Source organism: Campylobacter sp. CFSAN093241 (genome assembly GCF_012889595.1).
Taxonomy (GTDB): domain Bacteria; phylum Campylobacterota; class Campylobacteria; order Campylobacterales; family Campylobacteraceae; genus Campylobacter_D; species Campylobacter_D jejuni.
This window is the reverse complement of the sequence record NZ_CP040612.1, coordinates 518,292-575,962: the sequence shown is the minus strand read 5'-3', so window position 1 is coordinate 575,962 and position 57,671 is coordinate 518,292. Positions and strand designations below refer to the sequence as shown.

The 57,671-nt window shown below is 30.0% G+C and carries 55 protein-coding genes, 2 tRNA genes, 1 other RNA gene and 5 pseudogenes (2 of these 63 cut by a window edge); 19 read left to right on the top strand and 44 right to left on the bottom strand.

What is annotated here, in order from left to right; genetic code table 11:
• The 3 genes and pseudogenes from FBE96_RS03025 to ppk2 form a co-directional block, all read right to left on the bottom strand.
• Positions 1 to 505, bottom strand: the start of a protein-coding gene (locus tag FBE96_RS03025) for an efflux RND transporter periplasmic adaptor subunit (RefSeq protein WP_002906142.1). 668 nt of this gene lie to the left of the window's left edge; only the first 505 of its 1,173 coding nucleotides appear in the window; it begins with the start codon at positions 503 to 505; its stop codon lies off the left edge, out of view.
• Positions 506 to 583: 78 nt separating this feature from the next.
• On the bottom strand, positions 584 to 1,774 hold the full coding sequence (locus FBE96_RS03020) for a M20 family metallopeptidase (protein ID WP_002852326.1): 1,191 nt from the start codon (positions 1,772 to 1,774) through the stop codon (positions 584 to 586).
• Between the two features lie 8 nt (positions 1,775 to 1,782).
• Positions 1,783 to 2,663, bottom strand: a pseudogene (ppk2, locus tag FBE96_RS08685) (polyphosphate kinase 2).
• 94 nt (positions 2,664 to 2,757) lie between these two features.
• Between ppk2 and FBE96_RS03010 the strand changes: the two are divergent.
• The 3 genes from FBE96_RS03010 to FBE96_RS03000 are packed head-to-tail and all read left to right on the top strand — an operon-like array spanning position 2,758 to position 6,520.
• Positions 2,758 to 4,461 carry a protein-disulfide reductase DsbD gene (locus tag FBE96_RS03010; RefSeq protein ID WP_002872588.1) on the top strand — a complete coding sequence of 568 codons (1,704 nt, stop codon included), beginning with the start codon at positions 2,758 to 2,760 and terminating at the stop codon, positions 4,459 to 4,461.
• Positions 4,458 to 5,126, top strand: coding sequence for an MOSC domain-containing protein (locus tag FBE96_RS03005; RefSeq protein ID WP_002873784.1), 669 nt, complete (start codon positions 4,458 to 4,460; stop codon positions 5,124 to 5,126). Before FBE96_RS03010 ends, FBE96_RS03005 begins: the two co-directional genes overlap by 4 nt.
• A gap of 50 nt (positions 5,127 to 5,176) precedes the next feature.
• Positions 5,177 to 6,520: a sodium-dependent transporter gene (locus FBE96_RS03000; RefSeq protein ID WP_002852070.1), complete on the top strand. Its 1,344-nt coding sequence runs from the start codon at positions 5,177 to 5,179 to the stop codon at positions 6,518 to 6,520.
• Here FBE96_RS03000 and FBE96_RS02995 read toward each other — a convergent pair.
• The 5 genes from FBE96_RS02995 to peb4 all read right to left on the bottom strand — a co-directional run bounded on the left by FBE96_RS02995 (position 6,512) and on the right by peb4 (position 11,746).
• Positions 6,512 to 7,387 carry a 1-aminocyclopropane-1-carboxylate deaminase/D-cysteine desulfhydrase gene (locus FBE96_RS02995; RefSeq protein ID WP_002852217.1) on the bottom strand — a complete coding sequence of 292 codons (876 nt, stop codon included), beginning with the start codon at positions 7,385 to 7,387 and terminating at the stop codon, positions 6,512 to 6,514. The two genes, FBE96_RS03000 and FBE96_RS02995, sit on opposite strands and share 9 nt — an antisense overlap.
• The gene (locus FBE96_RS02990; RefSeq protein ID WP_002852313.1) at positions 7,374 to 8,327 is read right to left on the bottom strand and encodes an OmpA family protein; all 954 of its coding nucleotides are present in this window, start codon (positions 8,325 to 8,327) and stop codon (positions 7,374 to 7,376) included. Before FBE96_RS02990 ends, FBE96_RS02995 begins: the two co-directional genes overlap by 14 nt.
• Positions 8,324 to 9,766, bottom strand: coding sequence for a MotA/TolQ/ExbB proton channel family protein (locus tag FBE96_RS02985; RefSeq protein ID WP_002852205.1), 1,443 nt, complete (start codon positions 9,764 to 9,766; stop codon positions 8,324 to 8,326). The genes FBE96_RS02990 and FBE96_RS02985 overlap by 4 nt, the downstream gene beginning before the upstream one ends.
• Before the next feature lie 94 nt (positions 9,767 to 9,860).
• Entirely contained in the window at positions 9,861 to 10,925 is a 1,065-nt protein-coding gene (gene fbaA, locus FBE96_RS02980) for a class II fructose-bisphosphate aldolase (RefSeq protein WP_002856965.1), read from the bottom strand.
• Positions 10,925 to 11,746: a peptidylprolyl isomerase PEB4 gene (gene peb4 / locus FBE96_RS02975; protein ID WP_002879177.1), complete on the bottom strand. Its 822-nt coding sequence runs from the start codon at positions 11,744 to 11,746 to the stop codon at positions 10,925 to 10,927. The genes fbaA and peb4 overlap by 1 nt, the downstream gene beginning before the upstream one ends.
• Positions 11,747 to 11,826: 80 nt before the next feature.
• Here peb4 and nth point away from each other — a divergent pair, with 80 nt between their 5' ends.
• From nth to FBE96_RS02950, 5 genes are read left to right on the top strand one after another with little or no spacing between them, the layout of a single operon-like run.
• Positions 11,827 to 12,453, top strand: a complete 627-nt coding sequence (gene nth, locus FBE96_RS02970; protein ID WP_002852225.1) for an endonuclease III — start codon at positions 11,827 to 11,829, stop codon at positions 12,451 to 12,453.
• Positions 12,450 to 13,100, top strand: coding sequence for a DNA/RNA non-specific endonuclease (locus FBE96_RS02965; RefSeq protein WP_145599577.1), 651 nt, complete (start codon positions 12,450 to 12,452; stop codon positions 13,098 to 13,100). Before nth ends, FBE96_RS02965 begins: the two co-directional genes overlap by 4 nt.
• A 10-nt stretch (positions 13,101 to 13,110) precedes the next feature.
• Entirely contained in the window at positions 13,111 to 13,743 is a 633-nt protein-coding gene (locus FBE96_RS02960; protein WP_002874216.1) for a trimeric intracellular cation channel family protein, read from the top strand.
• Positions 13,744 to 13,800: 57 nt separating this feature from the next.
• On the top strand, positions 13,801 to 14,235 hold the full coding sequence (locus FBE96_RS02955; RefSeq protein ID WP_002868091.1) for an EexN family lipoprotein: 435 nt from the start codon (positions 13,801 to 13,803) through the stop codon (positions 14,233 to 14,235).
• Complete coding sequence (locus FBE96_RS02950; protein ID WP_002859102.1) at positions 14,232 to 14,453, top strand: EexN family lipoprotein; 222 nt, start codon at positions 14,232 to 14,234, stop codon at positions 14,451 to 14,453. Before FBE96_RS02955 ends, FBE96_RS02950 begins: the two co-directional genes overlap by 4 nt.
• Here FBE96_RS02950 and cmoA read toward each other — a convergent pair.
• The 10 genes from cmoA to FBE96_RS02900 are packed head-to-tail and all read right to left on the bottom strand — an operon-like array spanning position 14,443 to position 23,607.
• Positions 14,443 to 15,153, bottom strand: a complete 711-nt coding sequence (gene cmoA, locus FBE96_RS02945; protein WP_079254426.1) for a carboxy-S-adenosyl-L-methionine synthase CmoA — start codon at positions 15,151 to 15,153, stop codon at positions 14,443 to 14,445. The genes FBE96_RS02950 and cmoA overlap by 11 nt on opposite strands.
• Positions 15,140 to 15,994 carry a bifunctional riboflavin kinase/FAD synthetase gene (locus FBE96_RS02940; protein ID WP_002872056.1) on the bottom strand — a complete coding sequence of 285 codons (855 nt, stop codon included), beginning with the start codon at positions 15,992 to 15,994 and terminating at the stop codon, positions 15,140 to 15,142. Before FBE96_RS02940 ends, cmoA begins: the two co-directional genes overlap by 14 nt.
• Entirely contained in the window at positions 15,960 to 16,721 is a 762-nt protein-coding gene (locus FBE96_RS02935; protein ID WP_002852328.1) for a TlyA family RNA methyltransferase, read from the bottom strand. The genes FBE96_RS02940 and FBE96_RS02935 overlap by 35 nt, the downstream gene beginning before the upstream one ends.
• Complete coding sequence (locus FBE96_RS02930) at positions 16,718 to 17,722, bottom strand: membrane protein (RefSeq protein ID WP_002852264.1); 1,005 nt, start codon at positions 17,720 to 17,722, stop codon at positions 16,718 to 16,720. Before FBE96_RS02930 ends, FBE96_RS02935 begins: the two co-directional genes overlap by 4 nt.
• Complete coding sequence (gene ligA, locus FBE96_RS02925) at positions 17,703 to 19,646, bottom strand: NAD-dependent DNA ligase LigA (RefSeq protein ID WP_002852062.1); 1,944 nt, start codon at positions 19,644 to 19,646, stop codon at positions 17,703 to 17,705. Before ligA ends, FBE96_RS02930 begins: the two co-directional genes overlap by 20 nt.
• Positions 19,647 to 20,789, bottom strand: a complete 1,143-nt coding sequence (folP, locus tag FBE96_RS02920; protein WP_002858587.1) for a dihydropteroate synthase — start codon at positions 20,787 to 20,789, stop codon at positions 19,647 to 19,649.
• Position 20,790: 1 nt separating this feature from the next.
• A complete protein-coding gene (locus FBE96_RS02915; RefSeq protein ID WP_002852167.1) occupies positions 20,791 to 21,390 on the bottom strand; it encodes a DNA polymerase III subunit delta' in 600 nt (199 codons plus the stop codon).
• 5 nt (positions 21,391 to 21,395) lie between these two features.
• On the bottom strand, positions 21,396 to 21,932 hold the full coding sequence (locus FBE96_RS02910; protein WP_002852154.1) for a HobA family DNA replication regulator: 537 nt from the start codon (positions 21,930 to 21,932) through the stop codon (positions 21,396 to 21,398).
• Positions 21,933 to 23,135 carry an aspartate kinase gene (locus tag FBE96_RS02905; protein ID WP_002852266.1) on the bottom strand — a complete coding sequence of 401 codons (1,203 nt, stop codon included), beginning with the start codon at positions 23,133 to 23,135 and terminating at the stop codon, positions 21,933 to 21,935. It abuts the gene before it with no gap.
• A gap of 1 nt (position 23,136) precedes the next feature.
• Positions 23,137 to 23,607, bottom strand: coding sequence for an RNA pyrophosphohydrolase (locus tag FBE96_RS02900; protein ID WP_014516726.1), 471 nt, complete (start codon positions 23,605 to 23,607; stop codon positions 23,137 to 23,139).
• A gap of 100 nt (positions 23,608 to 23,707) precedes the next feature.
• Here FBE96_RS02900 and hemW point away from each other — a divergent pair, with 100 nt between their 5' ends.
• From hemW to FBE96_RS02875, 5 genes are all read left to right on the top strand, one after another.
• Positions 23,708 to 24,775: a radical SAM family heme chaperone HemW gene (gene hemW / locus FBE96_RS02895; protein WP_002872025.1), complete on the top strand. Its 1,068-nt coding sequence runs from the start codon at positions 23,708 to 23,710 to the stop codon at positions 24,773 to 24,775.
• A gap of 57 nt (positions 24,776 to 24,832) precedes the next feature.
• Positions 24,833 to 25,249 carry a Sec-independent protein translocase protein TatB gene (tatB, locus tag FBE96_RS02890; RefSeq protein ID WP_002872024.1) on the top strand — a complete coding sequence of 139 codons (417 nt, stop codon included), beginning with the start codon at positions 24,833 to 24,835 and terminating at the stop codon, positions 25,247 to 25,249.
• Positions 25,242 to 25,979, top strand: a complete 738-nt coding sequence (gene tatC, locus FBE96_RS02885) for a twin-arginine translocase subunit TatC (protein WP_002872023.1) — start codon at positions 25,242 to 25,244, stop codon at positions 25,977 to 25,979. Before tatB ends, tatC begins: the two co-directional genes overlap by 8 nt.
• Positions 25,972 to 27,000, top strand: coding sequence for a tRNA preQ1(34) S-adenosylmethionine ribosyltransferase-isomerase QueA (gene queA, locus FBE96_RS02880; protein WP_002872022.1), 1,029 nt, complete (start codon positions 25,972 to 25,974; stop codon positions 26,998 to 27,000). Before tatC ends, queA begins: the two co-directional genes overlap by 8 nt.
• A gap of 211 nt (positions 27,001 to 27,211) precedes the next feature.
• Entirely contained in the window at positions 27,212 to 28,873 is a 1,662-nt protein-coding gene (locus tag FBE96_RS02875) for a hypothetical protein (RefSeq protein WP_002905709.1), read from the top strand.
• On the opposite strand, the gene lpxD is transcribed toward FBE96_RS02875, so the two are convergent.
• The 5 genes from lpxD to FBE96_RS02850 are packed head-to-tail and all read right to left on the bottom strand — an operon-like array spanning position 28,860 to position 33,466.
• Positions 28,860 to 29,816 carry a UDP-3-O-(3-hydroxymyristoyl)glucosamine N-acyltransferase gene (gene lpxD / locus FBE96_RS02870; protein WP_002872019.1) on the bottom strand — a complete coding sequence of 319 codons (957 nt, stop codon included), beginning with the start codon at positions 29,814 to 29,816 and terminating at the stop codon, positions 28,860 to 28,862. The two genes, FBE96_RS02875 and lpxD, sit on opposite strands and share 14 nt — an antisense overlap.
• Complete coding sequence (ilvN, locus tag FBE96_RS02865) at positions 29,813 to 30,277, bottom strand: acetolactate synthase small subunit (protein WP_002852211.1); 465 nt, start codon at positions 30,275 to 30,277, stop codon at positions 29,813 to 29,815. The genes lpxD and ilvN overlap by 4 nt, the downstream gene beginning before the upstream one ends.
• Positions 30,274 to 31,974 carry an acetolactate synthase large subunit gene (locus tag FBE96_RS02860; RefSeq protein WP_002872018.1) on the bottom strand — a complete coding sequence of 567 codons (1,701 nt, stop codon included), beginning with the start codon at positions 31,972 to 31,974 and terminating at the stop codon, positions 30,274 to 30,276. Before FBE96_RS02860 ends, ilvN begins: the two co-directional genes overlap by 4 nt.
• A gap of 17 nt (positions 31,975 to 31,991) precedes the next feature.
• On the bottom strand, positions 31,992 to 32,435 hold the full coding sequence (locus tag FBE96_RS02855) for a GatB/YqeY domain-containing protein (protein WP_002852081.1): 444 nt from the start codon (positions 32,433 to 32,435) through the stop codon (positions 31,992 to 31,994).
• A gap of 11 nt (positions 32,436 to 32,446) precedes the next feature.
• Positions 32,447 to 33,466 carry a bifunctional 3,4-dihydroxy-2-butanone 4-phosphate synthase/GTP cyclohydrolase II gene (locus tag FBE96_RS02850; RefSeq protein WP_002852104.1) on the bottom strand — a complete coding sequence of 340 codons (1,020 nt, stop codon included), beginning with the start codon at positions 33,464 to 33,466 and terminating at the stop codon, positions 32,447 to 32,449.
• A 92-nt stretch (positions 33,467 to 33,558) separates the two neighbouring features.
• Here FBE96_RS02850 and FBE96_RS02845 point away from each other — a divergent pair.
• Positions 33,559 to 33,633 (top strand) — tRNA-Gln (locus tag FBE96_RS02845).
• 34 nt (positions 33,634 to 33,667) lie between these two features.
• Positions 33,668 to 33,743 (top strand) — tRNA-Met (locus FBE96_RS02840).
• Positions 33,744 to 33,764: 21 nt separating this feature from the next.
• On the opposite strand, the gene FBE96_RS02835 is transcribed toward FBE96_RS02840, so the two are convergent.
• The 8 genes and pseudogenes from FBE96_RS02835 to FBE96_RS02795 all read right to left on the bottom strand — a co-directional run bounded on the left by FBE96_RS02835 (position 33,765) and on the right by FBE96_RS02795 (position 41,720).
• The gene (locus FBE96_RS02835) at positions 33,765 to 34,637 is read right to left on the bottom strand and encodes a YafY family protein (protein ID WP_002868084.1); all 873 of its coding nucleotides are present in this window, start codon (positions 34,635 to 34,637) and stop codon (positions 33,765 to 33,767) included.
• Positions 34,634 to 35,701: pseudogene (locus FBE96_RS02830) on the bottom strand (HP0729 family protein). Before FBE96_RS02830 ends, FBE96_RS02835 begins: the two are co-directional and overlap by 4 nt.
• A gap of 8 nt (positions 35,702 to 35,709) precedes the next feature.
• Positions 35,710 to 36,867, bottom strand: a complete 1,158-nt coding sequence (locus FBE96_RS02825; RefSeq protein WP_145599576.1) for a hypothetical protein — start codon at positions 36,865 to 36,867, stop codon at positions 35,710 to 35,712.
• A gap of 324 nt (positions 36,868 to 37,191) precedes the next feature.
• Positions 37,192 to 38,658: pseudogene (locus FBE96_RS08560) on the bottom strand (hypothetical protein).
• Positions 38,659 to 38,676: 18 nt separating this feature from the next.
• Positions 38,677 to 39,404: pseudogene (locus tag FBE96_RS02810) on the bottom strand (DUF3944 domain-containing protein).
• A gap of 78 nt (positions 39,405 to 39,482) precedes the next feature.
• Entirely contained in the window at positions 39,483 to 39,689 is a 207-nt protein-coding gene (locus FBE96_RS02805; RefSeq protein WP_002868077.1) for a hypothetical protein, read from the bottom strand.
• Positions 39,680 to 40,281: pseudogene (locus FBE96_RS02800) on the bottom strand (hypothetical protein). The gene FBE96_RS02805 and the pseudogene FBE96_RS02800 overlap by 10 nt, the downstream one beginning before the upstream one ends.
• Before the next feature lie 62 nt (positions 40,282 to 40,343).
• Positions 40,344 to 41,720, bottom strand: a complete 1,377-nt coding sequence (locus FBE96_RS02795) for a replicative DNA helicase (protein WP_002869960.1) — start codon at positions 41,718 to 41,720, stop codon at positions 40,344 to 40,346.
• 153 nt (positions 41,721 to 41,873) lie between these two features.
• On the opposite strand from FBE96_RS02795, the gene FBE96_RS02790 reads away from it, so the two are divergent.
• Positions 41,874 to 42,803 (top strand): DUF2860 family protein, encoded by a 930-nt coding sequence (locus FBE96_RS02790; RefSeq protein ID WP_002859942.1) that lies wholly within the window; start codon positions 41,874 to 41,876, stop codon positions 42,801 to 42,803.
• A 47-nt stretch (positions 42,804 to 42,850) separates the two neighbouring features.
• Here FBE96_RS02790 and FBE96_RS02785 read toward each other — a convergent pair whose 3' ends face one another.
• On the bottom strand, positions 42,851 to 44,179 hold the full coding sequence (locus FBE96_RS02785) for an MATE family efflux transporter (RefSeq protein WP_002872014.1): 1,329 nt from the start codon (positions 44,177 to 44,179) through the stop codon (positions 42,851 to 42,853).
• Positions 44,180 to 44,359: 180 nt separating this feature from the next.
• Positions 44,360 to 45,295, bottom strand: coding sequence for an NAD(P)-binding domain-containing protein (locus FBE96_RS02780; protein ID WP_002856867.1), 936 nt, complete (start codon positions 45,293 to 45,295; stop codon positions 44,360 to 44,362).
• Positions 45,296 to 45,365: 70 nt separating this feature from the next.
• On the opposite strand from FBE96_RS02780, the gene FBE96_RS02775 reads away from it, so the two are divergent.
• Both FBE96_RS02775 and FBE96_RS02770 read left to right on the top strand, forming a co-directional pair.
• Positions 45,366 to 46,598, top strand: coding sequence for a glutamate-5-semialdehyde dehydrogenase (locus tag FBE96_RS02775; protein WP_002856964.1), 1,233 nt, complete (start codon positions 45,366 to 45,368; stop codon positions 46,596 to 46,598).
• On the top strand, positions 46,595 to 47,680 hold the full coding sequence (locus tag FBE96_RS02770; protein WP_002905704.1) for an FUSC family protein: 1,086 nt from the start codon (positions 46,595 to 46,597) through the stop codon (positions 47,678 to 47,680). The genes FBE96_RS02775 and FBE96_RS02770 overlap by 4 nt, the downstream gene beginning before the upstream one ends.
• Here FBE96_RS02770 and FBE96_RS02765 read toward each other — a convergent pair.
• The 6 genes from FBE96_RS02765 to efp all read right to left on the bottom strand — a co-directional run bounded on the left by FBE96_RS02765 (position 47,677) and on the right by efp (position 53,271).
• Positions 47,677 to 48,474: an amidohydrolase gene (locus tag FBE96_RS02765; protein WP_002872013.1), complete on the bottom strand. Its 798-nt coding sequence runs from the start codon at positions 48,472 to 48,474 to the stop codon at positions 47,677 to 47,679. The genes FBE96_RS02770 and FBE96_RS02765 overlap by 4 nt on opposite strands.
• A gap of 10 nt (positions 48,475 to 48,484) precedes the next feature.
• Positions 48,485 to 49,777 carry an SLC13 family permease gene (locus FBE96_RS02760; protein ID WP_072223315.1) on the bottom strand — a complete coding sequence of 431 codons (1,293 nt, stop codon included), beginning with the start codon at positions 49,775 to 49,777 and terminating at the stop codon, positions 48,485 to 48,487.
• A 118-nt stretch (positions 49,778 to 49,895) separates the two neighbouring features.
• Positions 49,896 to 50,900, bottom strand: a complete 1,005-nt coding sequence (locus tag FBE96_RS02755) for a DUF2891 domain-containing protein (protein WP_002872011.1) — start codon at positions 50,898 to 50,900, stop codon at positions 49,896 to 49,898.
• Between the two features lie 9 nt (positions 50,901 to 50,909).
• Positions 50,910 to 51,863: a DUF979 domain-containing protein gene (locus FBE96_RS02750; protein WP_002872010.1), complete on the bottom strand. Its 954-nt coding sequence runs from the start codon at positions 51,861 to 51,863 to the stop codon at positions 50,910 to 50,912.
• A complete protein-coding gene (locus FBE96_RS02745; protein ID WP_002856730.1) occupies positions 51,850 to 52,542 on the bottom strand; it encodes a DUF969 domain-containing protein in 693 nt (230 codons plus the stop codon). The genes FBE96_RS02750 and FBE96_RS02745 overlap by 14 nt, the downstream gene beginning before the upstream one ends.
• 159 nt (positions 52,543 to 52,701) lie before the next feature.
• Positions 52,702 to 53,271, bottom strand: a complete 570-nt coding sequence (gene efp, locus FBE96_RS02740; RefSeq protein ID WP_002855210.1) for an elongation factor P — start codon at positions 53,269 to 53,271, stop codon at positions 52,702 to 52,704.
• A gap of 113 nt (positions 53,272 to 53,384) precedes the next feature.
• Here efp and rnpB point away from each other — a divergent pair.
• Positions 53,385 to 53,705: RNase P RNA component class A (rnpB, locus tag FBE96_RS02735), an RNA gene on the top strand.
• On the opposite strand, the gene FBE96_RS02730 is transcribed toward rnpB, so the two are convergent.
• The 5 genes from FBE96_RS02730 to FBE96_RS02710 all read right to left on the bottom strand — a co-directional run.
• On the bottom strand, positions 53,703 to 53,978 hold the full coding sequence (locus tag FBE96_RS02730) for a hypothetical protein (protein WP_002776186.1): 276 nt from the start codon (positions 53,976 to 53,978) through the stop codon (positions 53,703 to 53,705). The genes rnpB and FBE96_RS02730 overlap by 3 nt on opposite strands.
• A complete protein-coding gene (fliS, locus tag FBE96_RS02725; protein ID WP_002776169.1) occupies positions 53,959 to 54,345 on the bottom strand; it encodes a flagellar export chaperone FliS in 387 nt (128 codons plus the stop codon). Before fliS ends, FBE96_RS02730 begins: the two co-directional genes overlap by 20 nt.
• A gap of 11 nt (positions 54,346 to 54,356) precedes the next feature.
• Positions 54,357 to 56,285, bottom strand: a complete 1,929-nt coding sequence (fliD, locus tag FBE96_RS02720) for a flagellar filament capping protein FliD (protein WP_002872009.1) — start codon at positions 56,283 to 56,285, stop codon at positions 54,357 to 54,359.
• Positions 56,286 to 56,287: 2 nt separating this feature from the next.
• Positions 56,288 to 56,653 carry a FlaG family protein gene (locus tag FBE96_RS02715; RefSeq protein WP_002776146.1) on the bottom strand — a complete coding sequence of 122 codons (366 nt, stop codon included), beginning with the start codon at positions 56,651 to 56,653 and terminating at the stop codon, positions 56,288 to 56,290.
• A gap of 156 nt (positions 56,654 to 56,809) precedes the next feature.
• Positions 56,810 to 57,671, bottom strand: the 3' end of a protein-coding gene (locus FBE96_RS02710) for a menaquinone biosynthesis decarboxylase (protein ID WP_002872008.1). The gene runs 941 nt beyond the window's last position; the window shows 862 of its 1,803 coding nt (coding positions 942-1,803); its start codon lies beyond the right edge, outside the window; the stop codon is at positions 56,810 to 56,812.

Here is a 57,671-nt window from a genome sequence, read left to right as displayed (position 1 = left end):
TGATTTCAAGTTGAACTACTTGAGCATTAAGCTCTGCAATATTAGCTTTTAAAGTATAATAATTATTTTTTTGAGTTTCTAAATTTTCAAGAGAACTTGCTTTAGCTGCATAAAGTTTTTGCTCTCTTTGATATTGCTTATTCGCAATCTCAAGGGCAACTTTTTTACTCTCTAAATTAGCCTTAGCGCTTTCAAGCTGAGCTTTTGTAATATCTAAATCGTTTTGTTGTTTATCTTTGTCAATTTGAGCGATCAAATCACCTTGCTTTACATGAGTTCCCACATCCACATAAAGTTTTATAATTTGTCCGCTAACTTGAGCACCTACATCAACTTGATCTTTGGCATATACCTTTCCTACTGCCTCTATGGTTTGAGATATATCTTTTTTTTGTATTTTTTGAGTTAAATAGCTGATTTTTTCATCATTATTAAAAAAAATAAAATAAGCCCCAACACTTCCAAGTATTGCAATTAAAATGATTAAAATAACCTTCTTTTTCATAATAACAAATCCTAAAGAAAAATCAAGATTAAATTTTACTCATTTTTTGTGAATTTTTTGTGAATTTTTAATTCTATTTTATAAATTTAAAAATTCTAAAGCCATCATCACATCACCCTGCATTAAGACTTTTAAATTTTCATCATCCCAACAAAAAGTAGAACTATGATGCAAAGCTGGATGATTTAAATCCTTTGAAATTCCAACAAATACATAAGCTCCCATTCTTTCTCGTGTTAAAAAAGCAAAATCTTCAGCCCCCATGTCAGGTTTAGAAGAAACAATGATATTTTCTTCTCCTAAGACCTTTGCAAAAGCTTTTCTTGCTATTAAAACAGCTTTTTCATCATTAATCAATGGAGGAAATTCTTTAGTATATTTAAGCTTATAATCTCCGCCATTGGATTTTGCTGTAGCAGCAGCCACTTCTTCTAAAGAACTTTTTAAAATATCTTGCGTTTTATCATTTAAAAAGCGCACAGTTCCTTTTAAATAAGCATTTGTAGGAATAACATTATAAGTAGTTCCTGCACAAATTTGACCTACGGTAATCACCCCTGCTTCATAAGGGGCTAAACGTCTAGAAATAACACTTTGTATATTATTTACAAATTGCGTTGTCATAATTATAGGATCTATACAAGTGTGCGGATGAGCTCCATGCCCTCCTCTGCCAATAAATTCCAAATCAAAAATATCCGTTCCAGCCATCATTTCACCACTTACAATTTGAGCAGTATTTTCAAGCAAAGGCCCCCATAAATGACAACCAAAAACTGCATCAACATAAGGATTTTCCAATACACCTGATTCTATCATAGGTTTAGCTCCACCGCTTCCCTCTTCTGCGGGCTGAAACATAAATTTAATCGTGCCACAAAATTCATCTTTAAGCTCATTTAATATCAAAGCAGCTCCCAAAAGCCCTGCTGTATGTCCATCATGTCCACATGCATGCATCTTACCATCAATTTTTGAAGCATAGCTTAGATTAGTTTTTTCTTGCACAGGTAAAGCATCCATATCCGCTCTTAAAAGAACACATTTTGGTTTTTTCTGACTCTTCTTTTTTCCTTCTATAATAGCTAAAATTCCTGTTTTTGCAATATTTTTTTGATATTTAATGCCAAACTCATCTAAAATTTTACACACTAAATGGGCTGTATTTTCTTCTTCAAATTCAAGCTCAGGATGCATATGAATTTGATGTCTTAAATCAACTACTTTATCATAGTACTTTAGTGCTAAATTTTCAACCAGCTTTTGCATTCTTTTCCTTAATCTAAATCTTTTATTTTCTCATCTGCTTTTTTACTGTCAAGTTTTTCCAAATTCGCCTCCATTTTTCGTATTTCTTCTTCTCCACTACGCACTAATTTTGCATCAATTTTGGAAAAATCTCCAGTTTTTTATTTGGATATTCTACCTTAGAAAGTATAAAACGCAATAAATTTAATCTTGCTTTTTTCTTATCATCAGAAGAAATAATAGTCCAAGGACAAGTTGGAGTATTAGATGCTAAAAGCATAGAGTATTTAGCTAAAGTATATTTATCCCATAATTCTTGCGATTTTTGATCCACAGGAGATAATTTATATTGTTTAAGTGGATCGCTTCGGCGTTTTTCAAAACGTTTTTTTGCTCGTCTTTTGATACTGAAAAATAAAATTTAAAAAAATAATATCACTATTTGAAATCATATTTTCAAACAAAGGCACTTCTCTTAAAAAATCTTTATGTTGTTGCGGTGTACAAAAACCCATAAACCGGTTCTACTCCTGCACGATTATACCAAGATCTGTCAAAAATCACAATCTCACCGGCTGAGGGCAAATGTGCTATATAACGCTGAAAATACCACTGTGTTTTTTCCACATCACTAGGTTTTTCAAGAGCCACAACGCGGCAACCACGCGGATTTAAATGCTCAATCAAACGTTTAATCGCCCCACCTTTTCCAGCCGCATCACGCCCCTTCTATAAGTATAAGAACCTTTAAACCCTTGGCTTTAACATGATTTTGAAATTTCAAAAGCTCAATTTGCAAATTCTTTAAATCTTTTTCATATTCTATTGTACTTTTCTTTCTTTTAACAGAAACATAAATTTCATTCTTTTTAACAGTCGCTTGCGCTTTTGGAGAATTGTTTTCTTGCATTTTCAAACCTTTATAGAGTATTTAAAGTAAATTTACCATAATAAATTATAATTGAAGCTAAAAATAAAGGAAAAAATAAGTTTTTAGGAAATTTATGCGTATTTTTGGTATTATTTTATTAAGTTTTTGTTTATGTTTTGCTTCTATATTATCTTTAAATGAAGCTTTTAATGTAAAATCAAACTCTTATAATAACTCTATCTCAATTGATATTGAACTTGGAAAAGATATTTATCTTTATTCTAATAAACTTAAATTATATATAAACGAAAAAGATATAAGTTCTTTGATTAATCTACCTCAAAGTTCTACAAGAGGTAATGAAAATGTTTATTATCAAAAATTAAATTTAGCTTTGCCAAATTTATTACTAGAGCGCTTTGCAAAAAATACCACAAATTTAATCAAACTCGAATTTCAAGGCTGTTCTGAACAAGGCTTGTGTTATAATCCTCAAACTTGGTACTTTGATCTCATTTCTAAAAAAGATGCTTTTGAAATTTCAAAACCTTACAAAGCTCAAAAAACAGATAAAAAAACTAAAATTGAATCTGAAGAAAGCTCTATAGCAAATTTTTTAGCAACAGATAACTTTTTTTGGATTTTGCTAAGTTTTTTTGGCTATGGACTTTTACTCTCCTTAACACCTTGTATTTTACCTATGATTCCGATTTTATCTTCTCTTATCGTAGCAAAAAGTAATGCTAAATTTTCAAAAAAATATAGTTTTTTTCTCTCTTTTATCTATGTTTTTTTCATGTCTTTAGCCTATGCTATTGCTGGAGTTATAGCAAGTTTTCTAGGAGCAAGTATTCAAGGAATTTTACAAAAACCTATTATTTTAATTCTTTTTGCTCTAATTTTCATAGCTTTTGCTTTTGCTATGTTTGGAGCTTTTCGTTTTGAATTGCCATTAAGATTTCAAACCTTTATACATAAAAAAAGCGAAAAAGGGAAAGGAGTTTTAGGTATAGCCATCATGGGATTTTTATCTGCTTTAATAGTAGGTCCTTGCGTAGCAGCTCCTTTAGCAGGTGCTTTAATTTATATAGCCAATACAGGCAATGCTTTATTAGGTGGTAGTGCGCTTTTTATCATGAGTTTTGGCATGGGTATACCTTTGCTTTTCATAGGCTTAGGATTAGGTTTTATTAAACCTGGTTTTTGGATGGAAAAAGTAAAAATTTTCTTTGGTTTTGTTATGTTGGCTATGGCTATTTGGATACTTTCTAGAATTATTGAAGAAAATTACATTTTAATTGCCTATGGAATTTTAGGTGTATTTTTTAGTGTTTTTATGGGAATTTTTGAAAAAAGTTTTACAATAATTTCTAAAATTAAAAAAAGTATTTTAATTCTTATTTTAGCTTATTCTCTAAGTATTTTCCTAGGAGGACTTTTTGGGGCTAAAAATTTCTTAAATCCTTTAAATTTCAATACTATATCTGCCTCAAAACATGCTTTAAGCTATGATTATATCAACAATTTTGAACAATTAAAGCAAGAAATACAAACAAATACAAAGCCCATAATGCTTGATTTTACTGCATCTTGGTGTGAAAATTGCAAACTTTTAGATGAATTAACCTTTAGCGATGAAAGAATCATACAAAAAATGCAAAATTACAAACTTATCAAAGTTGATGTAAGCGAAAATAATAATGAACAAATTAAAACCATGAAAGAATTTAATGTTTTTGGCCCACCTGTTTTAATTTTCTTTGAAAATGGAAAAGAAAAATTAAAAATCACGGGTTTTATCAGTGCTGATGATTTATTAAAAAAAATAGAACCATGAAAATTCAAAGTTTGCAAATAGGGAAAATTAAAAACTATAAAAATTTCCAAAGCGCATTTATTAAAGATACTTACCTAGAAGAAACACAAATTGATTTTCTAGGTGTTTTAGATGATCAAATAGCTGATAAAATTCATCATGGAGGCTACCATAAGGCTATTTTTGCCAACTCTTGTCAAAACTATCCCATATGGGAAAGATTTCTTAATAAAAAGCTAAATTTTGGCTCAATGGGTGAAAATTTGAGCATCGATGGGCTTTGCGAACAAAATGTTTGCATAGGTGATGTACATCAAATTTCAAATGCAATACTGCAAGTAAGCGAACCTAGAAAACCTTGTGTAAAAATTTCTAGAATTCACAATAATTCAAATTTTACACATGAAATTTTTAAAACGGGCTTGAGTGGATGGTATTATAAAGTTTTACAAGTTGGACAAATACGAAAGCATGAAAACATTAAAATTTTAGAAAAAAATTCTACTTCACTTAGTGTATTTGAACTCAATCAACTTTTTTACTCCCCGCATCAAATTCTTAAGCAAAATCCGAATTTATTAAATAAATTAGAAAAATTAAACTCTCTCATATCTCAAAATTGGCACGAAACTATACACAAACGCTTAAAAAATACTTACGATATAAGCTATATGGATAGCTTATAAGTTTTTAAAGTTATTTTTAGGTAAAATAATTCTTTTTCGAAAGGATAATCATGCAAAGACAAACATGGAGTAGCACACTAACTTATATTCTAACAGTTGCTGGAGCAACCATAGGATTTGGAGCAACTTGGCGTTTTCCCTATCTTGTAGGAGAAAATGGTGGCGGTGCTTATGTATTAGTTTTTTGTATAGCTATGATTATCATAGGCATTCCTGTTATTTTAGTTGAAAATGTCATAGGCAGAAAAGCGATGACAAATAGCGTAGATGCTTTCAAACAAAAATGGCAAAGTATTGGATATATGGGACTTTTAGGAAGCTTTGGCATAATGGCTTACTACATGGTACTTGGAGGATGGGTTTTAGTTTATATTTGGGAATTAACCCTAGGGAATTTTAGCCTTGCCAATGTAGTAAGCAAAGAATTTACTCATCAGTTTTTTAACGACAAAATAGCCTTCAATCCTTTAGGAGTTGGTATTTTTACCACTGTTTTTGTAATTATTAATTATATTATTTTAAAAAGAGGCATTATAGATGGTATAGAAAAATCCGTAAAATTTTTAATGCCTTTATTATTTATCTGTCTTATTATTGTTGTAGGACGCAATTTAACCCTTGATGGAGCTATGGCTGGAGTTAAATTTTATCTTGAACCTGATTTTAGTAAAATTTTATCACCAAAACTTTTAATCGATGTTTTAGGACAAGTCTTTTTTGCTTTATCCCTAGGTTTTGGGGTAATGATAACACTTTCATCTCATCTTAATAAAAATGAAAATATGGCAAAAACCGCTATTTATACAGGAGTTTTAAATACTATCATAGCTGTTTTGGCTGGTTTTATGATTTTTCCAGCACTTTTCTCAGCGGGACTTGCTCCAGATAGCGGGCCTTCTTTGGTTTTTGAAACTTTACCTATAGCATTTTCTCATATCCATTTTGGCACCATTGTGTGTATTTTATTTTTTGTCTTACTCTTGATTGCAGCTTTAACCACAAGCTTGCCAATTTATCAAGTTATTATTAGCGTATTAGAAGAAAAATTTAAATATTCTAAAAATCTTTCTATTAACCTAACTCTAGGGTTTATCTTCATACTTGGCAATCTTCCTTGTATTCTAACTTATGGGCCTTGGCGTGATATTGTTATCATCAAAGGAAAAAACATTTTTGATAGTTTTGATTTCATTAGTGGAAATATTTTGTTTGTTTTAACTGCATTTTTTTGCTGTATTTATGTAGGTTGGATTTTAGGCAAACAAGAAAGTCTAAAAGAACTTAGCAATAACAATACACTTAAAAGTTCATGGTTTGGAATTTGGTTTTATTATGTAAAATATATAGTACCTTTGATTATTTTAATCATTTTTATCTATGGAATTTTAAACTGATTTTTTAAATTTATATCTCTCTAACATAGTGGAATTTCCTAAAATTCCACCTTGATGTATATAAAGCAATGGTTTTTTCCACTCTTGTTTTAATGCTATACTTAATCCTAAAATATCATACAACAAGTCAAATTCTATATTGCACTTTAACTTTAAATCCATATAAAGCTCATAAAATTCTTTATACGGCTTAGCAAAGTGATATTTTTTATCACTTGTTAAAAATTCTAAATTTGAAAAATCATAGCTTGGATCTAATGTTAAAATTTGTTTTTTAAGATATTTAATATCACCTACACAAGCGCAAGTAAATACTTTAAATTTAGAATACTTTGCCAAAAAAGCTGCCGAAGTGCCTGTGCCCGAAGGTAAAAAAATATCAAAATCAAGCTTTAAACTTTGACTTTGCATTTGAATTTCTTGAGCAAGTTCCATATAGCCATATTGAGCTTCTAAATTAGCTATGCCTTGTTCTATAAAAACATCATCTTTTTTACACAAAGACAAAGCAAATTGCTTTAAGGATAAAGAATGGATATTTTCTACAAAATCAACACCATTTTCTAAAGCTAAAGCATAGTTTCCACAAGGATTATTCTTAAGAAAAGTAGAAATTTTTTCACAAGCAAAAACAAGCTTATATGATCTTTGTTTAGCAAAAATACTTAATGCCGCCAAAGCATTACTTTGGCTTCCTCCATAACTTACAAAAGATTGATTTTTAGGATATCTTTGATGGATATAAAAAGCAAGTTTCCTAGCTTTATTTCCATTAATTTCCCCTAATAAATCATCTCTTTTAATATAAAATTCAAATCCGTTAAAATTGATTTTTTGTATAGGACTAATTGTTTTAATGAAATTCAAAGAATTTTTCTACATCCTTTAAAGCATTATCATTTTTAATGCTAAATTTTATTTCTATGCGACGACTCTTATCCTTATCTTCAACTCCGTTGACAAACACAGGATCTGAAAAAGAACGTCCACTTGCCATTAAAAGCTTTTGAAGCTTATCACTCTTATAAAAAGTATAGATAAAATTCATCACCTCATAAGCTCTTTTTTGCGACAAATCTAAATTATAAATATAAGATCCATCACTATCAGTATGTCCTTCAATAATGATATTTTCAATGTTAGAAAAAATTTTTGGATCTTCAAGAATAGCATCAAAATATTCGCTTAAGATTTTTCTCAAACTTGCCTTTGCCTCATTTTTTAACACATAAGAATCTTTATCAAAAAGTACTTCAGCAGGCAAAGAAATAGATCCTGTCTTTTCATCTATAGTGATATTATTATCAAGCTTACTTTGTAATTCCTTGCTTAAATTTTCACGAATCAAACCAAGATTTTGCACCTTTTCTTTAGCTTTTTGAAAATCTTCTTGTAAATTTTTAAGCTCTTCATCTTTTTTCTCTAGTTGACCTAGTAAAATCAAAATTTGCTTATCTTTATTATCTAAAGTTGAGTTTAAATCTTTACTTAACTGCTTGTAATTTGTAATATTAGCCTCTAATTCTGCTTTTTGAGAATTAGCAAGATTTAAAGCACTAGAAGCATTGTTTAAATCAGAACTTAGTTTAAACACTATGGCTTCTTTATTTCTAAGCTCTTCTTTACTCTCCTCTAAGCGTGCCTCTTGTTTATTGAGATTATCTTTGATTTCTTTTAAATCACTTTGAGTTAAAACATATTTTACAACAATAGCACCTATTAGCAAAATAAAAACAAACAGCAATCCTGCCATTAAATCAGCATAAGCTATCCAAAAATTGCTATCTTCTTTTGACTCATTTTTCATTTATTTTCTTTATCTTCATTTTTTAGCTCATCATTGCTTTCTTGCTTAGATATTTCTGCTTGAATTTCATCTTGATTTTCTTCAGTCTTAGACTCTGAAAAATCTTCTATTTGTTTGGTTTCATTTTCTTTATTCTGATTTTCATCCCCAGAAAGCTTGCTCATCATTTGACTTGTTTCTTCATCAAGTGCTTTCATTTCTTTTTTAAGCTCATCCATCATTTTGATTTTAGCATCAATACTTTTTTCTTCTTCATATACTTCTTTAAATTTATGCATACCTTCAAACAAGCTTGCTTTAAATCCCTCAAAAACCTTTTCTTGACTTTCCAACATTGCTTTTTCATAAAGTTCAAAATTTTTACCAAAACGCTCTATTTTTTCATCGAATGCACTTAGTGTCTTATCAAGATGATGAATTTTATCACTACTGATATCAAGCAAGCGATTATATTGTTCTGACATTCTTGTATTGATTTCTTTTAAATTTTGATTGAGCAAACCTATACCATTTAACATTTCACTATAAAGCTTTCCAAGATCGCGTTGATCTCTTTGTGCTTTACTAAGCTCACCCATGGTTTGTTTGATATGTTCACTACTTAATCTAATAGCCTTTTCTTCTACATTTAGCATATCTTGGAAAATACCAAACTTTCTATCAATAGCATGATCAAGCTCTGCAAAAAAATCATCATTACTAACTTGTTTAAAAATTGCTCCAATTTTTTCAAAATGTTGCAAACTTTCAGTTAAATATCTTTGATCAAGCTCTTCTTTTGTCCAAAAAAATCCACTTGTAGCGTTTTTTTGACGATTTAGCAAACGATCTATTTTGCTTTTACCATATTTTTCAAAAAACATCCACCATAATGCAAGAAAAATTCCATAAATTGAAACATAAAAAGCAGTTCCCACTCCACTTAACAAATCTGCAATTTCTTGTTCTAAAGCGGCTGTATCACTAGAACTAAAATTTGGCATTGAAAAAGCTATACTGATAAAAGTTCCTAAAATTCCCATCATTGGAAAAATTGCCGAACCTATACTAGCAAAATTCTCATTTCTTGCACCCTTAATATATGTATAAGCAAAGTCATCAAAATTGGCATTTGATTTCGTGTCTTTCCCTATGGCAAGAAAATGCCTCATAATATGTCTTTTTAAAGCCTGTTTAAATTCATCTTTTTGTTGTTCAAAAATACTATACGCATACTCAGCACTATGTCTAGCAAAAATCAATGCTGTAAAAAAAATCACACCTGTCATAATAACCGTATGTAATTCGACCTTAAAGTCAATTACATTAAAATAACCCAATAAAATCAAAATATAAAGAAAAGCTGGAATAAAAATAATTTTAAAATAAACCAAAGAACCTCTTGCATCTTTGCCTTCAGGCAAAACAAGTTCTGAAATTTCATCTGATTTAATATCCATGAAACCAATACCTCATTAAAAATTTTATTTTAAAGATTGCTACTTAATTTGATAAAAATTTTTAAAACAAAATAAAACTAAGCTTTTAAAATGCTTAGTTTTTGTTTATACAGTTTAAATCTTCAAAAGCGATTTCAAGACGTTTTATCATGCTTTCTTCACCGCTTCTTAACCAAACACGCGGATCATAGTATTTTTTATTTGGCTTGTCATCACCTTCTGGATTTCCAATTTGTCCTTGCAAATAAGCCCTATTTTTAAGTTCATATTCACGCACCCCATCCCAAAAAGCCCATTGAGTATCTGTGTCAATATTCATCTTAATTACGCCATAGCTTACCGCATTTTTAATATCTTTTAGCTCACTACCGCTACCGCCATGAAATACAAAATTTATAGGCTTATCGCTATTTAAAGCAAATTTATCTTTTACAAATTTTTGCGAATTTTTTAAAATTTCAGGTTGTAAGCTAACATTTCCTGGCTTGTAAACTCCATGTACATTTCCAAAGCTTGCTGCGATTGAAAATTTATCACTAATTTTTCCAAGTCTTTCATATGCAAGAGCTACATCTTCTGGTTGGGTATAAAGCTTGGAATTATCAATACCTGTATTATCCACTCCATCTTCTTCGCCACCTGTACAACCTAATTCTATTTCAAGCGCGACACCTAAAGCATCAAGTTTTTGAAGATAAACTTCACAAGTGCTAAGATTTTCTTCTAAACTTTCTTCGCTAAGATCAAGCATATGAGAACTAAATAAAGCTTGTCCATGGGTTTTTTTATATTGTGCATTTGCCTCAATAAGCCCATCAATCCAAGGCAAAAGTTTTCTTGCAGCATGATCAGTGTGTAAAATCACAGGTACACCATAAGCTTTAGCAAGTAAATGCACATGTTTAGCCCCACTAATTGCACCTAAAACTTCTCCATTAGGACAATTTTTTCCTGCATAAAATTTTGCCCCACCATTTGAAAACTGGATAATAACTGGAGAATTAACTTTTTTTGCAGCTTCTAAAACTGCATTAATAGAATCAGTTCCTACAACATTAACAGCAGGGATAGCAAAACCCTCTGCTTTAGCATAGTCATAAACTTTATTAAGCTCATCTCCGCTAATCACCCCTGCTTTTACAATGTCTAAAACACCCATTATTTATATTCCACTTTAGCACTATTTAAGAGATCTTGGCCTTTTTGATTGATAACTTTTTTAAATTCTTCAAATTTAAGTCCGTTTTCAATACCTTGTTTTACTTCATCAAATTTGATTTGACCTTTAGCCTGCGAATTTTCTTTTAAGATTACATGATAACCAAAATTCGTTTTTACTGGAGTTGTAGTAATAGTACCATTTTTAAGTGCGAAAGCAGCATCTGTAAAAGGCTTTACCATAGTTGATTGATCAAACCAACCAAGCTCACCACCTTGGTTTTTTGAACCTGGATCAATTGATTTTTCTTTAGCAAGCTCGCTAAATTTAGCATCTAGTTCTTTACCTTTTAAACCTTTAAGTTCGTTAATAATATCCTTAGCTTCTTTTTCTGTCGCTACTAAGATATGTTTTGCTTGCACTCTCGCAGGTTTTACATATTTGTCTTTATTTTGATCATAAAAAGCTTTAACTTTAGCCGCATCAATTTTAATAGTATTTAAAATTTTCTCTTGATAAACATTAACAAGTATTGCATCTTTTGCACGATCAAGTTCTTTTGTGTATAAAGGATCTTTTTCTAAATTTTGTTTTTTAGCATCTTGCAAAATTAAATTTTGCATAATATATTGCTGAATAAGAGCTTTTTTTTGATTATCTGGCAAAGTTTTAAAATCCTGTCCTCTAAGCATAGGGGCAAAAAATTCACTTACTTCTGTATCGCTAATGCTCTTGCCATTAACAGTAGCTACTGTAGCTGCATTTACATTTAAAACTACACCTGCAATCAAAGTTGCTGCGACTAAAGAAAATTTTTTCATTAGGTTTCCTTTTTAATAAAATGTATATAAAATCAATTATATCTAAACTTGGTTTAAAGCTAATTAACTAAAATTAAAAAATGAAAAGAAATTTAGAAATCAAAGAACTTTTTTTAAAACATTTTGACAAGCCTGTAACAGAGCTTAAATTTTCAAATTTATATGAGCTTTTAGTCTGCGTAATGCTTTCAGCCCAATGCACTGATAAAAGAGTTAATCTCATCACTCCTGATCTTTTTAAAGCTTATCCTGATATCAAATCCCTTGCAAATGCAAATTTATCAAGTCTTAAAACCTATATACAAACTTGTTCATTTTTTAATAATAAAGCACAAAATCTTATAAAAATGGCAAAAGCAGTTTGTGAAAATTTTGACGGAGAAATTCCCCTTGATGAACAAAATTTAAAATCCTTAGCAGGCGTAGGACAAAAAACCGCTCATGTAGTTTTAATAGAATGGTGCGGAGCAAATTTCATGGCTGTAGATACTCATGTTTTTAGAGTTTCTCACCGCTTAGGACTTAGCAAAGCAAAAACTCCAGAAGCTACAGAAGAAGATTTAACACGCACATTTAAAGATAATCTTAACTATCTTCATCAAGCCATGGTTCTTTTTGGACGTTACACCTGTAAAGCTAAAAAACCTTTATGTAAAGAATGTTTTTTAAATCATCTTTGCAAAAGTAAAGATAAGGAACTTAAATGAAAATTTTCATCTTTTTACTCACTATATCTCTTAATATTTTTGCCTTAGAACCTTACAAGCCTAGTGCTGATTTTTCTTCTTATTTTAACAATATAAATTGCTCGCAAATCTTAGATAAGTTTTTTTATCTAAATTGCTATGATTATAAATTCAAAGGCACAAAAGCCGTTGCTTATAAAGTAGAGGCTTCAAATTTGAAAGATAAACAAATCAAAAAACGCCCTCGCTTTGAAGATGATACAAATATACCTAAAAAATACCGCACTACTTGGAGTGATTATAAAAACAGTGGTTACACACGAGGACACACTGCGCCTAATGCTTCTTTTAGCTTTAGTAAAGCTGCTCAAAATTCAGTATTTTTAATGAGCAATATTACCCCACAAATTGCACAAATAAATAATAAAATTTGGAATGAAATCGAGCAAAGAGAAAGAAATTTGGCTTTCAAATTTCAAAGTATCGAAGTTTTAAATTTAGTACTTTACGATAAAGAACCACAATACATTAAAAACCGTATTGCTATACCAAGTTTTTATGTAAAAATTATTAAAACTCCGAAATTTAAAGAATGCTATCAAGTACCAAACCATGAAGTAAATGATGAAAATATTAAACAGTATCAAATAAATTGTGATAAATTTTAAGGTATAAATTATGGAGATAAATGCTCTTACGATAACCACTCTTTATATCATAGGTATTTCCGCAGAAGGAATGACAGGGGCTTTAGCTGCAGGACGCCACAAAATGGATCTTTTTGGAGTTATTTTTATTGCTCTCGTAACAGCAATTGGAGGCGGAAGCATAAGAGATGTGCTTTTAGGACATTATCCTTTAACTTGGGTTAAACATCCTGAATATATTATTTTAATCTGTTTTTGCGCCCTTGTAGCCACAAAAATTCCGCGCGTAGTAACCAAACTTGAAACTTTATTTCTAACTCTTGATGCTATAGGACTTGTTGTTTTTAGCATACTTGGAGCTCAAATAGCCATAGATCAAAACCATGGCTTTATCATAGCCGTTGCTGCTGCTGTAATTACCGGTGTTTTTGGTGGAATTTTAAGAGATATTTTATGTATGAGAATCCCCTTGGTGTTTCAAAAAGAAATTTATGCAGGAATTGCCATAATTGCAGGAGTAATCTATTATTCTCTAATAATTTGGCTTGAGCTTAATGCCCTAGTTTGCACACTTTTAACTCTTTTTATAGGAGTTTTTGCAAGGCTTTTAGCTATCAAATATCAATGGTCTTTACCTATTTTTTCTTACAATGAAGAAAAATAATTTATCGTTGCTTTATACAAGTTTGCTAAGATATTAAAAATTTTAGGAGATTAATAAATGCGAAGACTAAGTATTTTACTTGCAATTTTAATAGTTATTAATATAACAGCTTGTGATAGTAAAACAGAAAATTACTACAAAAATCTTCCTAGCGAAGCAAAAGAAAAAGTGAAAGAATGCAAAGAAAGCGGAACTCTTAGCGAAGATTGTATTAATGCATTAAAAGTTGGTGTTAAACCAACAAATGAAGAGGGTAAATACAGTCCAAACACACCGAAAAAATCTGATAATCAAATATTAGAAGCTTTAAAACAAAATGATTTAAAAAAAGAAAAAACCACAAAAGATATTAACCAAAGTTCAGAAAATAATGAAAGTATTATAATACCACCTATAGCAGAAACACCTTCTGAAATTTATCCTTCCAAAACAACAGAAAACAATCAAAGTTCTATCTTTAGCGATGATGTTAATATGACACAGGAAAAATGACCATGAAAATAACTCTTTTTTTAAGCCTTATTGGTATATTTTTTGCAGCATGCGAACAAACCAAAAGTGTAGAATATTATCAAAATCACCCCGAGGAAGCAAAAAAAAGAAGTTTAGAATGCAGACACAAAGCTATCATTAGTCAAGATTGTGTTAATGCATATAAGATAGGTTTTCCAAAAGATGAATGGGAAGATGAAAATATTTCTAATCCTTAAAAGCTATGAAAGTTTCAAAATTTGCCCATTTAAAAATACTTTCTATTTTCTTAAAACCTGCCTTTTCTAGCATATTTAAATTTTCTTTTTGACTATAAGGAATTAAAACATTTTCTAAAGCCTCTCTTTTAGCTGCAATTTCAAATTTAGAATAACCTTGTTTTTCTTTATAATCTGCATAAAGTTCTATGATATTTTTAGACAAAAAAGCATCTTCATAAAGGATTTTTTCACTCATAATCAAAATGCCTTTAGAGTTTAAATTTTTATAAATTTTATCAAGCAATTCTTGTCTTTTAGGAGGGCGAATAAACTGCATGGTATAATTTGCTACAAAAACATCGCAAGTAAAAAAATCAAATTCACATAAATTAGCTTCAAAAAAACTTATATCAAGTCCATAAGCTTTAGCTTTTGACTTTGCAACTTCAAGCATAGAAGCAGAATTATCCACGCCAAAAAGTTTAAAATCCTTTCTTAGATTTGCCAAAAAAATCAAAAAATTAGCACTTGAGCAGCCCAAATCACAAACACTTGCATTTGTAGGTAAAATTTTAGCCAATAAATTGCCACAAAGTTCTAAATTTTCTCCATAAAATGGCACAGAACGATTGATCATATCGTCAAAAACACTAGCCACGCTTTTATCAAATTCAAATTGTTTTTTAGGGTTTTGTTTAAAAAGTTCATCTTTCATCATTTTTCCTTAATAATTCTATAGCTTGCTCTATGTCTTTAGCAATTTGATTTTTAAGTTTTTTTAGATCTTGAAATTTTTGATTCTCTCTTAGAAAAGATATAAACTCGAGTTCAAAAAACTCTCCTTGCGTGAAATTTTCACCCAATTCTTCTAAAATATGACTTTCTATAGCAAAATTTTCATCGCTTGATCTTACACCTAAAAAACTCACACTTTTATAAGTTTTTCTTTGACTTTTTAACAAAGTAACATAAACACCATTTTGAGGTAAAAAATAACCTTCACAATCTAAATTTATAGTCGCAAAAAGTTCTTTAGAGCCCAAACCTTGTCCTTTAATCATCTTCCCTTTGATACTATAATCTCTTCCTAAAAATTCTTTTGCTTTTTGCAAATTTGCTTTTGATAAAAAATCCTTAATTAAACTTGCATGAACACCTATTCCGTCTATGCTAAATTCATCAACTATTATAGTTTTTATCCCACTTAAAGACTCAATATCTTTAGCATTATAAGCTCTATTTTTCCCAAAAGAAAAATCATATCCCACCACTATAAATTTTAAATTGACAAATTCTTTTTTCAAAAAGCTTAAAAAATCTCTACCATCTAAAGATTTTATACTTTCAAAATCCACTTCTATAACTTTTTTTCCTGAAATTTCTTCTTTTTGACGATTTGAACAAAGAAATTGACCCTTAAATTTATTAATAACTAATAAAGCCCCATTCTCATCTAAACATTTTACAAGTTTTAGATGTCCTAAATGCATACCATCAAAACAACCTATGGCTAAAGAGGTAATATTAATTTTTGATATAGTAGTAAAAATATTCAACATTACCTTCCTTTCCTTTAATGCTTGATTTTTGCGTATTTTTTAAAAGCCAACCCAATTTAGCACATGCTTTTTCAAAATCCATTCTTGCCTTTAAGATTGCCTTATCATCTTTTAAAACACCTTTTTTATCTCTTTTGATATTTTTTCCCACTTCAAACTGAGGTTTAAAAAGTAAAATAATTTCCTTTAAAGCTAAATTATCAATATAATAAAGTAAATTAATAAGAGAAATAAAACTCACATCACAAGTAACAAGTTCAAATTTTTCTTCACTTTTAAAGGCTCTAAGATCTGTATTTTCATGCAAGATAATTTTTTCATTTACTCTTAAACTTGGATGGAGTTGATTACTACCCACATCAAGAGCAGTGATTTTTAAAGCCTGATTTTCAAGTAAAATTTGAACAAAACCGCCCGTACTAGATCCTATATCAAGACAATTTTTATGTTTTATTTCAATATCATTTTCTTCTAAAAATTTTTTTAATTTCAAAGCTGCTCTTGAAACATAAATTTCACTTAAAAGATCCAATTTTAACTCATTGGCTAAAAGTATATCTTCAGGATTTAAATCTTGCGTTTTTTTTAAATTTTCTAAAAAATTTTTCACATCAAAAGAAGCTTTAAAACTCTTACCATTAAGTAAAATCTCTTCATTTTCTATAAGCTCTAAGGCTTTATTTCTACTGATATTTAAACGCTTTGAAACAAAAAAATCAAATCTCATTTTAAACTCTCATTTATTCTTTTTTCTAAGTCTTCTTTTTCTTTAGAAAACCACCAAATACCTATTTCAAAAGCATTTTTTTTAAAAATTTCTCTAAGATCTTTAAGATCTTTTTCAAAAAGATCTTTTTCTTTTTGAATTAAACTTAAGTTATTATCTTTTAAAAAATTAAAATTATTCATCCATAAAAGTATTTGCTCTTGTTCGGATTTTAAGGCATTATTTCTTTGCTCTTTTAAAAAATAATTTCCTAAAACCATGATAAAACATAAAAATAAAACAATTATTTTTATCTTTATTTTCAAAACAAAATTAAAAACAAAAGCCAAAAGAGAACAAAACATAAAAAAATTAAAAAAATCAAAAATAAAATTTAAAGCCCTAAACCCCAAATATCCAAAATAAGAAAAAATAAAAAATTTTAAATTTGAAACAAAATGTAAAAATTCAGATAAAAAATCAAAATAAACAAAAGAAGCACTCTTATAGGCAATGATTTTCCTAGAAAAAAGTTCTAAATTTAAAAGTTCATTGTAAGTAAAAAAAAGCCCATAAAATGCATAAAATAAAGCAGTAAAAAAACTAGCGATAACAACTATTCTAAAATCATTATAAGCATTATCTACAAATTGCAAATGCAATTCTTTTTTTAAAAATATCATCAATAAAGGTAAAATTATAAATATAAAAACAAAATCAATTTTTTCAAGATTTAAAAAATTTAAAAATAAAGAAACAAGTCCAAAAATCGCCAAGAAAAAACTAAAAATATAAAGATAAAAATCCCCCATACTAACACGATAAAACAAACTTCCCTTAATCAAAGTAGCTTCTTTTATAATATTTTTTCTAAGCTTTAAAAATAAAAAGAATTCCCAAAAAAGTGTTAAAAAAATAGAAATTAAAAAAAATAAAGAAAAAGCACTCCTTTGCCAAGTTAGCAAAAAGCCAAAAAGGCTTAAAAGCGTTAAAATATAAGAACTATTCTTTAACAAGCTCATTAAAAGCACTTTCATCTATACATTTTACTTCAAGCTCTTTAGCCTTACTAAGCTTAGAACCTGCCTCTTCTCCAAAAAGCACATAGTCAGTCTTTTTAGAAACCGAGCCGCTTACCTTACCCCCAAGCTTTTCTATCAAAGCCTTAAACTCATCTCTTGGGCGTGAAAGAGTGCCTGTAATCACAAAAGTTTTACCAAAAATCACACCATCGCTTTTGATTTCAAGTTTTTCTATTTTCAAATTTAAAAGCTTGTAAAACTCATCAATTCTTGTGCGATTAACACGCGTAAATTCGCAAAGACTTAAAGCCATTTGCTCTCCAAAACCTTCTAAATTGGCATAAGCTTCAAAGCTTTGCTTGTACCACTCTTTACCAAAACTTAAACTTAATTTTTTAGCCGCAACCTCGCCAATATGCTCTATTCCTAAAGCTGTGATAAAACGAAAAAGCTCACATTCTCTTGCTTGTTCTATGGCATTTAAAAGATTGTTAATTTTCTTTTCTTTAAAGCCTTCCAAACCTTCAAAATCATTAAATTTTAAATGAAAAATACTCTCAAGCGTAGTGATTTTTTTGTGCTTGTATAAAAGTTCTACTATATTTTCTCCAAGTCCGTCGATATTAAGACATTTTTTAGAAACAAAATGAATGATAGAATTTACAAGTCTATCTTCACAATCTATATTTTGACATTTTATTAAAGTTCCTTCATCCAAAAGCTCACTTTGGCAAGTAGGACAAAGCTTAGGGCGTGAAATTTCCATCTCTAAACCTTCTCTACGCTCTTTAAAAACCTTAGTGATTTTAGGGATAACATCGCCACTTCTTATCACGCTTACAAAATCATTGATTTTAACATCAAGTCTTGCAATTTCATCAAAATTATGAAGGGTGGCTGATTTTACTACAACCCCATCTAAATTTACAGGTTCTAAAACTGCCACAGGAGTGATCACTCCACTTCTTCCTACTTGTAAATTTACCCCTATTAAACGCGTGGTTTTTTCAAGCGCAGGAAATTTAAAAGCTGCCATAAATTTTGGAAATTTTACCGTATAGCCTAATTCTTCACAAAGTGCAAGATCATCAACTCTTACCACCATTCCATCCATCATCATAGGTTTTTTTTCTCTTAGAGCTAAAAGCTCATCATAAGCTTTTAAAACTTCGTCTAAATTAGCGCAAAGTCTTACAAAATCATCCTTTAAAAAACCAAGCTCTCTGATAAATTGCATCACCTCGCTGTGTTTGGTGAAATTTAAGGTATTTTCCCCTACTCCCCAAGGATAAAATTTCAAATTTCTTTCTTTAGTGATGCTTGTATCAAGCTGCCTTAAACTCCCACTTGCAGCATTGCGTGGATTGGCAAATAAACTTTGATTTAAAAGGGCTCTTTTTTCGTTGATTTTCTCAAAATCATCTTTTAAAATCACCACTTCTCCACGAATTTCTATCCTTTCTTTATAGGCTATATTTTTAGGTATATTTTCTATCTCAAAAACATTAAGCGTTATATCCTCACCCACTTCGCCATCGCCCCTAGTGGCGCCGCTTACTAATTTACCATTTTCATAAAGCAAATTTAAACTCGCTCCATCAAATTTAGGCTCTATAAAAAAGTTTTTTTCACATTTTGCGCGTTTTGCCCAAGCTCTAAGCTCACTCTCATCAAACACATCTTCCATCGACCACATACGCTTTAAATGAGCTATTTTTTTAAACTCACTTTGTATAGTAGGAGCTATTTTTTGCGTTGGAGAGTCTTTTGAAATTTCATCTTTATTTTGTTCTTCAAAAACTCTTAATTCTCTGATTAAAGCATCGTATTCTTCATCGCTAGCCAAGGGTTCATCTTTTTCATAATATGCCCTCATCCACAAATTAGCTAAAGCAACTTTTTCTAAATACTCTTCTTTTTTCATCTAAACTCCTATATTATCCATTGCCTGCGCTAAAGCAAAAAGTTGTTTATGCTCATATAAATCATGCACTCTTATAATACTAGCACCATTTTCAAAAGCCTTTAAATGCAAATATAAAGTTCCCGCTAAACGATCTTTAATCTCGCTTTGAAAATACGCATTAATCACACTTTTACGACTCGCACCTATAAGTAAAGGTTTATTAAATTGCAAAAAATGTTCTAAGTGTTTGATTAAAATCATATTATGCCCCGCACTCTTTCCAAAACCAATACCTACATCTAAAATACTTTCTTTTACTCCAAAACTTTCTAAAAGCTCAAGTTTTTCTTTAAAAAACAAAGTCATCTCATCAAGCAAATCTTCATAAAAAGGATTATCTTGCATGTTATTTGGATTGTTTTGCATGTGCATTAAGCAATATTTTGCCCCATATTTACTTGCAAGTTTGGCTAGATTAAGATTTCTTAAACTTGTAATATCATTAATGAGTTTAAAACCCTTATTTAAAGCATATTCTAGACAATATTCATCAAAACTATCTAAACTAAAAATTGCTTGTTCGTAATAATTTTTCTCATAAATTAAGTCAAGTACTTTTTTCAGTCTTTTAAATTCCTCTTCCTTGCCACAATACTCACTCCCAGGTCTTGAACTTACCGCACCTATATCGATATATTCAGGCTTTAAAGCAAGAAAGTCATTAAGCCTTTTTTCAAAGTCTTCTTCACTCACACGACTTTTTGCATTAAAACTGTCTTCATTGACATTAATCACTGCCATAAGCTCGGCTTTTTTCGGTTTTAAAAAATCTTTTTGCAAAAAAAGAGCCAAATTTTTAAGTCCAAAATCTTGAAGTTTTTCTTTGACAACAAGCTTTTGAATTTGCTCTTTACTTGCCATTAAAAGCGCATTTGAATGAGTGATTTTTGCAGTAATTACTTCTTTATGAGTAATAAGTTCAGCTCCTACTCTTAAAGCATCTTGTTTTAAAATATTTGCCGCAGGAGTAGAAATATCTTTGATAAAAATAAAATGAATTTTTGTTTTTTCACTCATGATCTTTTGTCCCATTTTATGAGGGTTTATGAAAGAACAAAGCAAATTAAAATCGGTGTTTGGATTGATTTTAAAAAATTTCATTTTATTTCTTTGTATAGTAATTTAATAAAAGAGTAGCTAAAAGCACCCCGCTTTTAGAATTTAATTTTGCAAGCTCATAACTTTCATAAAAAAACTCTAATTCTTCAGCGTTAAAATCTTTATATTTCACACATTCTTTAGCAAGCAATGCGATTTGATCCATAAGTTCATTTTTATCCAAATTTTCATTTTTTTGCAAAAAATCAAAAAGCATTCTTAAATCCATTCTTTTAAGATCTAAATCAAGTTTTTTAACTTCCTTTTCAACTTTTCTTTTTTCACAAATAAGACGTGATTTTATAGTAGGTAAAAGTAAATTTTTAGAAGGTATCACAATAAGAAATTTAATATTTTTTGGAGGTTCTTCAAGGAGTTTAAGTAAAAAATTTTGCGCTTCTATCCTATAAGAATCCGCCATTAAAACAATAATTTTTTCTTCAGTTTCTGCGATATAGCTTTCTTTTTCAACCGCTCTTGCATCATCAAGTAAAAATTCATTTTGTGGTATAAAAAATCTTAATTTTTTAATACCAAAATTATTAATCATTTCTTCCTTAATACCTAAAAAATCTTCACTGATAATAATCTTACTAATAAACAAAATATTTATCCTAATTGCACCTTGGAAAATAATATTGCATCCAAACTTACATCAAAAAGTTGATATAAACTAATAAGCTTGATATCCAAGTCTTTATCTTTAGAATTTAAATAAAAACTATCTTGTAACTGCTCATCAAAAAGCCACAATAAACTATCATCTCTTGATTTAGCGATTAAAGATTTATTATCAGAAGCACTTCCTATATAAAAATATACATAACCATTAGGAAAAGAAATGTCAAGCAAGTCATTAAGTAAAGCTATATCTTCTGAACTTTGTACTTTCTTCTTACATAAAGAATTTAACGACACAAAAGGGAGCATGGGACGAGTGGCTTTTGAATTTATATTTTTTAAAAAATACTCTTCATACCAAGATCTTTGTTCATCACACATTAATACAAAAGTGCGTCCTTCTAAAAGATATTTAAGTCTTGCAGCCATCAAAGGAGCCCATTCTAAACGACGCGACTCCAACCATGCCATAAAAGCTCCGCCATTGCGAATATTTTCAAGAGTAAAACTTAAAAAATCACTCATTTATTTATCAAGTCCGTAGCACTCATGTAGTGCTCTAACTGCAAGTTCTCCGTATTTTTCATGAACTATCATTGAAATTTTTATTTCACTAGTAGAAATCATACCGATATTAATCCCCTCATCAGCTAAAGCTTTAAAAGCTTTACTTGCCACTCCTGAATGTGATTTCATACCTACGCCGACTATAGAAACTTTTACTACAGCACTATCACTTTCTATAGTTGTTTTTGAGCTTAAAATTTTTTGCATAGCATTTTTGGCTAATTCAAGTTCATTTTGAGGAACCGTAAAACCCAAATTTGTAGCACCATCAACTCCAACATTTTGTATAATCATATCTACATTAATATTTTCATTTGCTAAAACAGAAAAAATTTCAGCTGCGATTCCAGGCTTATCTTCTATATTTCTTAAAGTCACTCTTGCTTGATTTTTATCCAAAGCAATACCACTTACTAAAGCTTGTTCCATTCCATCTTCCTTTGTTATCATTGTTCCTTCGTTATTGTTAAAACTACTTCTAGTTACTAAATTAACATTTAATTTTTTTGCAAGTTCTACAGAGCGATTTTGCAAAACTTTTGCACCTAAACTTGCAAGTTCAAGCATTTCTTCATAAGAAATTTTATCCAATTTCTTTGCCTTTGGTTCAATTCTTGGATCTGTTGTATAAACCCCATCAACATCAGTATAAATTTCACACAAATCCGCATTTAAAGCACCTGCTACCGCCACAGCACTTAAATCGCTTCCACCACGCCCTAAGGTAGTTACATTACCTTCCTCATCTACACCTTGAAAACCTGCTATAACGACTATTTTACCATTTTGAAGTTCTGATTTTATCGCTTTTGTATCAATATGATGAATTCTTGCCTTTGTAAAAACACTATCTGTAATAATTCCTGCTTTTCTCCCAGAAAATGATATAGCAGGACAACCCTTTTCATTTAAAGCGATAGAAAGTAAAGCGCTTGTTACACGCTCTCCGCTGCTTAAAAGCATATCCATATCTTTACCATTAGGAGTTTTACTAAAATATTCAGCTTGCTCAATAAGAGTATTTGTCACCCCACTCATTGCAGATACTACAACAACAAGTTGATTACCCTGTTGCGCACTTTGGATAACCCTATTGGCTACTGCTTCGATACGCTCAAGTGTTCCAACGCTTGTTCCACCATATTTTTGAACTATAAGCATTTTAGATATAACCTTTCTTTTCAAAATATTTGATCACTTTAACATAAATATTTTTTTTGAAATGATTAATCATTTCAAAAATTTGTTTAACACTCACAAATTGATAATCATCAAATTCGGGATGCTTGGTATTAATATTGATTGTAACACCGTGTTTTAAACGCACTAAAAAATATTTTTGAATCTGCCCATCATAAGGATACATTTTTTTAACAATTTTACTCGGAAAATCATAACTCAACCATTCTGGATACTCGGCAATGATTTCAACCTCATCAGTGCCTATTTCTTCTTTTAGTTCTCTAAATAAAGCGTTTTTGACACTTTCACCTTTATCAATACCTCCTTGTGGAAATTGCCAAATATTATCCATATCACTTCTTCTAGCTATAAAAATCTTACACTCAAAAGGATAAGAACTTGATAAAACAATAGCTGCAACATTTGGTCTATAATTTTTCTCGTTTTCCACAATATTGTTCCTTAAATCTCAAGGATATAATTTTAACCTAAATCAAATCAAATTTTTATTAAAATACATTAAAAATTTAATAAAATATTTTAGGGTTTTTATGCATTTTTATATCCATATTCCATTTTGTGAAAGCAAATGTAATTATTGCGCTTTTACAAGTTTGAAAAAAAATGATTATGAAAAAGCCTATTTTAAGGCTTTAAAAGAAGATATTGTTTTTCAATTAAAACAATTTAACATTCAATCAAATCAAATTAAAACCTTATTCATAGGCGGAGGAACACCAAGTTGTGTTAATGCGTATAATTATGAAGATATTTTTAAAATTTTATATCCCTTACTAGATAAAAATGTAGAAATTTCATGCGAAGCTAATCCCAACTCAGCAACATTAAATTGGCTTAAAAATATGAAAAATCTAGGAGTTAATCGCATTTCTTTTGGAGTTCAAAGTTTTCATCCTAAAAAACTTCACTTTCTTGGAAGAATTCACAATCAAGAAATGATTATCAAAACATTAGAAAACGCAAATAAAGTAGGTTTTAAAAATATCAATTTAGATCTTATTTATGATACGAAATTAGACAATAAAAAAATGCTTGAATTTGAACTCTTACACTTAAAACAAATCAAGGATTTAATCACACACCTTAGTGCTTATAATTTAACCATAGAATCAAACACAGCCTTTGCTAAAAAAGAACATTTCAAAAAAAATGCTCCTAATTTAATGAAATTTTTCATCAAACAACTTCTAGAGCTTGACTTTTTTCAATATGAAATCAGTAATTTTTCAAAAACCAAAGCCCAAATTTGCAAACATAATCTTGCTTATTGGCAAGGAAAAAACTACCTAGCTTGTGGATTAAGTGCAGTAGGATTTTATGAAAATAAGCGTTTTTATACAGCAAAAAATTTAAAAAATTACATAGAAAATCCTACTTTTAGATCTATAGAGCAACTAAGTTCCAAAGACTTGAATTTAGAGCACCTATTTTTAGGACTTAGAAGTATAGTAGGGATTGATGAAACAAAACTCAATCAATGGCAAAAAAACAAAATAAATATATTATTAAAAGAAAAAAAACTTTTTTACAAAAATAAAAGATATTTTAATCCTAATTTTCTCATTAGCGATGAACTTGCTTTATATCTCTCATCTTAAATTTAAGTTTTTTAAGTAAAATATTTATTAAAATATCAAATCAAAGAGTAATGATTAATGAGTTTTGGTGAAATTATAGTTATTTTAGTTATAGCGATTTTAGTCTTAGGACCTGATAAACTTCCAGAAGCTATAGTACAAATAGCAAAAATTCTAAAGGCTGTAAAACGCAACATAGATGATGCAAAATCAAGCATAGAAAAAGAAATACGCATCAATGACTTAAAAGAAGAAGCTAAGAAATACAAAGATGAATTTTCAAGCACTAATGAAAATATACGCAAAAAACTCAGCTTTGAAGAATTTGATGACCTTAAGAGAGATATTTTAGATAAAACAAAGGTAGATTTAACCTTTGATAGCAGAGATGATAAAGTAAAAAATAACCTTAGCGGACAAAATTTAAATACAGAAGAAAAACCAAATCTTAGCAAATTAGAAACACAAGATAAAAACGGAAAAATAAATGTTTGAAGAATTAAAACCTCATTTAATAGAACTTAGAAAACGCCTTTTTATAAGCGTTGCTTGCATTGTAGTTATGTTTATTGTATGTTTTGCTCTACGAAGCTATATCTTAGATATTTTAAAAGCTCCACTTATAGCTGTTTTACCCGAAGTAGCCAAACATGTGAATGTAATTGAAGTACAAGAAGCCTTATTTACCGCAATGAAGGTTAGTTTTTTTGCAGCCTTTATCTTTTCTCTACCTGTAATTTTTTGGCAATTTTGGAAATTTGTAGCTCCAGGACTTTATGATAATGAAAAACGCCTTGTGGTGCCTTTTGTTAGCTTTGCAAGCATTATGTTTGCCTTGGGGGCTTGTTTTTGCTATTTTGTTGTAGTGCCTTTGGCTTTTAAATTTTTAATTAATTTTGGTTTAAATGAAGATTTTAATCCTGTGATTACCATAGGAACTTATGTAGATTTTTTTACGAAAGTTGTTGTGGCTTTTGGCTTAGCTTTTGAAATGCCTGTAATTGCCTTTTTCTTTGCTAAAATCGGACTTATAGATGATAGTTTTTTAAAACGCCATTTTCGCATAGCTGTTTTAGTTATTTTTGTTTTTTCAGCCTTTATGACTCCACCTGATGTTTTATCTCAATTTTTAATGGCAGGACCACTTTGCGGACTTTATGGACTTTCTATTTTAATTGTTCAAAAGGTAAATCCTGCCCCAAAAGATAAAGAAAGTGATGAATAAAGACTTACTTCTTTCAAGCTATAATTACACTCTAGCTAATGAACTCATAGCCAACTATCCTACAAATCCAAAAGAAGATGCTAGGCTTTTGGTTTTTGATCGCAAAAACAAAGAAATTTTTCATACTACTTTTAAAAATTTACAAGACTTTTTACCCAACTGCGCGATTTTTTTCAATGATACCAAAGTTATTAAAGCAAGAATTTATGGTAATAAAGCAAGTGGAGGAAAAATAGAGCTTTTCTTACATCAACCTTTTTTAAATTCTCACAATCCACTTTTTCTAGCTCAAATTAAAGGGCGTGTTAAAAAAGATGAAATCTTATATTTTAAAGAGGATTTAAAAGCGCGCGTTGTAGAACTTTTAAATGATGGTCTTCGAAAAGTTCAATTTTTTCAAAATGATAAAACCTTAGACACCTCAAATCTTTACAACCTACTTGACAAAATAGGACATATACCCTTGCCTCCTTATATTAAAAGAGAGGATGAAAAAAGCGATTTAAAAGATTATCAAAGTATCTTTGCAAAAAATTTAGGCGCAGTGGCTGCTCCGACTGCAAGTTTACATTTTAGTGAGACTATGCTTGAAAATTTAAGAAAAAAACACGAAATTTATCATTTAACCTTACATGTAGGAGCTGGAACCTTTAAAAGCGTGGAATGCGAAAATATACAAGAGCATAAAATGCATAGCGAATTTTTTAATATTCCTAAGAGAGCATGTGAAATTATAGATTCTAAACAAGCTATTTTAGGCGTAGGAACAACGGTAACAAGAACCATAGAATATTATGCAAGAACTAAAACAAAAAATGGTTTTTGTGATCTTTTTTTACACCCGCAAAATCCACCTATAAGACAAAATCATCTTTTAACCAATTTTCATTTACCAAAATCTACTCTTATCATGCTAGTTTCAGCTTTTATCGGTAGAGAACAGTGTTTAAAACTTTATGAACTCGCCATAAAAGAAAAATATCGCTTTTACTCTTATGGCGATGCGATGCTGATTTTATAAATGTCAGCTCCCCGCCAAAAAATACCACCTTTTTAACTTTAACTCTCTTTTTCAACTCTAGCTTTTTAGATTTAAAAACCCTTCTAATTTTATTTTTTTTGATATAATCACTCTTTTATTTTATATTTTAAGGATTTAAATATGAAAAATATCATTTTGCTTGGTGGAAGCAATTCTCTCATTCACATTGGCTTACAAAAAGGCTTAAAAGATGGCATTGAAAAATGGGGGGGGGGGATTAGAATTTCATAATCTTGCCCTAGGTGGCTGTGATGGACTTCAAAAACTTTACGAACTCACTCATCCTAAAAATCAAGAACTTTTCAAAAATGCCGAAGCTATTCTTATAGAAACTAATATCAATGAATACGATATGTTCGCTAGAAGTGGGCTTTGTTTTCAAATCTTGGCTAGAAATTTCGAGCTTTTATGTAAGGCTCTGGCTAATTTAAATACAAAAGTAATTTTTCTCATCCTACCCTTAGAGCCTAGTGAAAACACGGCTAAACACATAAAAATCATTGATAATTTTAATAGAGAAAAAATCAAGCAATATAATTTTAATTGCATTGACATGCAAAGATATTATAATGAAAAAGGACTTAATCCCTTTTTTGTTACCACAGACTGTTTTCATCAACTTTCTTCTATAATGAGAATTACTGGCGAAAAAATCATAGCCAATCTTCATATCTTCAAAAAACATCTACAAACCCATTTTAAAATGCCCCATTTTCTTGTAAAATCCCCTAAAGAACTTTTTAATCAAAATTTATCCTGCAAGGAACTTAAAAATTCTTTACTAAACGAACAAATATACAAACTGGATGAAAAAAATGTTTTAAAATTCCAAAATTCTTACTCAGGATATGGTATTTTAGGAATTTATATTTGTAATTTTTTTGAAGTTAAACCCTATAATATCGCAAGCTTTATTCTAAAAAATACAAAGCAAAAAATCATCAAAGGTATAGCTTCAAACTTCTATCATTTGCATACTTTAGAGGAATTTTTCATTATTGATGAAGAAAGTTTTTTATATTTTAATAAGACCAATGAAGCACTTAGTGAAGGTAGCATATGGCTACACAAAAATGTTGAAATTTTAAACAATATCAGCCATATAGGTTTGGCTCATTTTTTCTTAGTCAAGCCTGATGAGAATTTTTACGAAAAAAACATAGACTTGCAAAGTTTGGAAACTAAAGAAAATATTGATATTACTTATGATTTTACCTACATACTTCCACCTTTTGAGCTTTATAAAGAATTGATTGAAGAGTATTGTCAAAGAATGGATAGTGTCAAACAAAAACCTTTGCAAGAGCAAATTACACATCTTCATACCAAGATTAACACACTAAATAAGCAAAACGAAACTTTACAAAATACTCTCAATACTCATCATTTCAAAAAAGAAAAACTCGAACTTGAAAATTTAGAACAAGAGCTTATTTCAAAAAAATTAAGCAATGAAATTTTAGCTAAAAAATTAGGCAAAAAACTTGATTTTTTTATGCCAAAAATCACCCTTATAGAAGCTAATTCAGCCAAGGCCAGGATGCACAATCACCTTGCCTATAAACTTGGCTCTTGCATGATAAAAAATTCAAAAAGTCTTTTAGGCTATATTAAAATGCCTTTTCTCCTCATAGCCCTTACAATCGCCCATAAAGAATATCCTAAAATCCAACTTCCTAAGCTTGAAGATTACCCAGATTATAAAGAAGCATTAAAAGAAAAACAAAGCCTCACTTATAAATTAGGACTAGCTTTTATGCAAGCAAATAAAGCTTGGTATAAGGGAGGCTATATACAATTTTATTTTGAAGTAAGAAGACTAAAAAAAGAATTTAAAGCTAGTCCTTCTTAAACTTCATAGCAATCTTAGCTTGAAGTTTTAGCCAATCTTTTTGAAGCATGATAGGAAAACCACCATAAACACGCCCACCTTCTAAATTTTTACTCACACCGCCTCTTGCAGCTATGGTGCTAAAATCACCTATTTTTAAATGTCCACTCGTTGCACTTTGACCACCCATAATAACATTGCGTCCTAACTCACTTGAACCTGAAATTCCAGTTTGTGCCACAATGATACAATTTTGACCTATATTGCAATTATGTCCGATTTGAACCAGATTATCTACCTTAGTACCTGCTTTGATAATAGTACTATCAAAAACTGCTCTATCTATAGTTGTACAAGCCCCCACTTCTACAAAATCTTCTAAAATCACATTGCCATTATGATAAATTTTATAATGTTCGCCGTTTTTATTGTGCGCATAACCAAAGCCATCGCTTCCTATTACACAATTAGCAAGCAAATGACATTTTTTACCGATTTTAGTGTCATTATAAATCACTACATTAGGATGGATAATACTCTCATCACCAATGCTGACATTATCGCCTATATAAGCTCCTGCCATAATGATTACATTTTCACCGATATTTACATTATCACCTATATAAACATTAGGCATGATTCTTGCGCTTTTTGCGATATTTTGTACTTTTTCTTTAGCTGTGCTTATCAAAGGTTTAGCAAAAAGCTTGCTTAAAAAAGCAAAACTCAAATGTGGACTTTGAGTAATCAAAGCTTTAGTATCTTTAGGTACTAAATTTTCATATTCTTTAGATACTAAAATAGCAGCAGCTCCTGTGTGAGGTATATCTTTGGTATTTTTCTCACCCTCACAATAAGTAAGCTCTGTAAAATTTGCTTTCAATAAAGAATTTAAAGCACTGATTTCTATATCCTCTCCTTTATATTCCAAGCTTAAAAATTCTGCTATTTCACTTAATTTCATTTAATCTCCATCAAAACAGATCCACTGCGAACTATATCACTAGGATTGTATTTTTTAATTGTTTTTAAAAAATTATCAATGCGATTTGCATCATCAGCAACCATTAAAAACAAAAAATTCTCATTGCTATTCGCAATAGTACCATTATAAGCTTTCAAAACGGCATCAAGTCCACCTAAATTTTCATTTAAAGGAATTTTCACCAAAGCCATTTCTTTGTCAATAAATTCTTCACTTTCTATCACTTTATAAGTAGGAATGAGCTTATGAAGTTGTTTGACTATCTGCTCAAAAGTTCTTTCATTTCCTGAAGTGACTATATTAATACGAGAAAATTCTTTATTTTCCAAAGGTGCTACTGTAAGCGAGTCAATATTATAACCTCTTCCTGAAAAAAGTCCTACTATACGAGATAAAACCCCATGCTCATTTAAAACAATTACCGATAAAACCCTTCTCATTGTCTATCCTTTGCCTTTGGTAAAATCATATTATAAATCGCACCTCCTGCAGGCACCATAGGTAAAACATCTTCAAAGCGATCAATTTTTACATTTAAAAGAGAGGTTTTATCACTTTTTAAAGCTTGGCTAAAAGCTTGAATGAATTCTTCTTTGCTTGAAATTTCATAACCTTCACAGCCAAAACCTTGAGCAATTTTGATAAAATCAGGCTGAGTGCTTAAATCAGTTTGTGAAAAATGCTCTTTATAAAACATACTTTGCCATTGTCTTACCATACCTAAAAAGGCATTATTTAAAATAATATTTATAGCTTTTATACCATACTCATAAGCAGTCATAAGCTCTTGGATATTCATTAAAACCGATCCATCACCTACGAAATTAATCACCACTTCTTCACCCACAGCAAGCTTTGCACCCAAAGCAGCAGGTAAAGAATATCCCATAGTTCCTTGCCCTCCACTTGTTGCAAGTTGTCTTGGATAATTAAAAGGATAAAACTGCGCTACCCACATTTGATGCTGACCCACATCGGTAATAATCCTTGCATCTGGAGCCATTTTCGCACATTCTTCAATCACCCATTGCGGTTTTAAAATCTCATTGCTATCTTCATAAGAAAGCGGATAAAGTTCATTATAACGCTTTAAAGTTTCATGCCATTCTTTAAAAGTTGTGTTGAAATTTTCCTTTTTAAGCTCTTCTAAAAGCTCTTTAAGAACTTCTTTAATATCTCCTACTATAGGATAATGCGCATTGATAATCTTTGAAATAGAACTAGGATCAATATCAACATGAACTATAGTCGCATGTTTAGCAAATTCACTTGTTTTTCCTGTAATCCTATCATCAAATCTCGCTCCTACACTCACAAGCAAATCACACTCACTTAAAGCCATATTAGCAGCATAGCTTCCATGCATGCCTGCCATTTTAAGATTAAAAACATCATCACTTCTTAAAGTTCCAAGCGCCATCAAAGTTTCAACTGCTGGAATTTTTGTAAATTTTATAAGCTCTCTGATTTGCTCGCTTGCATTAGAACTGATGCAACCTCCACCTAAGTAAAACAAAGGTCTTTTTGCTTCTTTTAAAAGCTCTGCAAATTTTTTAATTTGCTTTGAGTTACCCTTATAAACGGGCTTATAAGTCTTCATGGAAATTTCTTTAGAGTATTCCCAAAGTCCCAAAGTTGCACTTACGTCTTTTGGCACATCTATATGCACAGGCCCAGGTCTACCACTTCTTGCTATATAAAAAGCCTCTTTTAAAATGCGTGGAAACTCTTCTATACAAGTAACTAAATAATTATGCTTTACACAAGGTCTTGAAATGCCTACTGCATCAATTTCTTGAAAAGCATCTGTACCAATAAGAGAATTTGCCACCTGCCCTGAAATCAACACCAAAGGGATAGAATCGCTATAAGCCGTAGCTAGACCTGTAATAGTATTTGTAAAACCTGGTCCGCTTGTAACTATAGCTACGCCCACTTCTCCGCTCATTCTTGCGTAAGCATCAGCAGCATGCAAAGCCGCTTGTTCATGACGCACTAAAATATGTTTAAAATACTTTTGATTGTAAATTTCATCATAAATATTAAGCGCAGCGCCTCCAGGATAACCAAAAACAATTTTAACATTTTCTTCTTTTAAAGCCTCGCAAATCATTGCCGAACCGCTTAACTCTTTCATAATAACACTCCAAAAAATTATTGTAAAAGCTCTTTAAGTGCTAAATTAAGTCTTTTGCCATCAACACTCGCACCTAATTTTATTTTAGCTTCTTTCATTACCAAACCTTGTTCTTTTAGTGAACTTACGCCCAATTCTTCTATAAGTTGTTTTAAGGCTAAAGTTAACTCCTCATCACTTAGTTGTTTAGGCAGATAAATTTCAAAAAGACTTATTTCATTTTGTTCTTTTTGTGCTAAATCTTCACGATTTGCCTTAAGATAAAGTTCGATTGCGTCTTTGCGTTTTTTGATTTCACTTGCAATGATTTTATAAATTCTTTCATTATCCAACTCTATTCTTTCATCCACTTCTATTTGCTTAAAAGCTGCATTTAGAGTTCTTAAACTATCTCTTTTAAAATCATCTTTTTGTTTCATTGCCTCTTTGATATCGTTTAAAATTTGTTCTTTTAAAGTCATTTTTTTCCTTTTTAGTTAAAATTACAAGCTTTAAGATTTAAACCAAAACCTTCTAAACCTATATAGTCTTTATCACAACTTTGAGATAAAAGTTTAATTTCTTCTATACCAAAATATCTTAAAATCTGTGCTCCTATACCATAGTTTTTGTATTGAGTAGTACTGGATTTTTCTCCTTGCATGAAAACTATAACGCCACCATTTTCACTAAGAAATTTGATTTGCTCTAAAAGTTTTGAAAATTTATCTGAAGTTAAAAGCTCAAAATCACTACCACTGATATGAAATTTAACATTTTCACATTTTTTGATATCTTTAAAGCAAAAAGCTATGTGTTGGGTTTGATTATGATCACTAAAGATAAATTTTTCTGCTTTAAAGCCTGCTAAAACACTTTGACTTTTTTCTTCAAGCTTAATAAGGCTTTCATGTTTTAGGCGATATTCTATAAGATCGCTTACGGCTATCATATTTAAATCATGTTTTTGGCAAAAAATTTCTAGATCTTCTCTTCTTGCCATATCTCCATTATCTTTTACAATTTCACAAATCACACAAGCACCTTTTAATCCTGCTAATTTACAAAGATCAACCGTGCCTTCTGTATGACCTGTGCGTTCTAAAACCCCACCTTTTTTTGCGATTAAAGGATTGATATGTCCTGGTCTTACAAAATCACTCGCTTTAGCATTATCATCGGCAAAAATTTGTATAGTCATATTTCTTTCATAGGCGCTAACTCCCGTTGTAGCATCTTTTGCATCTACGGTTATAGTAAAAGCAGTTTCGTGGTTTGAAGTATTTTTAGGCACCATTAAAGGAAGTTCAAATTTTTTTGCCAAAGTTTCATCTAAGGCTACACAAACCACACCACGAGCTTCTTTTATCATGAAATTTACTTTTTCTTGAGTGCTAAATTGCGCAGGAAAGATTAAATCGCCTTCATTTTCTCTATCTTCTGCATCTACCATAACAAGCATTTTTCCTGCTTGTAAATCCTTAATCGCTTGTTCTACGCTAACAAATTTCATTTTTATTTCCTTAAAATTTTTAAAATTATAACTTAAATTGCTTGACAAATAAATTAAAATTCATTATAATCACACTTTTAAAAAATATTTATTGGGGTATCGCCAAGCGGTAAGGCAACAGGTTTTGGTCCTGTCATTCAGGGGTTCGAATCCCTTTACCCCATCCACTTCTTAATTTTATATTTCAAAGATCTTATATGCCGCGAAGTAGAGCAGTGGTTAGCTCGTCGGGCTCATAACCCGAAGGTCGGGAGTTCAAATCTCCCCTTCGCAACCAGTTAAGGATTTAAAATAAATTTTATTTAGATAGATTGTTTAAATAACTTTTTAAAATATCTTCTAGCCGTATTTTCAGTTCTATAGGAGCTAGAATTTTTATATAAGGAATCCACTGTTTAACCAAATGTAAAATTTCATCTTCATAGGAAACTTGAGTGCTTAAAGTATAGCTTGTTTCATCTTTATCAATGATTTGATAATTGCTTAGTATTTCTTTTCTAAAAAAATATTCCTTAGCATTTTTATCAAGCTTTAAAATCACTTCTTTGCTTTCTCCAAGCCAGATATTAGGATCATTTTGGATTTGTTCCTCAAGTTTTTCATCGGGGATAAAATTTTCATTTTTAGTGTGAAGTTTTGAAATTTTATCTAAATTAAAATGTTTTAATTTATCGTTTTCATCTCCTAAAAGATACCAAATTCCCTTGTAATTTACGAGTTTGTAAGGTTTGATTTGGCGTTCTTTGTCCTTATAGAAAAAATTTAATACATTGTGTTTGAGTATAGCCACACTAAGATCTTTAAAAAGCTCATAATCCACCTTTTGAAAACCTTCATTTTTTACCATCAAAACTTTATTTACCCTATGGCTTAAAAGATCAACTATAAAGCCTTGATCGAGTTTTGGATAAAGCTCAGCAATGCCACTTAAGGTGGCGAAATTTTGTATATCTTTAAAGCTTAATTTTCCCAAAGCAAAGCTTTCTAAAACATATCTTCCATTTTCTTTTTTAATAGGCATAAAAGCAAGTCTTTCGTTAAGATCCCTTTGTATGGTTCTTGTATCGACATTAAACTCTTGTGCAAGCTCTTGGGCGCTTAGACTTTCTCCATTGTTAAATTTTGATAAAATCTGCACCAAGCGTATACTTAATTTGTCGTATTCTTTCATGAAATTTCCTTGTGAGTTAAAATGCTTTTTAACAAACTTACGCCTTCTATGCCTAAAATTTCATTTCTAAGTTTTTTGACTTCATTTAAACTTGGGGCTTTCGCATGAACGGCTTCATTACGGATTTCTTGAATGATAGTAAGACTTTTTGAAAAAGGATAATTGATAAATTGAGTTAAACTTTTTCCTAAATGACATTGGATATTTTCATGTCTGAGTAGAAATTTAATACTTCCAAGATTGGGTTTTTGGGTAAAAAAATCTTTAAGTATAAAAGATTTGCCTTGGACATTATAAGCTAAATCATAAAGGCTAGGATCTTTCATACAAGCTTTTAAAAGAACTTTTTTGGCAAAAGCGTAAATTTCATATTCTAAGGTTTTAGAGTATTTGACTATAATACTTGTAAAATCATTTAAAAGATCGTTTTCGCTTTGCAAAAGCTCTAATTCTGCATGAATGATATTGCTTATGCTATCAGAGTGTAAGAGATAAAAAATCCTTTTGCCAAAAACAAAGCGTATGAAATTTTCTTACATGGCTAGGTATTCTTTGCTTTTATACACACTTAGATAATGCTTTTCATCTCCTAAAAAATAAGAACACTCTTCTTTTAATCTCACAGGCAAAGGATAGGTGTAATTATTGCCATAGATAGCATAGGTGTGATCGTTTGGTGTGATGAAATTGGCTAAAAATTTATCTCTTAAACGACTAAAATCTTCCCTGACCAATTCTCTTAAATCACTAATAATAAAAAAGTCTTCCACTTCTAAATTTTTTTCTTTATAATAACTAGGAATCAAACTTTCATCAACATTTTTAGAAATTTTTACCACCTTAGCGACAAATAAATTAGCATAATCGCTTAAAAAGAGTTGCAAGAAATTTTCTTCATTTGTACTTTGGTAAATTTCTTCTAAGGAACTTTGCTTTTCTTGATCGTTGAGTTTTGATTTGATTTTGCCAAAGGCAACTTGGGATTTTTCTTGTAAAATGCTTAAATGTTGCTTGATGACATCTTCTTGATAGTAGGGATTATAAAGGATTAAAAGGTGGTTCATGCTTTGCCTTATTTTAGGATTTCTTTAAAAAGCTTAGATTTATTATGAGCTTCAATTAATAAAATTTTACAAGTGTCATCTAGATATTTTTCTAATTTTTTATTATCTATTTTTCCATTATTATATAATATATAAATTTCTTTAAGAATTAAAGTGCTAAATCTTATAACATTAATTAAATTGATTTCAGAAAGGAAAACTACCGGATTTGTTATAGGATTTTTACTTTTTATCCATGCACCACCAGTATCAATTAATAAAAAAGTACCAGATCCTATTAAAAGCATTTTATTTAATTCAGGTATGTCATCTTTTGGTATACATTCTTTCCATTCTTTTTTGTGGTAAAATTTAGCTTTTATTATATACATAAAACGAATTAGCATTTCATTAATCATAACAGGAATAGACATAGTAACTCCATGCCTAAGATCATATCCTTGTTCAAAAACTTGGGTTGCAATTTGTGCTAGTGTTTGTCTATGTTGTCCAAAATTTCCAAAATCACAAAGTAAAAATAAATTATAAAAAGGCATAGGAATGCCTGCACCTCTTTCCTTGCCTCCACTAGATCCACACCAATCAGATGCTAAATGTCCAAACCAATTAAAAAATCCACAAAATATTTTAGCAATAAAATTTCCCCCTTGTAATTCAAAAGTATTTGTATCTATGGTTATGATTTTTCCGTTGCTGACAAAAGTTGAAGTATTGGTAAATTGATTTACTATAGATACAAATAACCCGAAAATATCTGGAGAGTGACCTATGCTTTTTAAATGATGATTTTTCATACTTAAATTATCTACTTTTCCATTTGTTCCATTTCTTCCATTTGTAGTAGTTTGATCATAATTAATTTTAAATTTGTTTTCCAAAAACGCTATAGCACTTTTAGTTAAATCTTTGTTTTTGTCTAATGCTTTTTGCTTATCCCAACCACATAATTGTGCAAATTTTTGAGTCATTTTTTCTACCGTCTTATCTACCTTTTTTCCTAGATAGCTATCTTTAGGATTTCCAACTAAAAAAATGTCCATAATGCCAGCTATTGCTCCACATGTTATTGCTATTAAATAATCATACTTATCGCACTCTACATTTCTATGGGTAAATTCATCTTCAATTCTTTTTTTAACATCTGATAAATTTGAATAAGTGATCAAAAATTTTAAAGAATCTTCATTTGAGTTTATTTTTTTCAGTTTAAATATTTTTCAATTTTTTGACAATATGTTTCCCAATTGCTATAAGTGTTAAAAAAATTTTCCAATGAATCGATTGATTGATTTTCCTTATATTCTATATTGCTCAAATTTTGATTTTTTTCTGTGATACTATTTTGAATCTGTTCTATGGTTAAACATTATTCTTTGATATTTTTTTCAATTTCGGATAATTTATTTTGTATTAAAAAGATTTGTTGTTTTTCGGCTAATATAGCCTTTTCTATTTTGGTGTTTTCTTGTATTTTATCCATAAAATTATCCTTATAGATTTTTTAATTTAAAAAAATTTGAAAGTTTTTCTAAATCCGACGAAGAAAGATTGTCATTGCGCTCATACTCATGAGTATTTTGATTATAGGTATAGTATTGTTCTATAAATTGAATATCATCTTCTTTTAGATGATTATTTATTGTTATCAATGAAAGCATTTCTGGGCAATATAAAAGTTTTTCCCTTTCTTTAAAAGTTTCATTATTTTTTGAAGCCAATTTTAATAATTTTATTAATTCTTGTAAATTTTGTGTATTTGTATTACATTGCTCAATTAAATTATTGATGATATCAATAATTTGGGTAATTGTTTTTTGATTTTCTTTGAGAATTTCTTGAATAATAAAAAGACGTAATTGTTGTTTGTTTTTATTGTGATATTTTTTTGAAGAATCGATTAGTGGTAATTTTATTAATTCCCCAAATCCTAGTAACTCCATAATTGATACAGACATGCCAATTGTCATTCCTGAAAGATATAAACCGTTTAATGATATATTATTTTTTGTAGCTGTTTCGGATATAAAGTTAAAAATTTGCTGAATTTCTTTATTATCGTCTAATATTATTTGATATTCTTTTTTAATGATTTCTTTTATCTAATAGATTTCTTTAAGGTCTTTGATTTTAAAAATGTCTTTGTTTTCATACAAAAAATTATAAATTTTATTATCTTCAAAATCTATATCAATTAAGTCTTTTATTAGTGAAATTAAAATATATTTGAATTGCATAAATCTAGATTCTTGTTTTATGATGTTTAGCAAATCTTCAAAACTAGAATGTTTATTATGTAAAAAATCTTGTATTTTATACCTTGTTTCTGAAGCAACATTAATTTTATTCATTAGAGCAAAAATTTTAATTGATCTTTTTTCATCTAAAAAACCGTATTGATCTAATATTATTTTAATGATAACTTTTATATAGTTTTCTTTAATACTTTCGTTTGTTTTTTCTAAGGCTTGTGGAAACATACTTTCATTTTTAAAACTTTCTATGTTATTTTTTGAAGTTAAGATGTGTAAAAAATTTATTATAAGCTCATCATTTTCTTCTATGTAGTTTTTCTTTTTGAAATCATCAAATGAAAGATAAGATGTTCCAAGATTATGAAAAGATATGGGAAATTTGATGTCTTGAAGAGTTGTTGTTTTTTCAGGTAAGGATTTATTTGCCTCTTTGAAATCTTCATAGTTGATTTTCATTAAAACTTCATCTTCTTTTCTTTTAAAGATAACTTCTTTGCCAGTAAAACATATTCCGGTAGTTTTGCTAAAATAATTAAAGGATGTTGAGGTATCATAAAAAGCAATAATGTGTTCCGAAGATACCTTAAATATCTTCGAAATTGTTGTAATTTCTTGCTCTTGCATATTGAAAACAAGTTTTATTTTTTTTGTATTTAATGAATTTTTATCAATATTTTCTATGATAAATTGGCAAATATTTTCCATTAATGCATTTCCTTGTGTTTAGTTTTTTGTATTGTGTTTTAGTCTTAAAATTATAATTTGAAGTACTGCTGGTATAGTAACCCTATAGGCTGGGCTAGCTAAATCCAATGCAGTCCATGTGGTCATAATTGTCCAACCTACCGGACCAGAAAAAAGACTTAAAGCTCTTGTAAGTGTTGCATTTGCCACAAGAGATAAACCTCTTCCTAGTAAAACTTCATAACTTGATTTGCAACTATTACTGCAATTTGATAGCTTTTAAATCCACCTATTTTAATAAGAGATTGCAATCCCATTACAACTGTTTGTTTATTAATATTAGAAATGCCAAGTTCGAAAATATTTACAAGTTCTCTTAATGTATTTTCATCTTGAGAATTTTTTAACTCTTCTTCTATTAATTTGCATAAAAGTGATGTTTCTATGGAGTTTGTGCTTTCATTTTCATCAAATTTTACATCAAATTTTTTTGCAACATCGCGTAGAATTTCATTATATAAAACTCCACCACCTCGAAATATATTAAGAATACTATTTCCTCCAAATTTTTGAAATTCTTCTAAAATGAGTTCGATATATTCTTTATGATCTGGATAATGTTTTTTATAAAGATCATTATTGGTTAACTCTTCAGTAAAACGAACTTTCCCGTCTTTATCATGGGTTAAAATTTTTACAAGCTCATCGAGTTCTGGACTGCTTAATTCTTTTAAGAATTCTAAATCTTTATCATATCTGTAGGCCATATTTTCTCCTTGTTTTTAAAATTTTTAACTTTGTATTTTATCAAATCCCTCCCCCCAGTCAAGGGAGAAGTGAAATTTTTAAGTTTTACGCCATAGCACTAGCGCTAAAATTGTGATTAAATATATAGCACAAAATATTATATTATAAGGATAAGGTTGCATAGAAAGAAAAATAAGTATCGCTATGCCAACAAAAACCATAAACGCTATAAAATACAAACTACACATCAACACTATGGCAACAAAGCCAGCTATAAGGCTTAAAATTCCAAGCATTATTCCCATTGTTTATTCCACATAGGAGAACTCCACACAGAAGGAAAAATATACTGAGGAAAAGTTTGAAATTTTGTTTGCAGATAAAATCTCTGTGTTTTTCTCTCCATGCTTTCGCTTATCATTTTTACAACCGCTAAGTCATTTTTTTCGCTTTGTGTTTCCAAAAAAGCACTTAAGCATTCAAATTTTTTAGCATGGTCGATCACTTTTATCATTTGATCTTTATAAGACGACAAAAGAAATTCTGTTTTATGATTATTTTTAGAGGTAAAATTTTGCTCAAATTCTAAAAATTCCTTAGAATTAAAATATTTTGAAAAGCCGCTATAACACTCCATGCATTCGCAAAGAAATTCTTGAATTTGATTTTTCTTTTGTTCGATTTCAAGCTCTCTTTTGAGTTTGTATTCTTCGGTATTGATTACATCCTTACAGCTTGGAACAATAGCATGTGTATCAAATTTTCTTTCTGGCTTGGATAATTTTTCGTATAATTTTTTTATGCCATATCCTGTAGCTGTAAGAGCTATACTACCAAATGCGATTTGTTTAACATTTTCTCTCCTTGTTTTAAAATAACAAAGAAAGTATAAAACACCCTTGCGACAGGTTGTGTCGTAAAAAATAACTTTAAAATATTAAAAACTTATTTTATTAAAGCTAGCCTGTAAATTCAGTAGTTTCATAGCCTATAGGTTTATCTACAAAACAAGATTTTTCTTTTAAAAATACAACTTCTATAGTTCCAACAGGTCCATTTCTATTTTTTCCAACAATAATTTCAGCATTTTCTTGCATAGGATTTGGTATAAAAAGCCTTTGATAAGCTTTGCCTTCAGCTTTAGCTTTATTCTCTCTTTCTTTTTCTTCTTGTTCTCTATAAACCTCATCGCGATATACAAACAAAATAGCATCCGCATCTTGCTCTATAGCTCCACTTTCTCGCAAATCACTCATCAAAGGACGCTTATTTGCCCTTTGCTCTAAGCCACGATTAAGTTGTGAAAGTGCGATAATAGGCATATCAAGCTCCCTAGCCAAAAGCTTAAGTCCTCTTGAAATTTCACTAACTTGCAAATGTCTATCATTAAAATTTGAATTACTCATCATAAGCCCTATATAGTCAATCACACAAAGTCCTATACTTTCATCTTGAGATTTTAAACGCCTTAAAATAGCCCTTACATCAGCAATAGTTGCATAACCACTATCGTAAATATATAATTTCTTTTGACTATAATCATTACAAGCATCTCCTAAACGCTCCCATTCATCATCATTTAAATCTGCAGTTAAAATTTTTTGCAAAGGAATAGAAGTTTTAGAAGATAGCATTCTTTGCATGATTTGAGTTGCAGGCATTTCAAGAGAAAACAAAGCCACGCCTTTTTTTTGTCTTAAAATCTTGTCAATGAAATTTAAACAAAGAGTTGTCTTTCCCATACCTGGACGCGCGGCGATTATTATAAGTTCACCCCCTTTAAAGCCTTTTGTCATTTTATTTAGACCTTCAAAACCTGTATCAAGCCCTATAATACCTTTATTTTCTAAAGTTTTTTGCTTTTTAAATTCTTCAAAAAGTTCTGATATTACCATATCAACATCTTTAATATCTCTAGAATTCACACGATTTGTAATGCTAAAAATTTCTTTACCAATTTCATCTGCGATTTCACTTACAGCACGATCTTCATTGATACGAGTTGGCAAAAGATGCGCAAAACTCAAGAGCTGTCTTTTTACAGACTTTTCGCGAAGTTCATTTACATAAGCAGGCAAATCTATCATAGAAGGAGTGGCAAGAATTTCTGCTAAAATTTGCTCATCTATTTTTTTATGTTTTCTTAAAAAACTTACAGAAATAGGCTCTTTGTTATTGCTACAAGCTATAACCGCTTTAAAAATATCTTGGTGAGCTTTAAGACTAAAATCTTTTGGGCTAATATCGCCTGCTATACTAGCATAAGCTTCTTCACTCATGATACAACTGCTTAAAATAGCTCGTTCTAAATCCAAGTCATAATACTCTTGCTGCACTAAATTTCCTTATAAATATAAATTAATTCTAAAAATTCTATCTAAAAAAACTTAAATTATAAAACTTAATTTTTTTATAAATATTTAATGTAATATTAGTTACAATTATAAATGTAATTTAATTACAAACAACAAACATTTCAAGGAGAACATTTGAAAAAATATTTATTTTCCTGTGTTTTAGCCTCCATTTTAACCCAATCAGCTACGGCTGTAGAATTTCAAGAAGGTTTTAGTGGAAATTTAAGCATAGGTGTGGGTGCAAGGGATATTAAAAGTAATATTTCAACCTTGGCAAACAGTGATTATCTAAGCAGTCACAATGCTGATAATTCAGACTCCTCTTTCATTCCTTTTATCGGTGCAGAACTTTACTATGGTAATCTTATAGATAATGATAGAATTTTTATTAAAAACTACAATGGAAGAGATATCAGCGGTATAGCTTTAGGCTACGAAAGAGCTTATTTAGAGCGTTTTAGCACTTCTTTTTCTGTGATTTCCTCTTTAAGAGAAAAAGCTTATGCAAATCCTTATGCAATAGGAAATAGAGAAGAAACTGATGTTGATAGATATGGTTTTAAAATCTCTCAACTTTATGAAAGTGATTTTGGGAAATTTACCACTTCATATTTATTTAGCAAAAACAAATATGATAAAGACACTATCGCACAAAGCTCTTTAAAAAGGGAGGGGTATTATCACGAATTTGAATTAAACTATAATTATAGCTTATTAAACCTAGGGTTAAATTATGATTACAATGATGCAGACGGAAAAGCTCAAAGCTATTCAAGATATGGTTTTAGCATAGGGACAAATTTGGCTTTTGCTAATGATTACATCTTCACTCCAAATTTAAATCTTAGTAAATATGAAGCAGTAGGAACTGATCCTATCTTCCACAAAAAACAAGATGGTAATATAGTTAAGCTTAATCTAAAAGTTGTTAAAAATCAATTTTTGGGTTATAACGGACTTTATGGTTTTGCAAATTATGGCATAGAAAAAAGAAATAGTGATATAGGATTTTATGATGAAACCTATCAAATTGTCCTAACTGGTATAGGATATAAATTCTAAAAATTATAAAAAAGCTCCTTTGATAAAATTTAAAAAAGATCTATCTCCTATAAAGATAGATCTTTAAAAATTCTTTTAAGAAAAATCCAAGCTAAAATCAAAACACAAAATTCAGCAAAAAATGGACTTAGCCATACTCCATTTAAACCTATAAAATAAGATAAAAGCAAAAGAAAAAACAAAGGTATAAATAAATTTTGCGCCAAACTTAAAACCAAGGAAAAGCTTGCCTTATTAAAGGCTGTCAAAAAAGAACCACTTAGAACATTAAACCATGCAAAAAAATAATTAAAAGCAAAAAGCATCAAAGCTGTATAAGCAAAAGTTTTAAATTCTTGATTGTTTTCTTTTGTAAAAAGCGTGATTAAATTTTCTCCAAATATCAATATTAATACTATAGAAAATAAAGATAAAAATCCCCCAGCAAAAAATACCACTTTTACAATAGCTTTGATTCTTGAAAAATCTTTTTTAGCATAGTTGTAACTAAGCGCAGGCTGCATTGCATCACCCATAGCAATAATAAGCAGTATAATAAAACTATCAATATATAAAACTATAGAAAAGGCTGCCACGGCTTGAGTATCAGAAATTTTTAATAAAACAAAATTTGCAAAAATACTATATAAAGATCCTGAAATATTGCCAAAAAATTCACTGCTTCCGTTATAAAGAATATTTTTAAAAATTTTTAAATTCATATATAGGCTCGAAATTTTAAGCTCTAAATTTTGAAACAAGAAAGGAAAAATTCCAAAAATACCACCTAAAACAAGTCCCAAACAAGTTGCAAGAGCAGCTGAAAATAAGCCCCAACCCAACTCGACTATAAAAATATAATCAAGCACTATATTGCTTAATGCTATAATCACATTCATTACCATACTATAAGCAGTTTTTCCGCAAATTCTTAAATAATTATCCAAAGCAAAAGAAAGCATAGTAAAGGGTGCAAACAAAGCAAAAACAAACATACATTCTTTAGCCATCGTTTTAATCTCATCGCTAACATTTAAACAATCAATCAAAACAGGTCCTAAAAAATACTCCAAAATTCCGATAAAACAAGAGATTATAAAGATAATCAACATACTTGAGCTAAATATCTTTCTAGCTAAATTCTTCTTGCCTAAACCTAAATGCATAGAAATTTGCACTGCTGATCCTATGGCTATCATATCAGCCAAAGCAAAAGACATCATGATAAAGGGAATAATCAAGGCTAGTGCCGCTAAAGCATCGCTTCCTAGATATTTTCCAACAAAAATTCCATCAACTATATAATAAAAAGAAATAAAAGCCATACTTATAACATTTGGCACGGCACATTTTACAAAAAGCCTAAAAGGGCTTAAGGTGCTAAAAATACTTGACATAATAATCCTTAAAATATTTAAAATTAAAAATATTTTAAACCGCTAATATAATGCCAAAAGTCCTAGTATGTAAGAATTTAAATAAAGTAATTTCGCAATAAGTTTATTAATATTTATTTTATTTTGCATATGAATTTTCTAGATTAAACTAAAATAAAAATTTAGCCCAAAGGCTAAATTTTAAAGCACAGAAAGAATTTTCACAGCGTCATTTAACCCTGTAACTATACTTGCTCCATTTTTAGTAGCAATATCTCCTGCTACAAAGATGCCTTTAACATTGCTTTGTTTGTTTTCATCCATTAAAGGCACGCCTTTATCATCAACATTAATCCCACATTTTTGTAAAAAATCAAGTGGAGTAGAACCACCAATAGCATAAATGATTCTATCATAAATATCGCTTGTACCATCGGTAAAATTTACTTTAGCTTTGCCATTATCATCTTCTACTTCATTAATGTCAATTCCTAGTTTTAACTCTACCTTACCCGAATTTCCAGCTTCATGAATATCTTTAAGATTTATATCATTTAATCTTGTAAATTCTTTTTTACGATAACAAAGGCTAACTTGATTTGAATTTGCCAAATCCACAGCGTATTCTGCTGCTGAATTTCCGCCACCTACAACAAGAATTTTTTCATTTCCCAAAACTGAATTGGCATTAAAATTAATGATTTTTGTTAAAGTCATAGGAAGTTTGTAATCAGGTTTATTAGGCTTACCCATTCTACCTATAGCAACAATAATGTTTTTACACTCATAAACACCTTTAGCTGTACTTACTAAAAAAACTCCATTTTCATTTTTAACGCTCTCAACTTCAGAACCAAATTCAACTTCTATATTGTGCTCTTTTAAAGCGTTTTGAAAAGTTTCTATAGTGCTTTCTTTGGTGCCATCTTCAAAAGGAACATGTCCGTGATTGGTTCCTTCGCATCCCTTATAAGCTTTATCTACTCTTTTGCCATCCTTATAAAATTGCATTAAAGTTTGACAAATGTTATTTGATTTTTCTAGTATCAAAACTTCTTTGTTTTTAAGCTTGGCTTCAACTGCACAGCCTATCCCTGTTGGACCTGCACCTACTACAATTAAATCTATTTTTTTCATTTATATTTACCTTTCAATTCTAAATTTTTTTGTATAATTTATCAAGTTTTTTGTAAATAAAGGATTAAAAATGCGAAATTTGCTTGAAAATATTAAGAAAAATTCTCAAAAACTACTTAACTTAACACCCAAAGATAAAGAAAAAATTATTCTAAAATTAGCTCAAATTTTAAGAGAAAATTTCAAAATTATCCTAGAAGCAAATAAAAAAGATATGGCAAATTTCACAAAAAGCGGAGCAATGAAAGATAGGCTTTTGTTAGATGAAAAACGTATTTTAGCTCTTTGCGAAGGCCTAGAAAAAATCGCTTACATCGAAGATCCTATAGGCAAAATTTCTAAAGGCTGGAAAAATTATGCGGGTTTGAGCATACAAAAGATGAGTATTCCTTTAGGACTCATTTGTGTTATTTATGAAGCAAGGCCTAGTCTTAGTGCTGAAATCATAGCTTTAATGATAAAAAGTTCTAATGCTTGTGTATTTAAAGGTGGAAGTGAAGCAAAATTTACAAATGAGGCTATATTTACTCTTGTTAATAAAGTACTTAAGGAATTTGATTTGCAAGATTGTTTTGCTATGTTTACCCAAAGAGATGAGATCTTGCAAATTCTAGCTTTTGATGATTTAATCGATGTGATCATACCTCGCGGAAGTTCAAACATGATACAAGAAATTGCAAACAATACTAAAATTCCTCTCATTAAGCAAGATAAAGGCTTGTGCCATGCTTTTGTAGATCAAAGTGCTAACTTAGATATGGCTTTAAAAATAATCCTTAATGCAAAGTGTCAAAGAGTAAGTGTTTGCAACGCTTTAGAAACGCTTTTAATCCATGAAAAAATTGCTAAAAATTTTATAAGTCTTTTAATCCCTGAATTTGAAAAATTTAAGGTAAAAATTCACGCCCATGAAAATGCTTTGGCTTATTTTAACAACTCAAATTTAGAAGTTTTTAAAGCAAATGAAAATACCTTTGATACAGAATGGCTTGATTTTGCTTTAAGTGTAAAATTAGTAAAAGATTGCAATGAAGCTATAGAACATATCAATAAACACAGCTCCTTGCATTCTGAAACCATTATCTCAAATAATGCTTCAAATATCGCTAAATTTCAACGCCTTATAAACTCATCTTGTATTTATGGTAATGCTTCAACGCGTTTTAGCGATGGAGGAGAATTTGGCTTTGGTGGAGAAGTTGGAATTTCAACCAGCAAATTGCATGCAAGAGGTCCTATGGGGATTGAAGATATTTGCACTTATAAATATATAATCAGTGGGGAAGGACAAATTCGAGAGTGAATAAAATAGAAATACTAAAGCAACACTTTAAAGAAATTGCTAAACTAAATTCAAGCGAACAAGTTTGGCAAATGCCTTTTTTTGCGGCTTTAGGTGTGGGTATAGTTTTAGGGCTTAGTGTATTTTTTGGAAAATTAAACTATGGACTCATTGCCATGATAGGAGCTTTATCTTTTTTATATGTTCCAAACACTCCTTTATATCATAGAATGGCTGTTGTGATGTGCTGTTCTTTTGGCATAGTTTCTAGTTTTTTCTTAGGAATTTTAACCCATTTTTTGCCTGCAATTTTTGCCTTCATCCCTATAGGAATTATGGCCATGGGAAGTTCTATTTTAATTAGATATTATAACATTGGTGCACCTGGATATTTTTTCTTTGTATTTTCTTGTGTTTTAGGAGCTTATTCTCCTTTTGAAGCTAAGGATTTTATCTTTTTAGTGGGTCTTGTTTTTCTTGGGGCAATGGTAGCCAATTTAATGGCTTTGTTATATTCTATCGTTGTGATTTATGGATTTAAAAATGCTTTACCTAGCGAAATTCCACCTAGAGAATACATAGGTTTTGATGCAGTTTTTGTGGATTCTTTGATCATGGGTTCTTTTGTGGCTTTTTCTATATTTATAGGAACTTTTTTAGAACTTGAAAGAAGTTATTGGATAGCCATTTCTTGCACAGCTATTATGCAAGGCGTAACTTTAAACTCTATATGGATTAAACAAATTCAACGCATCATAGGAACGGCCTTAGGAGTATGTTTTGCATGGTGGCTTTTATCTAAACAATTTCACAATATAGAGCTTGTTTTACTTATGATGTCTTTGTTTTTTATAGGACAATTTTTAGTCAATCGAAATTATGCTTTAGCTATGATTTTCTTTACTCCTTATGCTACTTATCTTTCAGAAGCAGCTAATTTTATAAGTGAAAATGCAGATACATTGATACTCGCTCGTTTAATTGATGTCGTAATAGGAAGCATTTTAGGACTTTTAGGTGGTTTTGTAATTTACAAACCTTATCTAAGAGTACATTTTGAACGCATTGCAAAATACATCTTTAGAATAAAACAAAAAGCTTAAAAGTCAAATAAAGCACAAGCATTATCCCCTAAAATTTGCTCTTGTTCTTTTTTAGATACGACAACTTCATTAAAAGCTACTAGAGCCGATGAAAAATTAACATTTGATTCAAAATTTGTATGTGGCCAATCGCTTCCAAAAACAAAATTGCTAAGTGGAAAATGTTCTTTTAAAATTTCATATATTTTCTTTGCAAATTTTACAGCTTGTTCATTATTAGCATAGTCTATTTTTGCTCTATAAAAACCGCTAATTTTAAAAAATATTCTAGAGTTTTTTAAGCAAATTAAATCCTCTAAATTTGTTAAGTTTGCATTAGCTCTTGCTAAATGATCGATAACAATATTACAACCATAAGGAATTAAATTTTCAACAATATCAACAAGATTATTATCTAAATCTCTTTGAATTTCTATTTGCATTTTAAGCTTACTTAAATTTTCAAAAAATTGAGTCCAAACCATACTTTTAAAATTTGGTAATTCTTTGCCAATTAAATTTAATCTAACTCCACAAGCTTTTCTTTCTTTTAGTTTTTTAAGCTCATCAAATTTAATATTTTCATCAACCACAACTATAGCTTTTATATTTTCATCTTTTTCTATACTCTGAAGCAAAAATTCATTATCAATACCTAAAAAACTTGGCTGAACTAAAACCCCTTTATTAAAATCATAATGATCTAAATTTGCTTTATAATCTTTAAAACTAGCGTCATAATCAGGCTTATATCTTGCATTTGCAACCGTATTTAACTTTTTCAAAAATATATGTGCGTGAGTATCAATCTTCATTAAATTATCCTTATAAAATAAAACTCATTATAATAGTAGCTAAAATCGCCGCTATAAATCCTATAGGCACAGCTTTAATAAGTAAATCTTTAAATAATTTTTCCTTATATTTATCAGGGCAAGATCCTAAAATTAGACTTCCTCCAGAAGAAAAAGGAGAAATAGCAGAAGCTTGAGCCCCTACAACAATACAAGAAAAAAGCAATGCCTCGCTTAATCCACTACTTGCAGCAATGCTTGGAACTATAGGAAAAAGCGCTGGAGTAACCACACCCAAAGTACTTGAAAAAAGCGACATAAAAGCTGCAATAGCACACATTATTAACGGAATAAAAATCACATTGATCTCATTTTCTACAAGATCTGAAAATAATTTTATAGCTCCTGCTTCAACCGCTATGCTAATTAACATCCCTACTCCACAAATCGTTATCAAGGTTCCCCAAGGAATTAAAGCAACAACTTGTTTCTCATCGGCCAATTTTAAAAATAAAGCAATGGCAACAAAAATCATGGCTATCATAGCTATATCTATTTTTTTATTAAAATAACTAATTGTCTCATTATGTGGAAAAATAATATTTAGCACAGGAAAGATTAAAACAACAACAATCATCATAAACATAAGAATTAAAGTAGTTTTTTGTTTATAATCAAATGAATCAGGTTTTAAAATAACACTGATTTTTATATTATTTTTAAAAGCATTAAACACAAAAAAAGATAATACCACAATAGGCAAAATTATAGTAAAAGCAAAAATAATACTAGAATTTACAAAAGCTTCATTTGCTTCAATGCCTGAATTTTCCATCAATCCTCGAAAAATAATCCCACTTTGAGAAGTCATAAAATTTGCTCCTCCCAAAGCACCATAGTTTATAGCCATAGCTCCAGCAATTTTGCTTAAACCGATTTTATCGCAAAGTAAAAAAGTAAGTGGTGCCATAAAAGCTAAAACCGTATAAAAACCTGCTCCTAAAGCAGCTATAATAGCACTAACCACAAAAATAACAAAAGGAAGCAAATAAGGATGATTAGCAAAACGATACATCAAATGTCCAGCTAATTTTTCAAGAGTTCCATTTACGGTTGCAAAATTATAAAACAATGAAACAGCAAAAATAACAAAAAATATAGAAATAGGCCAAAAAGCTATGATTTTTTTAGGAGCTAAATCCATAAAAAAAGCTCCTATAATATAAGCAAAAATCATAGCAAAAATTCCAACATTATGTCTAGTAATATAGCCCAAAATAATAGCCACTATAATACTAGAGATGATTAAAAAAACCATTATCATCCTTTAAAATATTATAGGGCTTATAATATCAAAAAATATATTTTTCAAAGCATAAAAACAAAATCTAAATTTAAAAAATATCTATTTAGTAACAAATTTACCCATCTTATGAAATTTTTTATAAAATATCCACATCCATAGCAAGCAAAGCAAAGCTTCCTAGCCAATGCGACCCAAGATAATCATCTTCTATATGAGCTATGGCTTTATCAAAATGCTCTGTAGCATTGTTTCTTAAAAGAATTTTTAAATTTTCATCGCAAAAATTTGAAAGTATTTTAAAACACCAAGCACGACTTAAATTTAGCCCATCTAGATGTGCTATTTTACCATCGCTCCTATCACTCACACTCACAGGGGTAAATAAAGTTGCAGGCTCTTTTGCTTCTAAATTTGGCAAATATGCTTTAAAAAATTTTACAAAATCATTTTTATGTAAAACAGCACTTAAAAGCACCGCTTCCATCAAAACAGGAGATAAAAACTCATCTCCACAAGGCTCTAAAGCTTGCATATTTTTATCATTTAAAAACCACTTTTTAGCACTTTGGATGATGCAATACTCCAATTCTTGATCTTTTTTAAATCTTGCATATTCTAAAGCAAAATACAAAGCAAAAGAGCTATTAAAATGGGTTCCAACTCGTATAGGATAATCCATCTTAGGTAAAAACTCCTTAAATTCTTTAACAAAGAAATCAGCTATGCCTTCTAAATTTTTAGCCCAAATTTCAGCTTTGTCATTTTCTTTAGCAAGTAAATTTATCTCCAAAGTCAGTTTTAAAAACCATCCCCATCCATAAGGTCTTTCAAAACCTTTGTGTGCAGGGTTTTGAAGATATTTAAGCTCTCCTTCTGCTTTTTCTTTGCTAAATTGAGAATCTAGAGCTTTGATGATTTCATCCTTTGGAGCAAAATGAGAAAAATCTTTTAAAATTTTCACCAAAAGCCAGTGAGAATGCACGCTAGAATGCCAATCATAAGAACCATAAAATATAGGATACATAAGTTTTGGTGGTTTAATATCATTGATATCATTAAAAGAATGTGTAATTTTATTTGGCAATTCTCTAAAAATATTTTCTAGTGCAATAAAGCTAAATTGTTTTATAAATTTTTCCATTGTTTCTCCTTAAAATCTAAAAGCTAAAAAATACATTAAAAAGATATTAGCCACAAGCAAAACAAGTCCTGACATAAACTGGGCTTTAATTACGCCATTTTTATCATCCAAATTTAAAAGTGCCGCAGGAACTATATTAAAATTTGCAGCCATAGGCGTCATTAAAGTTCCGCAAAATCCACTAAGCATTCCAATCGCACCTATAATAGCAGGATTTGCATGCATTTGTATAATTAAAATCGGCAAAGCAATAGCAGCAGTAATCACAGGAAAAGCTGCAAAAGCATTGCCCATTACTATAGTAAAAAGCGCCATAGCGATACAATACACAGCTACTGCAATAAAAGCATTATCTAAACTAATATAACTAGATAAAAGTTTAGATACTTGATCGCCCATTCCTGTAGAAACAAAAACTACCCCAAGTGTAGCCAAAATTTGCGGTAAAAGCGCTGCCCAACTAATGTGATCCATAGTATGTGCTGCATCTTTAACAGCTCTTTTAGGAGAAGCCTTAAACATAAAACAAACAACTACTGAAGAAATAATTATACCTATAATCAAAGCCATCAATGTAGCATTTTTATTTTCAAAAAAACTCAAATAGGGAAATAAAAAAGTCCCAATAAGTGTAATCAAAGGAACCATTAAAGCAGGAATAAAAAGTTTATTTTTATAAATATTTGCATGTTTTATCTCGTATTCTTTTTCTTCTTTGCTAACTTCGATCTTTGCTGGTTTTAATAAATTAAATCCTGCTATAAGTGCTAGTAAAATCACTATACAACCCATCACAAAATGAGGCAAAACTCCTGCTAGTAAAAAAGTAAAACTATAACTTATCCAGAATACCCCGCCGCTTATTCTTGATTTTATATCTTTAGCTTGATTAGAAAAACTTAAAATTCCAAAAACTAAAAATAAAATTCCTACAATATAATAAAGCAAATCAAGACTTATCATCACTCAACCCTTTATAAGTTTTTTCTAATCTTTTATCAAATAAATAAAGTCTAGAACAATGGATAATTAAAGCCAAAATTCCAGTTGGTATAGCCCAAACTGATAAATGCAATGGCTCAACAATAATACCATTGCTCTCATAAAAAGCTTTAATAAATAAAATAGAATGCACGGCTATAAAAATATCCTCTCCAAAAAATACAGCAACATTATCCGTTCCCGCAGAAAAAGCTTTGATTTTTTGACTATCTTTATGTGTTAAGTTTTTAAATTTAAGCTTAGCTGCAGCTTCTGCCATAGGGGCTATTAAAGGTCTTATCATCTGTGCATGTCCGCCTAAAGATAAAAGCCCTAAAGCTGCAGTAACTTGTCTAAAAACAAAATAACACATTAAAATTCGTCCTGTACTGGCAACTTTTATTTTGGATATTAAATTTTTAGCCTGCTCTCTTAAGCCTTTGCGTTCCAAAACAGCAAGTAAAGGTAAAATAAGCCAAATTATAGCAACATAGCGATTATCTACAAAAGATTTTCCTATATCACTAACAACCTTAACAAAATCAAAACCTGAAACAAGTCCAGCATAAATTCCAACTGAAGTTACCACTAAAAAGGGGTTAATCTTTAAAGCAAAACCTAAAACAATCAAAGGTATAGAAGCAAGAAGTAACCATTCCATCAACCATCTCCACAATATGAATTAGAAATATTATAGAAATTTTAAATTGAAGAAAAGTTTAAAAAAATATTTTTAAGAATGGAATGAGAAATTAAGTAACAAAATAAATTTTATATAAATTTAAAAAAGCCTTGGAATAGTCCAAAAGCTTTTTTTGTATTATTTGTTCGCTCTTTCTATATACTCACCACGCACAGTATCAACGCGTATAACTTCACCTTCTAACACATGAAAAGGAATTTGCACTACTGCGCCTGTTTCCAATGTAGCCGGTTTTTTATTTGATCCTTGAGTATCACCCTTAAAATTTGGAGCTGTTTCGATGATTTTGAGTTCAACAACTTGTGGAACTTCTACGCCGATAGCTTTACCATTATGGAAAAGCACATCTACCATCATACCATCAAGCATCCATTTTTTCGCCTCACCTACATCATCATCACTAATAGCTACTTGTTCATATGTTTGCGTATCCATAAATTGGCAATTTTCACCATCATCATAAAGATACTGCATAGTTTTATCTTCTAAATTTGGAGCTTCACATTTATCACCTGCATGGAAAGTTTTTTCAAGTACTTTACCATCAATAAAAGATTTGATTTTAATACGCACAAAAGCAGGACCTTTGCCTGGTTTTACATGCTGATACTCAACTATTTTAAAAGGAATTCCATCGATTTCTATTTTAAGTCCCTTTTTTAAATCACCCATTGAATAAGATGCCATAAATTTCCTTTGTTAAAAAATAAAAAACAATTTTATCAAATTTTGATTGATATCACAATAAAATTATTTTATTTGATGAAAAAATAAGTAAAATTACGTTAAAATCCAAATTTAAAGCATAGTAAATGCTCGCTTCTTTTTAGGAGAGGAAAGTCCGAGCTGCTAAAGACAAACATTCCATCTAACAGATGGCTAGGGTAACCTAAGGGATAGTGCAACAGAAAGAAAACTACCACGCAAGTGGAAAAGGTGAAACGGCGGGGTAAAAGCCCACCAGCGATTTTGGTAACAATTTCGGCTATGTAAACCCAATGTGCAGCAAGAAGGGATGGTTAGCGTCTTTGTTTTAACCCTTCGCTTGATTTTGTTTGCAAAAACAAAACTAGATAAATGAGCATTCAAGACAGAACTCGGCTTATCGCTATGCTTTTTTAAGATTTAAAATATGTCAACGCTTTTTGAAATTTTTGAATTTCAACAGCTTTTGTTTTTTTCTTTTGTTCAATCAGTATAACAGCTTCTTGCAAAAGAGCTTGAACTTGATAAAATACATCATTTGCATTTTCTTTTAAAAAATCTTCTGAAGGCGATTCTTTGGCTAAATTTTTAATAAAAGCTTTCATATCAAGTTCATCAAGTAAATTTTCAAGTTTATTGACATCTTCTTGGATTAATGCAAGTTTAAAATCACTGAGCCACTGTTTCATTGTTATGCACTTCTCTCCAAGCTTCTAGCAAACCTTTGGTTACATTTATAACTTCATTGATTCTATCTTCGTTATTTTCTAAATTTGCCAAAGATAAAAGTTGAATTTCTCTTGTGTAAAGCCCGCTTAAATAATGTGCCACTTCTCCGCCTTTTTCATAGTTTAAAGTATTAATAAGCTCTATAAAAATAGCCGTGGTTCTTTTTACAAAATACACTCTTTGTTCTATATCTTCATTTCTTATGGCTACTTTAGCTCTTGCACAAAAACGCAAAATTCCCTCATAAAGCATTTCAATAAGTTTTTGCGGGGACTCTATCCCCACTTGATTTTGAGAATAAGCATTATAGGCTAAATTATTTTGCATCTTTTTTATCCTTAATTATTAGAATTGTTTGCCGCATTAATCATATTAGTCACAGTATTTAGCTGTTGATTGAGTTTATTTAAAATACTCTCATATTGCAACCATTGATTCGCCATTGTATCATATCTTGTATCAATCATAGCCTGAGTCGAGTCTTTAGAGGTATTTAATGATTTAATATCATTTGTCAAACTCTCATCATATTTTGTAATTGAACCATCTTTTCCAGTCATCTCTTGCAACGTGGCTTTTAATTTTGAAAAAATACCTTTACCTTCTATAGGCTTAGAGGTTATATTTACGTCAGACAAACCTAATTCCTTGAGAATGTTAGCATCTCCTTTGATTGAAAAATCCGAGCTACCATCTCCACTAAAATTCAACCTAAACCCTGTAACATTGTTTTGATTATAGGATTCAACCTTAACTTTTAAGCCTTCAATACCTTTACTGTTTATATGATTAGCTAAATTTTGAAGCAATTCTTCCTCTGTTTTCCCTGTTAATTTAAAATTAGTACCATCAGAATTTTTAGATAAATCATATGTTTGATTATTAAAAACTATAGTAAAATCTCCTGGTTTAAATTCTAAACCATTAGTATTACCTCCATTGGAATTAAGATATTTACTTAAACTTCCTGTCTTAATTACCTCTCCTGTGTGATTAATGTCTTCGTATTTAGTAATATTTGAAAAAAAACTTTCAGTAGAGTCTGGATCTTCTTTAACTTTTTGTTCAAATTTAGAAGAATCAAAACTCAAAGTGCCTGCATCATTTAAACTTAAGCCAAAATCCTGCATAGAAAGCATAACCTTAGTGTTTACTTTATTACCATTTGCATCTTCAGTAGTTCCATCAACAACTTGAGAATCAAACAAATCAGCAAGAATGCTTGAGCGTATTGAATTTACTTCACTGATGCCTTGTAAAGTTCCTTTTGTTCCGGTTTCACTATTATAGTCAGTTGCAGCATTAAGATTGGTTACTAAATCATTATAAGCATCCACCAAATCTTGCATGGCTTTTGTCACACCTTCAAAATCTTGCTGTACATCAAAATTAATTTCACCTGTTTTATTTAAAGTTAAAGTCATTCCTACACCAAGATCGGTAACAGTATTACTTGATCTAAACATCTTAATACCATCAAGTGTGAATTCTGCATTTTGCGCAGTTTGGATATGCAAAGAAGCATCCTTAATACCATAACCTTTTTTATCCTTAGCTGGATCAATAGAACTCGTTGTATCTAATTCCCATCCAAGACTTTTGAATATTTTTTCTGCCTCTGAATCACTTTTATACTGACCCTGCGCATCTTTTTTTCCTGCATAGAAACTTATCGCACTGTCTTCGCCTGTTTCTTTACTGGTTAAAGTTAAGCGGTAAGGAGTACCTTTCTCTCCTGTGTTTACAATCTTAGCGACAATCTCTCCTCCACTAGCTTCATTAATTTTATCAGCTAAATCTCTATAGGTTGTGTTTTTATCTACCGTAACAGTATATTCTTTGCCATTTGAAAAAAAAGTAAGATCGGCAGTTCCATTTAATTTTGCATTAACAAAACCACCATCATTTGCCAATCCTTGACTTTGATATACATCTTTTTGTGCAAGTTGAGTAACATTGATATTCATGCTTTGTAAAGCAACACCCGAATTAACTGTAAGACTTGCTGGAGGATTATCGCTAATACTTCCTACAACTTTTCTTTTCGCAAAAACCGTAGCATCGGCTAATGATGAAACAGCCGTCTGAAAACTTAGTAATTTAGTTTTGATTTCTGTTAAATCTTTTTGTTTGGTTGTATTTTCTTCAATTTTTTTAGTATAAGGATCAATACGAGCTTTTTGCTCTGCTTCTTTTAATTTATCTATAGTATCTTGAGTTAAAACCCCAGAACCAAATCCTAAACTAGATAGACTACCAAATGCCATTTTTAACTCTCCTTATCAAATATCATTCCTATCACATCCCTAAAATACTCAGCTAATCTCATAGCTTCTTCACTAGGAATTTGACGGATTTCCCTTCCAGTGCTTTTTTCAGTCACGCTAATATACATAGAACCGATTTTATCACTATAACCAAAACGAACATTGGTATCTAGAGAATCCATTTGCTCATTTAACTTTTTTGTAATATCAGCCAACTTTTCACTCACACCTCGTTGCTGTCCATCATCGCCTTCTTGGCCTTGACTTCTATCGGTTTGAATGTTTAAACTAGCCTGTGTCTCACTTGTTCTTTGGCTAATGTTTGCCAAAGCTGTATCCATTTGCCCATTTGCCTTCGATATTTCCATTTTAAAATCCTTTTTAAAATTTCCTATTGCTAGTTAAAAGCTTATATCGACAAATTTATAAATTTATGAACACCTATAAAGAAAATTTTATTTTTCAATAATAAAAAAATAATAAGCAAAAACTGTGCCAAAATTTTAAAATAAATCTCAATTATCTTAAAAAATTTCAAATTTATTAAAAAGATCTGGATTATTTTCTAAAATATTACGCAAGATCAAATCTTCTATCACGCTTTTAGTGCAATCTGTTTGCTTAGGCCAAGCTCTTAAATAACCCTCAGCTTCACCTTTAGCACTTGCATCTACTCCAAGTCTTTCTTCTTTGATAAAAATATCTCTTTTAGCATCTATATTATTTACCACACGCCAAACAAGCATATAAGAATTTTCAAGCTTATTTTCAGCATCTAAAAACACTAAAATCCTAAAATGTTTTTTAAATTCTAAAAGTTTGTCAAAACTTTGTTCGATTTTTTCTTTTTTATCAAGCAAAATACAAACTATAGGACTTTTACTTTCTTTATAAAATTGCTTTAAATTTAAAAGTTCTACCTTAGTTTTAAAAAGTTCTAGTAATTTTTCATCTTCTAAAATTTCAAGCTCTTCAACTTGTATTTCTTCACAAGCATCAAGTCCTGCTTTACCCCCAAAACAAGAATTAGGTGAAGCATGATCTAATTGATCACAAATTCCTTCTGAAATTAAAATTTTCTTTGTATTAAAACGATCTAACATATAAGGAATTAAAGCATCATAATCTTTCAAAGAAGGTGCATTTTTATCCACAAAAATTGCATGCTTAACAAAACTCATTTGCCCTACTCCCCAAAATGCATGCATAATTTGTTGCGCATGAGCGGGATATTTTGCATCGATTTTTGCTAAGATAAGATTATGAAAGACCCCATTTTCAGGCATATTATAATCAATTAAATCAGGTACTGAAGTTTGAAGCAAGGGTAAAAAAATTCTTTCAGTACCAAGCCCCATGATCTTATCTTCTAAAGGAGGCTTTCCT

Excerpts from the sequence above, each read along its gene's own strand:
- folP (WP_002858587.1), bottom strand. The coding sequence starts at position 20,789 with ATGAAATTTTTTAAAATCAATCCAAACACCGATTTTAATTTGCTTTGT.
- FBE96_RS02805 (WP_002868077.1), bottom strand. The coding sequence starts at position 39,689 with ATGGGAATAATGCTTGGAATTTTAAGCCTTATAGCTGGCTTTGTTGCC.
- lpxD (WP_002872019.1), bottom strand. The coding sequence starts at position 29,816 with ATGAAATTAAGTGAAATAGCAGAATTTTTAAGCTTGGAATATAAAGGA.
- fbaA (WP_002856965.1), bottom strand. The coding sequence starts at position 10,925 with ATGGGTGTTTTAGACATTGTAAAAGCAGGGGTGATTAGCGGAGATGAG.
- cmoA (WP_079254426.1), bottom strand. The coding sequence starts at position 15,153 with ATGATGAAAGATGAACTTTTTAAACAAAACCCTAAAAAACAATTTGAA.
- FBE96_RS02745 (WP_002856730.1), bottom strand. The coding sequence starts at position 52,542 with ATGGAATGGTTACTTCTTGCTTCTATACCTTTGATTGTTTTAGGTTTT.
- FBE96_RS02950 (WP_002859102.1), top strand. The coding sequence starts at position 14,232 with ATGACCATGAAAATAACTCTTTTTTTAAGCCTTATTGGTATATTTTTT.
- FBE96_RS02715 (WP_002776146.1), bottom strand. The coding sequence starts at position 56,653 with ATGGAAATATCGAAGGCAAATGGGCAAATGGATACAGCTTTGGCAAAC.
- ilvN (WP_002852211.1), bottom strand. The coding sequence starts at position 30,277 with ATGAGAAGGGTTTTATCGGTAATTGTTTTAAATGAGCATGGGGTTTTA.
- FBE96_RS03010 (WP_002872588.1), top strand. The coding sequence starts at position 2,758 with ATGCGTATTTTTGGTATTATTTTATTAAGTTTTTGTTTATGTTTTGCT.
- FBE96_RS02780 (WP_002856867.1), bottom strand. The coding sequence starts at position 45,295 with ATGAAAAAAATAGATTTAATTGTAGTAGGTGCAGGTCCAACAGGGATA.
- FBE96_RS02785 (WP_002872014.1), bottom strand. The coding sequence starts at position 44,179 with ATGTCAAGTATTTTTAGCACCTTAAGCCCTTTTAGGCTTTTTGTAAAA.
- FBE96_RS02730 (WP_002776186.1), bottom strand. The coding sequence starts at position 53,978 with ATGAAACAGTGGCTCAGTGATTTTAAACTTGCATTAATCCAAGAAGAT.
- tatC (WP_002872023.1), top strand. The coding sequence starts at position 25,242 with ATGTTTGAAGAATTAAAACCTCATTTAATAGAACTTAGAAAACGCCTT.
- fliS (WP_002776169.1), bottom strand. The coding sequence starts at position 54,345 with ATGCAAAATAATTTAGCCTATAATGCTTATTCTCAAAATCAAGTGGGG.
- FBE96_RS02910 (WP_002852154.1), bottom strand. The coding sequence starts at position 21,932 with ATGAGTGATTTTTTAAGTTTTACTCTTGAAAATATTCGCAATGGCGGA.
- FBE96_RS02775 (WP_002856964.1), top strand. The coding sequence starts at position 45,366 with ATGCGAAATTTGCTTGAAAATATTAAGAAAAATTCTCAAAAACTACTT.
- FBE96_RS03005 (WP_002873784.1), top strand. The coding sequence starts at position 4,458 with ATGAAAATTCAAAGTTTGCAAATAGGGAAAATTAAAAACTATAAAAAT.
- FBE96_RS02905 (WP_002852266.1), bottom strand. The coding sequence starts at position 23,135 with ATGCTTATAGTTCAAAAATATGGTGGAACAAGCGTTGGAACACTTGAG.
- FBE96_RS02860 (WP_002872018.1), bottom strand. The coding sequence starts at position 31,974 with ATGAAAGAGTTAAGCGGTTCGGCAATGATTTGCGAGGCTTTAAAAGAA.
- FBE96_RS03000 (WP_002852070.1), top strand. The coding sequence starts at position 5,177 with ATGCAAAGACAAACATGGAGTAGCACACTAACTTATATTCTAACAGTT.
- peb4 (WP_002879177.1), bottom strand. The coding sequence starts at position 11,746 with ATGAAAAAATTTTCTTTAGTCGCAGCAACTTTGATTGCAGGTGTAGTT.
- hemW (WP_002872025.1), top strand. The coding sequence starts at position 23,708 with ATGCATTTTTATATCCATATTCCATTTTGTGAAAGCAAATGTAATTAT.
- FBE96_RS02765 (WP_002872013.1), bottom strand. The coding sequence starts at position 48,474 with ATGAAGATTGATACTCACGCACATATATTTTTGAAAAAGTTAAATACG.
- fliD (WP_002872009.1), bottom strand. The coding sequence starts at position 56,285 with ATGGCATTTGGTAGTCTATCTAGTTTAGGATTTGGTTCTGGGGTTTTA.
- FBE96_RS02985 (WP_002852205.1), bottom strand. The coding sequence starts at position 9,766 with ATGGATATTAAATCAGATGAAATTTCAGAACTTGTTTTGCCTGAAGGC.
- nth (WP_002852225.1), top strand. The coding sequence starts at position 11,827 with ATGAAAAGAAATTTAGAAATCAAAGAACTTTTTTTAAAACATTTTGAC.
- FBE96_RS02835 (WP_002868084.1), bottom strand. The coding sequence starts at position 34,637 with ATGAAAGAATACGACAAATTAAGTATACGCTTGGTGCAGATTTTATCA.
- FBE96_RS02850 (WP_002852104.1), bottom strand. The coding sequence starts at position 33,466 with ATGAAATTTGTTAGCGTAGAACAAGCGATTAAGGATTTACAAGCAGGA.
- FBE96_RS02750 (WP_002872010.1), bottom strand. The coding sequence starts at position 51,863 with ATGATAAGTCTTGATTTGCTTTATTATATTGTAGGAATTTTATTTTTA.
- queA (WP_002872022.1), top strand. The coding sequence starts at position 25,972 with ATGAATAAAGACTTACTTCTTTCAAGCTATAATTACACTCTAGCTAAT.
- ligA (WP_002852062.1), bottom strand. The coding sequence starts at position 19,646 with ATGAAAAAAGAAGAGTATTTAGAAAAAGTTGCTTTAGCTAATTTGTGG.
- FBE96_RS02935 (WP_002852328.1), bottom strand. The coding sequence starts at position 16,721 with ATGAGATTTGATTTTTTTGTTTCAAAGCGTTTAAATATCAGTAGAAAT.
- FBE96_RS02755 (WP_002872011.1), bottom strand. The coding sequence starts at position 50,900 with ATGGAAAAATTTATAAAACAATTTAGCTTTATTGCACTAGAAAATATT.
- efp (WP_002855210.1), bottom strand. The coding sequence starts at position 53,271 with ATGGCATCTTATTCAATGGGTGATTTAAAAAAGGGACTTAAAATAGAA.
- FBE96_RS02965 (WP_145599577.1), top strand. The coding sequence starts at position 12,450 with ATGAAAATTTTCATCTTTTTACTCACTATATCTCTTAATATTTTTGCC.
- FBE96_RS02930 (WP_002852264.1), bottom strand. The coding sequence starts at position 17,722 with ATGAGCTTGTTAAAGAATAGTTCTTATATTTTAACGCTTTTAAGCCTT.
- FBE96_RS02855 (WP_002852081.1), bottom strand. The coding sequence starts at position 32,435 with ATGACTTTAAAAGAACAAATTTTAAACGATATCAAAGAGGCAATGAAA.
- FBE96_RS02760 (WP_072223315.1), bottom strand. The coding sequence starts at position 49,777 with ATGATAATGGTTTTTTTAATCATCTCTAGTATTATAGTGGCTATTATT.
- FBE96_RS02990 (WP_002852313.1), bottom strand. The coding sequence starts at position 8,327 with ATGAAAAATGAGTCAAAAGAAGATAGCAATTTTTGGATAGCTTATGCT.
- tatB (WP_002872024.1), top strand. The coding sequence starts at position 24,833 with ATGAGTTTTGGTGAAATTATAGTTATTTTAGTTATAGCGATTTTAGTC.
- FBE96_RS03020 (WP_002852326.1), bottom strand. The coding sequence starts at position 1,774 with ATGCAAAAGCTGGTTGAAAATTTAGCACTAAAGTACTATGATAAAGTA.
- FBE96_RS02875 (WP_002905709.1), top strand. The coding sequence starts at position 27,212 with ATGGCATTGAAAAATGGGGGGGGGGGATTAGAATTTCATAATCTTGCC.
- FBE96_RS02960 (WP_002874216.1), top strand. The coding sequence starts at position 13,111 with ATGGAGATAAATGCTCTTACGATAACCACTCTTTATATCATAGGTATT.
- FBE96_RS02955 (WP_002868091.1), top strand. The coding sequence starts at position 13,801 with ATGCGAAGACTAAGTATTTTACTTGCAATTTTAATAGTTATTAATATA.
- FBE96_RS02940 (WP_002872056.1), bottom strand. The coding sequence starts at position 15,994 with ATGTTGAATATTTTTACTACTATATCAAAAATTAATATTACCTCTTTA.